This is a genomic window from Flavobacteriales bacterium, from assembly GCA_016779935.1.
Classification (GTDB): Bacteria; Bacteroidota; Bacteroidia; order Flavobacteriales; family UBA7312.
The window spans coordinates 1-57,671 of sequence record JADHMQ010000004.1 but is presented as its reverse complement, the minus strand read 5'-3'; the positions used below and the strand labels follow the sequence as shown (position 1 = coordinate 57,671).

General features: G+C 37.2%; 55 protein-coding genes, 2 tRNA genes and 1 pseudogene (1 of these 58 running past the window's edge). 31 read left to right on the top strand and 27 right to left on the bottom strand.

Annotated features, from left to right (window positions below):
- Positions 1-586: the 5' portion of a phenylalanine--tRNA ligase subunit alpha gene (gene pheS / locus ISP73_03615; GenBank protein ID MBL6657674.1), read on the bottom strand. The gene continues 434 nt to the left of window position 1, outside the view; 586 of the gene's 1,020 nt are visible here — the first part of the coding sequence; its start codon is at positions 584-586; the stop codon falls past the left edge of the window.
- Between the two features lies 1 nt (position 587).
- Positions 588-1,238, bottom strand: a complete 651-nt coding sequence (locus ISP73_03610) for a peptidylprolyl isomerase (GenBank protein ID MBL6657673.1) — start codon at positions 1,236-1,238, stop codon at positions 588-590.
- Positions 1,239-1,286: 48 nt separating this feature from the next.
- On the opposite strand from ISP73_03610, the gene ISP73_03605 reads away from it, so the two are divergent.
- The gene (locus ISP73_03605) at positions 1,287-1,649 is read left to right on the top strand and encodes a hypothetical protein (GenBank protein MBL6657672.1); all 363 of its coding nucleotides are present in this window, start codon (positions 1,287-1,289) and stop codon (positions 1,647-1,649) included.
- On the opposite strand, the gene ISP73_03600 is transcribed toward ISP73_03605, so the two are convergent.
- On the bottom strand, positions 1,646-1,972 hold the full coding sequence (locus tag ISP73_03600; protein MBL6657671.1) for a hypothetical protein: 327 nt from the start codon (positions 1,970-1,972) through the stop codon (positions 1,646-1,648). The genes ISP73_03605 and ISP73_03600 overlap by 4 nt on opposite strands.
- A gap of 28 nt (positions 1,973-2,000) precedes the next feature.
- Between ISP73_03600 and ISP73_03595 the strand changes: the two genes are divergently transcribed.
- Positions 2,001-2,546, top strand: a complete 546-nt coding sequence (locus tag ISP73_03595; GenBank protein MBL6657670.1) for a CvpA family protein — start codon at positions 2,001-2,003, stop codon at positions 2,544-2,546.
- Here the strand turns inward: ISP73_03595 and ISP73_03590 are convergent.
- Positions 2,533-3,720 (bottom strand): phosphoglycerate kinase, encoded by a 1,188-nt coding sequence (locus ISP73_03590; GenBank protein MBL6657669.1) that lies wholly within the window; start codon positions 3,718-3,720, stop codon positions 2,533-2,535. The two genes, ISP73_03595 and ISP73_03590, sit on opposite strands and share 14 nt — an antisense overlap.
- A gap of 91 nt (positions 3,721-3,811) precedes the next feature.
- Here ISP73_03590 and ISP73_03585 point away from each other — a divergent pair, with 91 nt between their 5' ends.
- The 6 genes from ISP73_03585 to ISP73_03560 are packed head-to-tail and all read left to right on the top strand — an operon-like array spanning position 3,812 to position 10,226.
- Positions 3,812-4,960 carry a DNA polymerase III subunit delta gene (locus tag ISP73_03585; protein MBL6657668.1) on the top strand — a complete coding sequence of 383 codons (1,149 nt, stop codon included), beginning with the start codon at positions 3,812-3,814 and terminating at the stop codon, positions 4,958-4,960.
- 3 nt (positions 4,961-4,963) lie between these two features.
- Positions 4,964-6,121 carry a hypothetical protein gene (locus ISP73_03580; protein ID MBL6657667.1) on the top strand — a complete coding sequence of 386 codons (1,158 nt, stop codon included), beginning with the start codon at positions 4,964-4,966 and terminating at the stop codon, positions 6,119-6,121.
- Complete coding sequence (locus ISP73_03575) at positions 6,118-6,594, top strand: gliding motility lipoprotein GldH (protein ID MBL6657666.1); 477 nt, start codon at positions 6,118-6,120, stop codon at positions 6,592-6,594. Before ISP73_03580 ends, ISP73_03575 begins: the two co-directional genes overlap by 4 nt.
- Positions 6,595-6,596: 2 nt before the next feature.
- Complete coding sequence (locus ISP73_03570) at positions 6,597-8,858, top strand: transglycosylase domain-containing protein (GenBank protein MBL6657665.1); 2,262 nt, start codon at positions 6,597-6,599, stop codon at positions 8,856-8,858.
- A gap of 10 nt (positions 8,859-8,868) precedes the next feature.
- Positions 8,869-9,570, top strand: coding sequence for a CoA transferase subunit A (locus ISP73_03565; protein ID MBL6657664.1), 702 nt, complete (start codon positions 8,869-8,871; stop codon positions 9,568-9,570).
- A complete protein-coding gene (locus tag ISP73_03560; GenBank protein MBL6657663.1) occupies positions 9,570-10,226 on the top strand; it encodes a CoA transferase subunit B in 657 nt (218 codons plus the stop codon). Before ISP73_03565 ends, ISP73_03560 begins: the two co-directional genes overlap by 1 nt.
- Before the next feature lie 421 nt (positions 10,227-10,647).
- Here the strand turns inward: ISP73_03560 and ISP73_03555 are convergent, their stop codons facing one another.
- From ISP73_03555 to ISP73_03540, 4 genes are read right to left on the bottom strand one after another with little or no spacing between them, the layout of a single operon-like run.
- A complete protein-coding gene (locus tag ISP73_03555; GenBank protein ID MBL6657662.1) occupies positions 10,648-12,429 on the bottom strand; it encodes an ABC transporter ATP-binding protein in 1,782 nt (593 codons plus the stop codon).
- Positions 12,430-12,475: 46 nt separating this feature from the next.
- A complete protein-coding gene (locus ISP73_03550) occupies positions 12,476-13,195 on the bottom strand; it encodes a 3'-5' exonuclease (protein ID MBL6657661.1) in 720 nt (239 codons plus the stop codon).
- A gap of 7 nt (positions 13,196-13,202) precedes the next feature.
- On the bottom strand, positions 13,203-13,895 hold the full coding sequence (gene lipB / locus ISP73_03545; protein MBL6657660.1) for a lipoyl(octanoyl) transferase LipB: 693 nt from the start codon (positions 13,893-13,895) through the stop codon (positions 13,203-13,205).
- 2 nt (positions 13,896-13,897) lie between these two features.
- Positions 13,898-14,887 (bottom strand): bifunctional phosphoglucose/phosphomannose isomerase, encoded by a 990-nt coding sequence (locus ISP73_03540; protein MBL6657659.1) that lies wholly within the window; start codon positions 14,885-14,887, stop codon positions 13,898-13,900.
- 95 nt (positions 14,888-14,982) lie between these two features.
- Between ISP73_03540 and lysS the strand changes: the two genes are divergently transcribed.
- Together lysS and ISP73_03530 are read left to right on the top strand one after the other, a co-directional pair.
- Entirely contained in the window at positions 14,983-16,509 is a 1,527-nt protein-coding gene (gene lysS / locus ISP73_03535) for a lysine--tRNA ligase (protein MBL6657658.1), read from the top strand.
- Positions 16,509-17,504, top strand: a complete 996-nt coding sequence (locus ISP73_03530) for an NAD(P)H-dependent glycerol-3-phosphate dehydrogenase (GenBank protein MBL6657657.1) — start codon at positions 16,509-16,511, stop codon at positions 17,502-17,504. The genes lysS and ISP73_03530 overlap by 1 nt, the downstream gene beginning before the upstream one ends.
- A 1-nt stretch (position 17,505) precedes the next feature.
- On the opposite strand, the gene uvrC is transcribed toward ISP73_03530, so the two are convergent.
- The 3 genes from uvrC to ISP73_03515 form a co-directional block, all read right to left on the bottom strand.
- Positions 17,506-19,275 (bottom strand): excinuclease ABC subunit UvrC, encoded by a 1,770-nt coding sequence (gene uvrC / locus ISP73_03525; GenBank protein MBL6657656.1) that lies wholly within the window; start codon positions 19,273-19,275, stop codon positions 17,506-17,508.
- A gap of 82 nt (positions 19,276-19,357) precedes the next feature.
- Positions 19,358-19,894 carry a hypothetical protein gene (locus ISP73_03520; GenBank protein ID MBL6657655.1) on the bottom strand — a complete coding sequence of 179 codons (537 nt, stop codon included), beginning with the start codon at positions 19,892-19,894 and terminating at the stop codon, positions 19,358-19,360.
- 42 nt (positions 19,895-19,936) lie between these two features.
- Entirely contained in the window at positions 19,937-21,385 is a 1,449-nt protein-coding gene (locus ISP73_03515; protein MBL6657654.1) for a hypothetical protein, read from the bottom strand.
- A 58-nt stretch (positions 21,386-21,443) separates the two neighbouring features.
- On the opposite strand from ISP73_03515, the gene asd reads away from it, so the two are divergent.
- Both asd and ISP73_03505 read left to right on the top strand, forming a co-directional pair.
- Positions 21,444-22,433 (top strand): aspartate-semialdehyde dehydrogenase, encoded by a 990-nt coding sequence (gene asd, locus ISP73_03510; GenBank protein MBL6657653.1) that lies wholly within the window; start codon positions 21,444-21,446, stop codon positions 22,431-22,433.
- Positions 22,430-23,197: a hypothetical protein gene (locus ISP73_03505; protein ID MBL6657652.1), complete on the top strand. Its 768-nt coding sequence runs from the start codon at positions 22,430-22,432 to the stop codon at positions 23,195-23,197. The genes asd and ISP73_03505 overlap by 4 nt, the downstream gene beginning before the upstream one ends.
- Before the next feature lie 4 nt (positions 23,198-23,201).
- Here ISP73_03505 and ISP73_03500 read toward each other — a convergent pair whose 3' ends face one another.
- The 4 genes from ISP73_03500 to ISP73_03485 are packed head-to-tail and all read right to left on the bottom strand — an operon-like array spanning position 23,202 to position 27,949.
- Complete coding sequence (locus ISP73_03500) at positions 23,202-23,786, bottom strand: lipoprotein signal peptidase (GenBank protein MBL6657651.1); 585 nt, start codon at positions 23,784-23,786, stop codon at positions 23,202-23,204.
- Between the two features lie 6 nt (positions 23,787-23,792).
- Positions 23,793-24,170 (bottom strand): TraR/DksA family transcriptional regulator, encoded by a 378-nt coding sequence (locus tag ISP73_03495; protein ID MBL6657650.1) that lies wholly within the window; start codon positions 24,168-24,170, stop codon positions 23,793-23,795.
- Positions 24,171-24,173: 3 nt separating this feature from the next.
- A complete protein-coding gene (locus ISP73_03490) occupies positions 24,174-27,530 on the bottom strand; it encodes an isoleucine--tRNA ligase (GenBank protein MBL6657649.1) in 3,357 nt (1,118 codons plus the stop codon).
- Between the two features lie 2 nt (positions 27,531-27,532).
- Complete coding sequence (locus ISP73_03485; GenBank protein MBL6657648.1) at positions 27,533-27,949, bottom strand: RidA family protein; 417 nt, start codon at positions 27,947-27,949, stop codon at positions 27,533-27,535.
- Between the two features lie 96 nt (positions 27,950-28,045).
- Here ISP73_03485 and ISP73_03480 point away from each other — a divergent pair.
- The 4 genes and pseudogenes from ISP73_03480 to ISP73_03465 all read left to right on the top strand — a co-directional run bounded on the left by ISP73_03480 (position 28,046) and on the right by ISP73_03465 (position 30,767).
- Positions 28,046-28,122 (top strand) — tRNA-Ala (locus ISP73_03480).
- Positions 28,123-28,326: 204 nt separating this feature from the next.
- Positions 28,327-29,028, top strand: a pseudogene (locus tag ISP73_03475) (endonuclease/exonuclease/phosphatase family protein).
- 216 nt (positions 29,029-29,244) lie between these two features.
- Complete coding sequence (locus ISP73_03470) at positions 29,245-30,237, top strand: alpha/beta hydrolase (GenBank protein MBL6657647.1); 993 nt, start codon at positions 29,245-29,247, stop codon at positions 30,235-30,237.
- A gap of 167 nt (positions 30,238-30,404) precedes the next feature.
- Positions 30,405-30,767: a hypothetical protein gene (locus tag ISP73_03465; GenBank protein MBL6657646.1), complete on the top strand. Its 363-nt coding sequence runs from the start codon at positions 30,405-30,407 to the stop codon at positions 30,765-30,767.
- Positions 30,768-30,885: 118 nt separating this feature from the next.
- Here the strand turns inward: ISP73_03465 and ISP73_03460 are convergent, their stop codons facing one another.
- The 3 genes from ISP73_03460 to ISP73_03450 form a co-directional block, all read right to left on the bottom strand.
- Entirely contained in the window at positions 30,886-31,440 is a 555-nt protein-coding gene (locus ISP73_03460; GenBank protein MBL6657645.1) for a DUF4476 domain-containing protein, read from the bottom strand.
- Between the two features lie 50 nt (positions 31,441-31,490).
- Positions 31,491-31,736: a hypothetical protein gene (locus tag ISP73_03455; GenBank protein ID MBL6657644.1), complete on the bottom strand. Its 246-nt coding sequence runs from the start codon at positions 31,734-31,736 to the stop codon at positions 31,491-31,493.
- 142 nt (positions 31,737-31,878) lie between these two features.
- On the bottom strand, positions 31,879-32,286 hold the full coding sequence (locus tag ISP73_03450; protein ID MBL6657643.1) for a hypothetical protein: 408 nt from the start codon (positions 32,284-32,286) through the stop codon (positions 31,879-31,881).
- 123 nt (positions 32,287-32,409) lie between these two features.
- Here ISP73_03450 and ISP73_03445 point away from each other — a divergent pair, with 123 nt between their 5' ends.
- The 4 genes from ISP73_03445 (at position 32,410) to ISP73_03430 (ending at position 38,672) form a co-directional block, all read left to right on the top strand.
- Positions 32,410-32,913, top strand: coding sequence for a YqhA family protein (locus ISP73_03445; protein ID MBL6657642.1), 504 nt, complete (start codon positions 32,410-32,412; stop codon positions 32,911-32,913).
- Between the two features lie 70 nt (positions 32,914-32,983).
- Entirely contained in the window at positions 32,984-34,444 is a 1,461-nt protein-coding gene (locus tag ISP73_03440) for a deoxyribodipyrimidine photo-lyase (protein ID MBL6657641.1), read from the top strand.
- A gap of 54 nt (positions 34,445-34,498) precedes the next feature.
- The gene (locus tag ISP73_03435; protein MBL6657640.1) at positions 34,499-37,192 is read left to right on the top strand and encodes a CotH kinase family protein; all 2,694 of its coding nucleotides are present in this window, start codon (positions 34,499-34,501) and stop codon (positions 37,190-37,192) included.
- 91 nt (positions 37,193-37,283) lie between these two features.
- The gene (locus ISP73_03430) at positions 37,284-38,672 is read left to right on the top strand and encodes an OmpA family protein (protein MBL6657639.1); all 1,389 of its coding nucleotides are present in this window, start codon (positions 37,284-37,286) and stop codon (positions 38,670-38,672) included.
- A 51-nt stretch (positions 38,673-38,723) separates the two neighbouring features.
- Here ISP73_03430 and ISP73_03425 read toward each other — a convergent pair whose 3' ends face one another.
- Genes ISP73_03425 through ISP73_03400 form a run of 6 tightly spaced genes read right to left on the bottom strand, consistent with a single transcriptional unit; the run spans position 38,724 to position 43,833 of the window.
- Positions 38,724-39,770: a M42 family metallopeptidase gene (locus tag ISP73_03425; protein MBL6657638.1), complete on the bottom strand. Its 1,047-nt coding sequence runs from the start codon at positions 39,768-39,770 to the stop codon at positions 38,724-38,726.
- Between the two features lie 13 nt (positions 39,771-39,783).
- The gene (gene pyk / locus ISP73_03420) at positions 39,784-41,205 is read right to left on the bottom strand and encodes a pyruvate kinase (GenBank protein ID MBL6657637.1); all 1,422 of its coding nucleotides are present in this window, start codon (positions 41,203-41,205) and stop codon (positions 39,784-39,786) included.
- 4 nt (positions 41,206-41,209) lie between these two features.
- Complete coding sequence (locus ISP73_03415; GenBank protein MBL6657636.1) at positions 41,210-41,605, bottom strand: IPExxxVDY family protein; 396 nt, start codon at positions 41,603-41,605, stop codon at positions 41,210-41,212.
- A 38-nt stretch (positions 41,606-41,643) separates the two neighbouring features.
- Positions 41,644-42,342: a ribonuclease III gene (gene rnc / locus ISP73_03410; protein MBL6657635.1), complete on the bottom strand. Its 699-nt coding sequence runs from the start codon at positions 42,340-42,342 to the stop codon at positions 41,644-41,646.
- Positions 42,342-43,586 carry a beta-ketoacyl-ACP synthase II gene (gene fabF / locus ISP73_03405; GenBank protein MBL6657634.1) on the bottom strand — a complete coding sequence of 415 codons (1,245 nt, stop codon included), beginning with the start codon at positions 43,584-43,586 and terminating at the stop codon, positions 42,342-42,344. The genes rnc and fabF overlap by 1 nt, the downstream gene beginning before the upstream one ends.
- A 16-nt stretch (positions 43,587-43,602) precedes the next feature.
- On the bottom strand, positions 43,603-43,833 hold the full coding sequence (locus ISP73_03400) for an acyl carrier protein (protein MBL6657633.1): 231 nt from the start codon (positions 43,831-43,833) through the stop codon (positions 43,603-43,605).
- A 132-nt stretch (positions 43,834-43,965) separates the two neighbouring features.
- Here ISP73_03400 and ISP73_03395 point away from each other — a divergent pair, with 132 nt between their 5' ends.
- Genes ISP73_03395 through rnhA form a run of 3 tightly spaced genes read left to right on the top strand, consistent with a single transcriptional unit; the run spans position 43,966 to position 45,597 of the window.
- The gene (locus ISP73_03395) at positions 43,966-44,550 is read left to right on the top strand and encodes a phosphoribosylglycinamide formyltransferase (GenBank protein MBL6657632.1); all 585 of its coding nucleotides are present in this window, start codon (positions 43,966-43,968) and stop codon (positions 44,548-44,550) included.
- A complete protein-coding gene (locus ISP73_03390) occupies positions 44,534-45,115 on the top strand; it encodes a MarC family protein (protein MBL6657631.1) in 582 nt (193 codons plus the stop codon). Before ISP73_03395 ends, ISP73_03390 begins: the two co-directional genes overlap by 17 nt.
- Positions 45,115-45,597 (top strand): ribonuclease HI, encoded by a 483-nt coding sequence (rnhA, locus tag ISP73_03385; GenBank protein ID MBL6657630.1) that lies wholly within the window; start codon positions 45,115-45,117, stop codon positions 45,595-45,597. Before ISP73_03390 ends, rnhA begins: the two co-directional genes overlap by 1 nt.
- On the opposite strand, the gene ISP73_03380 is transcribed toward rnhA, so the two are convergent.
- Entirely contained in the window at positions 45,592-47,775 is a 2,184-nt protein-coding gene (locus ISP73_03380) for a M1 family peptidase (protein MBL6657629.1), read from the bottom strand. The genes rnhA and ISP73_03380 overlap by 6 nt on opposite strands.
- A gap of 322 nt (positions 47,776-48,097) precedes the next feature.
- Here ISP73_03380 and ISP73_03375 point away from each other — a divergent pair, with 322 nt between their 5' ends.
- Positions 48,098-48,565 carry an acetyl-CoA carboxylase biotin carboxyl carrier protein subunit gene (locus ISP73_03375; protein ID MBL6657628.1) on the top strand — a complete coding sequence of 156 codons (468 nt, stop codon included), beginning with the start codon at positions 48,098-48,100 and terminating at the stop codon, positions 48,563-48,565.
- Positions 48,566-48,567: 2 nt separating this feature from the next.
- Here ISP73_03375 and ISP73_03370 read toward each other — a convergent pair whose 3' ends face one another.
- A complete protein-coding gene (locus tag ISP73_03370; GenBank protein ID MBL6657627.1) occupies positions 48,568-49,491 on the bottom strand; it encodes a sugar kinase in 924 nt (307 codons plus the stop codon).
- A 73-nt stretch (positions 49,492-49,564) separates the two neighbouring features.
- Between ISP73_03370 and ISP73_03365 the strand changes: the two genes are divergently transcribed.
- Positions 49,565-49,638 (top strand) — tRNA-Asn (locus ISP73_03365).
- A gap of 192 nt (positions 49,639-49,830) precedes the next feature.
- On the opposite strand, the gene ISP73_03360 is transcribed toward ISP73_03365, so the two are convergent.
- Complete coding sequence (locus tag ISP73_03360; GenBank protein MBL6657626.1) at positions 49,831-50,154, bottom strand: hypothetical protein; 324 nt, start codon at positions 50,152-50,154, stop codon at positions 49,831-49,833.
- 113 nt (positions 50,155-50,267) lie between these two features.
- On the opposite strand from ISP73_03360, the gene ISP73_03355 reads away from it, so the two are divergent.
- The 6 genes from ISP73_03355 to ISP73_03330 all read left to right on the top strand — a co-directional run bounded on the left by ISP73_03355 (position 50,268) and on the right by ISP73_03330 (position 57,550).
- Positions 50,268-50,465, top strand: a complete 198-nt coding sequence (locus ISP73_03355) for a helix-turn-helix transcriptional regulator (protein ID MBL6657625.1) — start codon at positions 50,268-50,270, stop codon at positions 50,463-50,465.
- Positions 50,462-52,414 (top strand): site-specific DNA-methyltransferase, encoded by a 1,953-nt coding sequence (locus tag ISP73_03350; protein ID MBL6657624.1) that lies wholly within the window; start codon positions 50,462-50,464, stop codon positions 52,412-52,414. The genes ISP73_03355 and ISP73_03350 overlap by 4 nt, the downstream gene beginning before the upstream one ends.
- Before the next feature lie 4 nt (positions 52,415-52,418).
- Entirely contained in the window at positions 52,419-54,971 is a 2,553-nt protein-coding gene (locus ISP73_03345) for a DEAD/DEAH box helicase family protein (GenBank protein ID MBL6657623.1), read from the top strand.
- A gap of 246 nt (positions 54,972-55,217) precedes the next feature.
- Positions 55,218-55,820 (top strand): recombinase family protein, encoded by a 603-nt coding sequence (locus ISP73_03340; protein ID MBL6657622.1) that lies wholly within the window; start codon positions 55,218-55,220, stop codon positions 55,818-55,820.
- Positions 55,821-57,038: 1,218 nt separating this feature from the next.
- A complete protein-coding gene (locus ISP73_03335) occupies positions 57,039-57,242 on the top strand; it encodes a helix-turn-helix domain-containing protein (GenBank protein MBL6657621.1) in 204 nt (67 codons plus the stop codon).
- Positions 57,242-57,550 (top strand): hypothetical protein, encoded by a 309-nt coding sequence (locus tag ISP73_03330; protein MBL6657620.1) that lies wholly within the window; start codon positions 57,242-57,244, stop codon positions 57,548-57,550. The genes ISP73_03335 and ISP73_03330 overlap by 1 nt, the downstream gene beginning before the upstream one ends.
- The last annotated feature ends 121 nt before the right edge of the window (positions 57,551-57,671 follow it).

The window sequence follows — 57,671 nt, the reverse complement described above, 5'->3', positions numbered from 1 at the left end:
TGGCTTCATTTCTATATACCCTTCCTGGTGAAAGGGTACGTATTGGTGGCTTATTGTTTTCCATATACCTGACTTGTACTGAGGAAGTGTGTGTGCGTAAAAGTATATCTGGGTTTGTCTGTATAAAGAAGGTGTCTTGCATATCCCTAGCAGGGTGTTCTTCGGGCAGGTTTAAAGCGGTAAAATTATGCCAATCATCCTCGATTTCAGGTCCTTCAGAGAGGGTAAAACCTATGCGATTAAAAATTTCTACAATTTCGTTCTTAACTAAAGACAGAGGGTGTCTGCTACCCATTGAGTCTTCGGTCACTGGCATCGTTAAGTCAACCCCTGAAGAGGTTTTTTTGGATTGAGTGAATGCTCCTTTACCTTCCTCTAATTTGTTTTGAATAGTTTGCTTAAGCTGATTTAAAGCTTGACCAAAATCCTTTTTCTGATCATTTGGAACATTTTTAAAATCTGCAAACAAGTCGTTCATCTGGCCTTTTTTACCCAAAAATTTAATCCTAAATTGTTCTAATTCTTCAGAATCCTTAGCTACAAAAGAATTTACCTCGACTAAAAGCTGTTGAACTTTCTCTAACATACTACTTAATTATACTAACCTTCATTGCTGCCTTTTCAAGAGGCAAGTTGTTTTTATTTCTCTTAAGTTTAGAAATCTTAGTAATAACTTCTAAACCTTTTATTACTTCTCCAAATACTGTGTAACCGCCATCCAAATGAGGGGTGCCGCCAACAGATGTGTACACTTTTTTCTGAGTGTCTGTTAGCTTCGTTCCCATTCTTTGCTCAATCATCGCTATTTTTTGAGCGTCATACACCTGCCCCTCTACGATATAGAACTGAGAGCCTGAGGATTCTTTTTTAGGATTTACTGCATCGCCCATTCTGGCAGCAGCTAAAGCTCCTTTTTTATGAATTAAATTGGGGTTAAACTCTGCTGGCAAAGTATATCCTGGTCCACCATTACCAATTTGCTGGCTTGGGTTTTCTTCTTTTGATACAGGGTCTCCTCCCTGAATCATGAAATTTGGAATTACTCTGTGAAATAGTGTGCCATCATAAAACCCTTTTTCGACCAACTTAATAAAGTTATCTCGATGGATTGGGGTTTCATTGTACAGTTCAGCAATCATTTCGCCATGAACAGTTTCAATTTTCACTTTTACCCTATCTTGAGAAAATACAGAGAGGGCTAAAACTAGGACGAATAGAGAGGTTAAAATTCGTTTCATATTATTGTTATCTTTGAAAAAGCAAATTAACAAATAATCATTTACATAATGAAGATAAGTAAAGTACTCATTCCGTTATTATTAGTGTTTACCTTTATTTCTTGTAGCGAAGACCCCATTACAAAAGGGGTTATCACTGTTTACGATATGGACGGTAACACTGTCTCTGGTGCTACAGTCGTTCTTTCACAAGAAGAAATAACCGGTGTATCTCAAACGAATGTTGTTAGTACTTTAGTATCTGATTTTAATGGACAAACTGAACATATCTTGGAGTTAGAGGCTTTAATGAATGTTACAGCCTTTACCCTATCTTCTTCAAATGATACCGTTTTACTAGGTCGGTCTGTTATTCGATTCGTTTACGGCAAGACGATTTACAAAGACATCGAAATCCTTCCGACTAACTAAGAGAAATATTCTATTACGGCCTCCTTTATAAGTTTGTCTTGTTCCTTGGGGCTTAAATTAGGGAGTTTTTCTGTTGACTTCCAGTGCGGCCAACCCTCTTCATCATGTCCTTCAAATTCATAATAACCCCACTGACTTAACAAGGCGCAAACAGCAATATGAATGACGTCTAATTTTTGATCTTTATTGAGTTTTAAGTGTCCTTTGCCCAATTCTTGAATTCCTATTAAAAACAAAATTCCTTGAAAATCTAAATCCTCATCAAAGCGTTTGTTTAGATTTTCAACTAAATTGTTCCACTTTAATTTTATTCCGTCATTCATCACGCAAAAATACTACTTTTGAAGTGTTATGAACTACTTAGATATAATTTTGGCAATCCCTCTTTTATGGGGCTTATATAAAGGCGTGTCAAAGGGCATTATAAAAGAACTGGCTTCTCTAGTAGCTTTAATTGTTGGTATTTATGGTGCAGTGCATTTTGCGGATGGTATTCAACCGTATTTGAAAAGTGAACTCTCTATTGAATCCTCCTTTTTACCCATTGTATCCTTTGCCATTACGTTCATAGGTATTGTTTTAGTGGTTCGTTTCGTCGGTTTTATAGTTGATAAAATCATCAAATTGGTTGCTTTAGGTTTAGTAAGCAGATTGCTTGGAGGTGTTTTTGGTGTGCTAAAAACAGCTTTCATAATAAGCGCATTACTGTTGGTGTTTAACACCTTTGACTATCACCTCAACTTAATTCCTTTGGAACAAAAAAGCTCTTCAGTATTATATAAACCTATATCAAATATGATTCCTTCTATCGCCCCAAACGTAAGCGATGGGAATTCATTAATTGATGAAGCTGAAAAAATTTGGGAAGAGGCTGAAGAAAAGATTAACCTTCAATAATCGCGGCAATTCCTGGTAGCACTTTACCTTCTAAGTATTCGAGCATTGCTCCTCCACCTGTTGATACATAACTTACCTTATCTGCTAAGTCGTATTTGTTAATGGCAGCTACTGAATCGCCGCCACCAACTAAAGTATAAGCTCCATTTTTGGTTGCTTCAGCTAACGCTTCGGCAACTGCTTTAGTGCCATGAGAAAAGTTTTCCATTTCGAATACTCCCATAGGACCATTCCATAATACGGTTGATGAGTTAAGAACAACCTCTGAAAATTGAGAGATTGTCTCCTCTCCAATGTCTAGCCCCATATATCCAGAAGGGATATTTTGGACAGTTGAAAGTGAGGTTTGAGCGTCATTATCAAATTGGTCAGCATTTACTGAATCAGAAGGAAGGTATAAGCTAACGTCTTTTTCTTTTGCCTTTTGAATGATGTCAAGAGCAAGGTCTATTTTATCCTCTTCTACTAGCGAATTTCCAACATTTCCGCCCATAGCTTTAATAAATGTGAAGGTCATTCCACCTCCGATAATTAAGTTATCGGCCTCATCCATCAATCGTAAAATAATTGAAATTTTAGACGACACTTTTGCACCGCCGACAATGGCTGTAAATGGTTTTTTTGCCCCTCCAGTAATTTTATTAATATTTTCAATTTCATTGGACATGACATAGCCAAAACACTTATTTTCTTCAAAAAACTGAGCAATGACTGCCGTTGAGGCGTGAGCTCTGTGGGCTGTTCCAAACGCATCATTAACATAAATATCACCTAACTTTGAAAGTTCCTTTGCAAAAGCAATATCACCTGCTGTTTCTTCAGAATTGAATCTGAGATTTTCTATAAGTAACACATCTCCGTTTTCCAATGCGTTTGTCATATCAATAACTTCATTGCCAATACATTGGTCAATAAACTTTACCTCTTGTGATAATAATTTACTCAAGTGTGGAGCAAGATGCTTCATCGATAAGCTATCATCTGCCCCTTTTGGCCTGCCTCTGTGAGACATAAGAACAACTTTCCCGCCACCCTCAAGAACCTTAGTAATTGTCGGTAAAGTTGCGCGCATTCTAGTATCGTCGGTAACATTAAAATTAGCGTCCATAGGAACGTTGAAGTCTACCCTAATTAATACGCGTTTGTTTTTAAAAGAAAATGTGTCTAAGGTCATCTTTGTAAAAAAATTTAGACAAATGTATATTTTCTAAAAGTATTCTAAAAAGGATTTATTCATTACCTTTGAAATCAAGCGATATAGGTCTATGCAATTCAAAGATATCCCTTCAAATGTTAGAGTAAAAAGTCAACTGCTACATGCCGTTGAAAATAATAGGCTTAGCCATGCGCACCTTTTTACTGGGGAAGACGGTTCTTCTAGCCTAGCAATGGCTCTGGCTTTTGCGCAATACTTGATGTGTGAAAATAAAACAGCCTCTGACTCTTGTGGAGTATGTCCTGCATGCCTAAAGTCAGAAAAGCTAATTCACCCCGACCTTCATTGTGTTTTTCCGGTCATTACAGGTAAAGGGACAAATCCCGTAAGCGATCATTTTATAGAAGAATGGAGAGGGGCAATTGCTTCCAATCCTTTTATGTCTGAAGAGGAATGGTACCTCAATTTGGGCGACACCAACAAACAAGGGTTTATAAGCGTATACGAGGCCAATGAACTCAGTAAAAAGACGGTTTTAAAACCCTATGAAAATTCGTATAGAGTAATTATCGTTTGGCATGCTGAAAAGATGCATAATCCAGCGGCCAACAAACTGCTTAAACTACTTGAAGAGCCTCCTGAAAAAACTATATTTATACTATTGACTTCTTCCTCCGAGAATTTACTAGAAACCATAGTTTCTAGATTACAAAACACAACCATTGAGCCTTGTGATGAAAATAATTTAACGAAATACCTCATGGAAATAGAAGGGGTTGAAGAAAAAACAGCCTCCGAAATCAGTCACTTGTCGTCAGGAAGTATAGGACAAGCTCTCAAATTGATTAAAGGAAGTGAATTGTTGGAACAAAACACGGAAGAGTTTCAAAATTGGATGCGAATGTGCTATAAAGCTCGTATTATAGAGCTGACATCTTGGGTAGATATGATTAACAGATGGGGGAGGGAGCAACAAAAAGGATTTTTGCACTATGCATTACACATGGTAAGAGAAAGTTTAGTGCGTAATTTTGCTGACTCTTCTATTCAAAAAGTAAGAGAGGAAGAAGAGCAATTTACCAAAAACTTTGCCCCTTTTATTCATCAAAACAATGCTATTGAAATTATCGAAGAAATAGAGCTAGCCCATAAACATATCTCTAGAAATGGTAGCTCAAAATTTATTTTTATGGATTTGACATTAAAAATGGTTGTTCTTCTTCATGTTAAAAATTTAACTTTGCAAGAAACTAACTAAGGTATGGGTTGTTCAGGATGTTCGACAAAAACGTGTGGCAACAGCCTTCCAAGAGGCTGTAAAAATAATGGGAACTATGGCTCAGGAGGCTGCAATCAACTTTCTGTGTTTAATTGGCTTTCTGATATTCAGACTTCTTCCGAAAAAGAACAATTTAAAGCCGTTGAAGTTCGATTCAAAGGCAGTAGAAAAGAGTTTTTCTTAAATAAAGACAACCTACATCTAATTGTTGGCGATGTTATCGCCGTAGAAGGAAGCCCTGGTCATGACATAGGTGTTGTGTCTATTGTTGGAGAGTTAACAAAACTTCAGATGAAAAAGAAGTTAAAAACCTCTTCTACTGACGGGCTAAAAGTAATCTACAGAAAAGCAAGCGAAAAAGATATCGCTAAATGGCGAGAAGCAACTGCTCTTGAAGAGTCCACTATGTATGGTGCTAGAAAAATTGCCGAATACCTTGGCCTTGAAATGAAAATAAGCGATGTGGAATATCAAGGTGATAAAACCAAAGCTACCTTTTATTATACCGCCAAAGGTCGTGTGGATTTTCGCGAATTAATCAAACGCCTTTCATCCGAGTTTAGAATCCGAATAGAAATGAGACAAATTGGAGCTAGGCAGGAATCGGCTAGATTAGGTGGTATTGGCGCCTGTGGTAGAGAATTGTGTTGCTCATCCTGGCTCACCGACTTTAGAACTGTAAGCACCTCTTCAGCAAGATATCAGCAGTTATCCATTAACCCTCAGAAATTAGCTGGGCAATGTGGTAAACTGAAATGTTGTTTAAACTTTGAGCTGGACAGCTATATGGAGGGTATAAAAGAATTTCCTAGTCCACACACAAAAATCAAAACCAAAGCGGGTAGCTGTTCGTTTATCAAAATGGATATTTTTCAACGTAAAGTATGGTATGCATACGATGATCCCTCAAACGGTCCAATTGTTGAGCTTCCACTAGATTATGTTAACGAAATAATTGAGCAGAATAAAGACGGTAAGATTATCGAAAAGCTTGAGCGTTTCGATGTTGGCGTAGAAGTTGATAAAAACGACTATGAAAATGTTGTTGGTCAGGATAGTATAAACCGTTTTGACAAGAAAAAGAAACGCCGAAAACCAAAAAACAAACGTTTCGTAAAACGAAAAACAAACGCTAAATGATAAAAGGGATATATATACTATTGGTCGCTGTACTATTGGTCGCTTGTGACTCTAATAGGCTTTATGAAAAAAATATATCAATAGATAATGATGTGTGGAGTTTGGGACAAATACCAAGCTTTGAATTTGAGAACACAGACACTGTCTCTGATGTAAACCTAATTATAAATGTTCGTCACTCTAGCATATACCCCTTTTCAAATCTTTGGCTTTTTATACACACCCTTTCACCATCTGGTTCGACTCACGTCGATACTCTTGAAGCTGCGTTATCACAAAAAGACGGGAAGTGGTTGGGTGATGGGCTAGGTGACATTTGGGATTTGCAGTTGCCCTTTAAAACCATTCAGCTGAATGAGTCTGGCACTTACAGATTTAAAATTGAGCAAGCTATGAGGCATGGTAATCTGTCTAAAATTGAACTCCTTACTGGTGTAATGGAAATTGGTTTAAGGATTGAAAACGTAGAATAATTATGAAAATAACCTCCATAAAACAAAAGGTCTTTTCTATCTGGCTAGTTATACTAAGCCCCATTATGTTGTTGTCAGTCGTATTGTACTTAACGTCGACAGGGTTTTTTGGTCCTTTGCCTTCATTTGAAGAATTAGAAAACCCTAAAAATAATCTAGCTACTGAAATCATTTCTTCAGATGGCGTTACACTTGGCAAATACTTTTTTGAGAATAGAAGCAAAATTACCTATGATGAGTTATCGCCGCAATTAGTGGATGCGCTTTTAGCAACAGAAGACATCCGTTTTAGAGAGCACTCTGGTATTGATGTTCGCGCGCTATTAAGAGCCGTTAAAGGACAATTAAGCGGAAGTAGTGCGGGTGGGGCAAGTACCATTACGCAACAACTGGCGAAGATGTTGTTTACCAAAACTCCTGCCTCAGGAATAGAAAGGGTAATGCAAAAATTTAAGGAGTGGATTATTGCTGTAAAACTGGAGCGTCAATATTCTAAGGATGAAATTCTGAGTATGTACCTCAACGGGTTCGACTTCATTAACAATGCAGTGGGCATTAAGTCTGCCGCACAAATTTATTTCAATACAAGCCCAAAAGAGCTTTCTTTGCAAGAGTCTGCAATGCTAGTTGGAATGCTTAAAAACCCCTCTTTATACAATCCAAACAGAAGGCTTGAACTCACTAAAGGCAGAAGGAATGTTGTTCTTTCTCAAATGAGAAAATACGGTTTTATCTCCGAAACAGAATACAATTCTGTATCAACTTTACCAATCGTTTTAGACTTTAAGAAAGCCAGTCACAATGAAGGACTTGCCCCTTATTTGAGAGAAAACTTGCGAGGAGTTTTGAAAAACTGGTGTGATAATAATGTGAAAGCAGACGGCACAAATTACAATCTATATACCGATGGTCTGAAAATTTACACCACCATTAACTCTAAGATGCAACAACACGCTGAAGAGGCTGTACACACACACATTTCTTCTTTACAAGATGATTTTTTCAAACACTGGAAAGGCTATACCAACGCTCCTTTCCCAAAAGATTTTGAACAAAAACAAATCGATAACATTTTGGAATTGGGAATGAAACGTTCTGAGCGTTACAGAAAGCTCAAATTAAATAACTTCTCTAGCAATGAAATAAAAAAGGTGTTCAGAAAAAAAGTCCCTATGACTGTCTTTTCTTGGAAAGGAGAAGTCGATACTATCATGAGCCCAATGGATTCTATAAGATACTATAAGTACTTTATTCACTCAGGAATGATGAGTATGAATCCAAATACAGGTCATGTGAAGGCCTATGTTGGCGGTATCAACTACAAACATTTTAAATACGATCATGTAAAAGTGGGTAAACGACAAGTAGGCTCAACCTTTAAGCCTTTTCTTTATGCCCTTGCCTTACAAGAAGGTTATTCTCCGTGCTATGAAGTGCCAAACGTTCCTGTTGTATTTGAAAAAGAACAATGGGGCTTGCCTGAAAAAGATTGGGTGCCTAGAAACTCAGACGATAAATACGAAGGTTTAATTATGAACCTAAAGTTTGGTTTAGCAAATTCTGTAAATACCATTACAGCTTACATTATGAAGCAGTTTGGACCACATTCAGTACTAGATCTTGCAAAGAAAATGGGAATCACAAGTAAGTTGTCTCCCGTTCCGTCAATTTGCTTAGGAACCTTTGATCTTTCTGTTTATGAAATGGTAGGGGCATACTCAACCTTTGTGAATAAAGGCATATGGACAGAGCCAATTATTGTGCAAAGAATTGAGGACAATAATGGCATATTATTACAAGAATTTAGTCCTAAAACCAATGAGGCTATGAGTGAAAAAACTGCTGACCTAATGGTAAGAATGTTACAAGGCGTAGTTGACGGCGTATACAATCCGCGTGCAGACGTTACTATGGGCACGGGTGTAAGGCTTAGAAGGAAATATAAATTCGAAAACGAAATTGGCGGAAAAACAGGAACCACTCAGAATAATTCAGACGGATGGTTTATGGGTATTACGCCAAATCTAGTAACAGGTGTTTGGTCAGGAAATGAAGACAGAAGCGTTCACTTTAGAACCACTTTCTATGGTCAAGGAGCAAATATGGCTTTACCTATATGGGCAGAATACATGGACAGGGTTTATAAAGACACTGCAACTTTAGGGATTTATCCAGATAAATTTGACATTCCTCAGTCTATAGATTTGATTTCAGATTGTGGCTCAAAAGATAACGGAAGCATAGATTACGAAGAAGAATTTTAATACTTAAAACATGATAAACAAAGAAGTTAAATCAATCGATGAGGCCATTAAAGGTGTAGAAAGTAATATGACTTTTATGCTTGGCGGTTTTGGATTATGTGGTATTCCTGAAAACTGCATTGAGGCTCTATCAATTTCAGGAATTAACGGCTTAACCTGCATATCAAACAACGCAGGCGTGGACGATTTTGGGTTAGGCCTACTGCTCCAAAAAAGACAGATAAAAAAGATGATTTCCTCATACGTTGGCGAAAATGCTGAGTTTGAACGACAAATGCTGAGCGGAGAGCTTGAAGTAGACTTAATTCCTCAGGGTTCGCTAGCTGAACGATGTAGAGCTGGTGGAGCTGGCATTCCAGCATTCTTCACACCAGCAGGATATGGTACTGAGGTCGCAGAGGGAAAAGAAGTCAGAGAATTTAACGGTCAGCCCCATATTCTTGAAAATGCACTTGTAGCTGACTTTGCATTTGTAAAAGCCTGGAAAGGCGATACAGCAGGAAACTTGATTTACAAAGGTACTGCCAGAAATTTTAACCCAATGATGGCCATGGCGGGTAAAATTACTGTGGCTGAAGTGGAACATCTTGTTCCAGCAGGGGAATTAGACCCTGCAAGTATTCATACGCCAGGTATTTTCGTGCAGAGAATCATTCAAGGAAGTAATTACGAGAAAAGAATCGAACAACGAACTGTAAGAACTAAAGACTAATGGGACTAGATAAAGTTGGTATTGCAAAACGTATTGCAAAAGAATTAAAAGACGGTTACTATGTAAACTTAGGAATAGGCATTCCTACTCTTGTAGCCAATTATATTCCAGAAGGAGTTAATGTAGAATTTCAGTCAGAAAATGGTGTTTTAGGAATGGGTCCATTCCCCTTTGAAGGTGAAGAAGATGCTGACTTAATAAATGCAGGTAAACAAACTATAACAACTTTAGATGGTGCTGTATTTTTTGATTCAGCTAATAGTTTTGCTATGATTAGAGGTAAACATGTGCAACTAACAGTATTAGGGGCAATGGAAGTATCCGATCAGGGCGATATCGCTAATTGGAAAATACCAGGAAAGATGGTAAAAGGTATGGGCGGGGCTATGGACCTAGTGGCTTCTGCTGACAATATCATTGTAGCTATGATGCACACCAATAAAGCAGGCGATAGCAAGCTGTTGAAATCGTGCAGTTTGCCATTAACAGGTGTAAAATGTGTAAAGAAAATTGTAACCAATCTAGCAGTACTTGAAGTAACTGATAATGGCTTTAAGTTGTTGGAACGAGCACCAGGCGTTAGTGTTGAAGAAATTCAAGATGCAACTCAAGGAAGGTTAAATGTGAATGGAGAAATCCCAGAAATGAGTATATAAAAAAGATGTCGAGGCGTTAACCTCGACATCCCACTTAACCTTAACAAGTTCATTTATGAAGCGTAAGCTATCATTACTTTAAGACTGTAAATATACAACGGTACTTACCCTTAAAAAAGTATTTTTCGACGACTCATTAAATTATTGGATAAAGGAGGATAAGTAACAGATAAAAAGAATCTCTCTTTGAAATATTATCAAAAAATCTAATCTTGACTTAATAATTAAGAAAAAAAAGATGCCGAGGCGTTAACCTCGGCATCCCACTTAACCTTAACAAGTTCATTTATGAAGCGTAAGCTATCATTACTTTAAGACTGTAAATATACAACGATGCTTACCCCTAAAAAAGTGATTTTCGACGACTCATTAAATTATTGGATATACAGGGGATATGGCCGGATGAATGAAGAAAAGCAGCTTATGCTTTAGCTGTTTTCTTTATATTTTCCTTTCTTCCTTCAGGAATTGCCGCAATCAAACGTTGCGTATATGCCGTTTTAGCTTCTGAATAAATCTGATCGGCATCACCCATTTCTTCAATTTTACCATTTTGCATCACAACCATTCTGTCACTCATGTATTTTACAACTGATAAATCATGTGATATAAAAATGTAGGTTAATCCGAATTCCTTTTTCAAATCATTCAAGAGGTTAAGTACTTGAGCTTGAACAGACACATCTAAAGCTGAAACAGACTCATCACAGATTATGAATTTAGGGTTTACCGCTAAGGCACGAGCAATACCAATTCGTTGACGCTGACCACCTGAAAATTCATGTGGGTATCTATTAAAATGCTCTGCTCCAAGGCTAACTTTTTCTAACAATTCTTCCACTCTTTGTTTTCTTTCCTCATCGTTATCTAAGATCCCGTGAACTTGCATAGGCTCCATTATAGCATTTCCAATGGTCATTCTGGGGTTTAAAGACGAATATGGGTCTTGGAAAATAATCTGAACTTCTTTTCTAAATTCACGTAATTCTTTTTCATCAAATGATGCAATGTCTCTACCGTTGTACAGCATATGCCCTTCAGTTGGTTCATTTAGCCTAAGAATTGTTCTACCAGTAGTTGTTTTTCCACAACCTGACTCGCCAACCAGACCTAAGGTTTCACCAGGGTAAACATCAAAACTAATATCGTCAACAGCTTTTACATAATCAGTAATCCCGCCAAAGAATCCATTTCGGATGGGGAAATATGTTTTAAGATTATTAATTGTAAGAATGGGTTCATTTGAAAACAGCTCTTTTTGTGCTTTTTCTCTTTCGCTTTTAGAAATAACTAAGTCTTTAGTGAACTCCTCTACAGAAATGTCATTAGCGATGTTTTCGCCTTTGTCGTTAGTTTTCATAAAGTCTCCTACCGTTGGTAAAAAGGTATATCTTTTATCCATTGGTGGGCGACAAGCTAAAAGACCTTTGGTGTAAGGGTGTTGTGGGTTGTTGAATATATCCCACACGCTTCCCTGCTCTACAATATCTCCTTTATACATAACTACAACCTTGTCGGCTAGCTCGGCAATAACACCTAGGTCATGAGTAATAAATAATATTCCCATATCATGCTCTTTTTGTAGCTTCTGCATTAACTCCAGAATGGTTTTTTGAACGGTAACATCTAGAGCTGTTGTGGGTTCATCAGCCACTAAAACAGATGGTTGACACGACATTGCCATTGCAATCATCACCCTTTGTTTTTGACCTCCAGAAATCTGATGAGGATAAGTGCTAAAAATTCGATCTGGGTCTGGAAGTTGAACTTCCTGGAATAACTTAATTGTAAGGTCTTTAGCGTCCGATCTACTGATGTTTTGGTGAAGCATAATCGCTTCCATTACTTGGTCTCCACATGTAAAAACCGGATTAAGAGAAGTCATAGGCTCTTGGAAAATCATGGCAATATCATTTCCTCTATGCGTTCTCATTTCTTTTTCAGAAAGCTGTAGTAAATCTACTTTCTCTCCGTCTTTTTTATGAAAAATTATTTCTCCATTTGCAATTTTACCTGGAGGGCTTGGGATAAGTCGCATCGCCGATAATGAAGTAACCGACTTTCCTGAACCAGATTCACCAACAATACCAATAGTTTCGCCTTTATTAAGTGTAAAGCTGATGTTATTAACTGCTGTAACTACTTTTCCTTCTGTGTGAAATTCAGTTACTAAGTTTTTAAATTCTAATAAGGTATTGCTCATGATTAATAGTATTTAATATGGCCTCAATTTAGGGGTTATCATTTAATTATGCAACTTCTATTTGCTCTTCTGTGAGAATAGGCCTACACATGTATTTAAGTAAAATTTGCGCTACGGTTAAGGTGTCTTTTTGGCAATAGTTTTTTATGCGTTCAAGGTCTTTATCTTGCCAATACACTTTAGAAACCTGACTTCCATCTATGTCATCTTTAGGGGTAGGAATACCAAATAATGCTGCTAGTAGTTTTATAGAAGTATAATGTTTATAGTCGCCAAACTTCCACATTTCCATAGTGTCAAGATGACGAACTTCCCACGGTTTTTTGCCAGAAATCTCTAATATTTTAGGCAATTGTATACCGTTGACTAGCATTCTTCGGCATAAGAAGGGATAATCAAACTCTTTGCCATTATGTGCACACAAATAGTGTTTTGGGGTGGAGAATTTTTCGTCTAACAACAATTTTAAATCTTCTAGTATTGCTTTCTCATTGTCTCCATAAAAGGATTTTATTCTGAAAAAATGCTGCCCTTCCTTTTCATACAAATAGCCGACTGAAATGCATATGACTTTGGCAAACTCTGCCATTACCCCCGCTTTAAGTCCGTAAAACTCCTCTGGACTTTGCTGGTCAGAACGTTGCCAACGTGTTTTTTCTGCCCACAAGCTTTGAAACTCTTTAGGCAGTTCCGAAAAATCGGCTGTAACAGGGACTGTTTCTACGTCGAGGAATAGTATTTTATGAATGGAAATATTTTCAAGCATGGCTGAATTAAACTAAAATCATTTCAAACTGTTGAGCAAGATAAACTTTTAACTTTTGTTTAACCTCTTCCACATCCACTTCTTTGCCCAACTCTTTTTGCATAGAGGTCACCGATTTGTCAACGATGCCACAAGGTATGATATTTCCAAAATAGGAAAGGTCGCAGTTAATATTAAACGCTAAGCCGTGCATCGTTACCCATCGGCTTGAGCGAACACCAAGGGCACATATTTTTCTGACCTTATCTGTCCCAACGTCAAACCAGACGCCTGTTTCACCGTCGGAACGTTCGCCTTTCAGACCGTAATCTGCTAAGGTATTGATAACCGCCTCTTCCAAAAACCTCAAGTATTTATGAATATCTGTAAAGAAATTGTCTAAATCTAAAATGGGATAACCCACAATCTGACCTGGCCCGTGATAAGTGATATCTCCGCCCCTGTTGATTTTGTAGAAAGTCGCTCCTCTAGACTTTAGGTAATCTTCATTCACTAAAAGGTTTTTTTCATCTCCACTTTTACCTAAAGTATAGACGTGAGGGTGTTCGCAAAACAATAAATAGGAAGTGGTAGAATCTTCGCTATTATTACGGCGATTTGCCTTCTTGATTTCTATAATCTCATCAAAGCGTTTTTCTTGATAATCCCAAGCTTCTTTATAATCAATAAGCCCTAAATCCTGAAAAACAACCTTTGGCATACTTATACTTTAGCTAATGACCCTTTAAGGAAATTGATAACATCTATTTCAATAGCGTCAACATTATTCATTTCAGATAAATACCACGACACCCAGTCGCCTAAGTGAATGTGGTATAAAGAGTTCTCAATTCTTGAGTCGCCTTTACTCCATACCTCAGAAATGTTGTCTGTATATTTAGCTAACACTTCTTTGTTGATGTCAATTCTTACTTGATTTCTATCGTAATCACAAGAATTTCTAAAATATACAACGCCTAGCTTATCGGTGTTGACTCTCCAGCCTAATAACTCATTGTGGTTCATCTCTGGAATGACATGGTGCCAGCACAACATTTTACTATTTTCATTGATTTGCTGACGAAAACGAATGCCTACACCTTCAAAGCCAGCAGCAGTGTATATTACTGGAGTAGTTCCAAATAATTTGTCGGCTAGGGCTTTTGCTTCTGTTCTTATAGACTCTTCGTGCTCATCTAAAAGAGCTATTCCTTTTTCAAACTCCAATTGGAATGAGTCATTGATTAATCCATAATGGTGAAGCAAAAAGAACAATTGAGTAAATGAATACCCAAACATAGCTCTAGGTGGTTGGCCTCCAGGGATTTGAATAAGGTTAAAGCCTTTACTTTTGGCCAATTCAGCTAGTTTTCCACCAGAAGTTACGCAAGCAATCTGTGCGTTTCTTTTCTGACAAGCCTCTAAAGCATATAGAGTTTCTTCTGTGTTGCCCGAATAAGATGATGCAATTACTAAAGTGTTTTCATCTACAAAGTTTGGAATGCTGTAGTCTTTACTTGCACAAATCGGCACATTGATGTGTTCAGCTACAAGGTCAGCAACAATTGTTCCGCCAATTCCTGAGCCACCTAAACCACAGATTAGTATATTGTGAATATCAGCAACTGAATCGTCTAGCATAGTAGACCTGCCTATTTCTAAGGCTTCTGTCAAGTGGTTAGTAAAGTCGCTGATATAGTCGTTCATTTTCATAATCAATGGGATATATTTATAAGGTTAAATTTTGAAGTTCCAAAAGTACGAAAATCAGCAGTTAATATTTAATATCTTTGCCGAAAATAAATTCTATGAATCGCACGCTGTCAGAACAAGAAGTTGTAAGACGAGAGTCTCTTCAGAAACTAATTGACTTGGGTATTAACCCATACCCTTCAGAACTCTTTGAAGTAAATGTATCTGCTGAAGAAATAAAGAAAAACTATACGTCTGACAAACTTGGGTATAAAAACATTCAAATTGCTGGTAGGCTAATGAGCCGAAGGGTAATGGGAAAAGCTGCTTTTGCAGAATTACAAGATAGTACGGGTAGAATTCAACTTTACTTCAATAGAGACGAAATTTGCAGCGGTGAGGACAAAACTATGTACAATACGGTCTTTAAGAAGCTCCTTGATATTGGCGATTTTATAGGTGTTAAAGGCTATGTTTTTACTACTAAAGTGGGTGAAATTTCCATTCATGTTGAGAGCTTTACGGTCTTAACAAAAACACTACGACCACTTCCACTTCCTAAAATGGATGCCGACGGAACTGTTCATGATGCATTCACTGATCCAGAAAAAAGATACCGTCAGCGTTACGTTGACTTGGTGGTAAACCCACAAGTCAAAGAGGCTTTTGTAAAGCGTACTCATCTGACAAACTCAATGCGTTCATACCTCAACGACAAAGGGTATTTAGAAGTTGAGACGCCTATTTTGCAGCCTATCTATGGTGGTGCGGCAGCGCGTCCATTCAAAACACACCACAACACTTTGGATATGCCACTTTACCTTAGAATTGCCAATGAGCTTTACTTGAAGCGTCTCATTGTTGGTGGTTTTGATGGGGTGTATGAATTTTCAAAAGACTTTAGAAACGAGGGGATGAGCCGTTTTCATAATCCAGAATTTACACAAGTCGAATTGTATGTTGCTTATAAAGACTACAATTGGATGATGGACTTAGTAGAGGAAATGGTAGAAAAAATTGCCCTTGACCTTCACGGAACTACTGAAGTTCAAGTTGGTAACAACACCATTAATTTCCAACGTCCTTGGAAACGCTACACCATGTACGAGGCCATAGAGCATTTTACAGGTATAGACATTTCCGAAATGGATGAGAGAACAATGGCTGAAACCGCCAAAAAACTAGGTGTAAGTATCGACTCTTCTATGGGCAGAGGGAAGCTAATTGATGAGATTTTTGGTGAAAAATGTGAGAGCCAACTTATTCAACCAGCATTCATCACAGATTATCCTGTTGAAATGTCGCCACTAGCCAAAAAACATAGAGATAAAGAAGGTTTGGTTGAGCGATTTGAAGCGATTTGTAACGGAAAAGAGATTTGTAACGCATTCTCTGAATTGAATGATCCTATTGACCAAAGGGAGCGTTTTGAAGAGCAACTACAACTCGCAAAAAGAGGTGATGAAGAAGCTATGGTTTTAGATGAAGATTTTCTACGTTCAATTGAATACGGAATGCCTCCAACTGCTGGGCTGGGAATTGGAATTGATAGGCTTTCGATGATAATGACGAATAGTAATTCTATTCAAGATGTGTTGTTCTTCCCACAGATGAAACCAGAACAAAAAGCATTCGAAGAATAATGGCTAACTTCCAAAAAATAGCGGTAATTGGAGGGGGTAGCTGGGCGACTGCCATCGTAAAAATGCTCTCTGAAAATAGAGACGACATATTGTGGTGGATTAGGAACTCAGAGAACATCAAGCATATTAAAAAGTACGGAAATAACCCTAACTATATAAGTGCCGCTGAACTTGACCCATATAAACTCACTATTAGTGACGACCTCAACGAAATCGTTGATCAAGCCGATTGCATAATACTCGCTGTACCATCTGCCTTTCTACGAAGTGTCTTAAAGCAAATGGACTGCTCTTTGAAAGATAAGTTTGTAATCTCTGCTGTTAAAGGGATTATCGCTGAAAAAAACAGAATCATAGGCGAATACCTTCACAATAAGTTTGAAGTCCCTTATGAAAACATTGGCGTGCTGACAGGTCCTTGTCATGCTGAAGAAGTCGCTTTAGAGCGTCTTTCCTACTTAACTATTGCCTGTGAAAATATTGAAAAAGCCGAATGGTTTGCCGAGCAAATAAGTTGCCGATACATTAGGACTAATATTTCAGAAGACATCTTCGGGACTGAAATTGCTGCTGTACTTAAAAACGTCTTTGCTATCGCTTCTGGCATCTGCCATAGCTTAGGGTATGGGGATAATTTTCAAGCGGTTTTGGCGTCTAATTCAATTAGAGAAATCAAACGCTTTGTAGATAATGTTCACCCCATAAAAAGAGACATAAAAGAATCGGCATATTTAGGAGATTTGCTAGTCACCATGTATTCTCAATTTAGTAGAAACCGAACTTTTGGCAATATGATTGGCAAAGGCTATTCTGTAAAGTCAGCACAACTGGAAATGAATATGGTTGCTGAAGGCTATTATGCTGTTAAATGCATAAAAGAGATTAACGACGAGCATAATATTGATATGCCCATAACTAATGCGGTTTACAATATTTTATACGAAAAAATATCGCCAGTTATTGAGATGCGTTTGCTCTCAGATAATCTGAGTTAATTTATTTTCTTAATATCAACTTAGCTTTTGATTTACCAACTAACTTGCTGAGTTCTTTCTCGCTGGCTTCCATTACACGCTTTACAGAGCCAAAATGACTGATGAGCTTATCAACAGTTTTTGGACCAATTCCTTGAATTCCATCAAGTGACGTGCCTAAACTGTTTTTACTCCTCCTATTTCTGTGGTGATTTATTCCAAAGCGGTGGGCTTCGTTTCTAAGTTGTTGTATAACCTTAAGGCTTTCGGAACGTTTATCTAGGTAAATGGGTATGCTATCACCAGGGAAATATATTTCCTCCAAACGCTTGGCTATTCCAATGATGGCAATAGTATGTTCTAAACCAAGTTTTTCCAAACTCTTTCTGGCAGAACTAAGTTGTCCTTTTCCTCCGTCAATCACAATTAATTGAGGGAGGTCTTGGCCTTCTTCTTTAAGGCGTTTATACCTTCTAAAAACCACCTCTTCCATAGAGGCAAAGTCATCAGGGCCTTCTACAGTTTTTATGTTAAAATGTCTGTATTCTTTTTTGCTTGGCTTAGCATTTCTAAAAACTACGCAGGCGGCAACAGGGTTCGTTCCTTGAATGTTTGAATTGTCAAAACATTCTATATGACGTGGCTTTTGTTTTAATCGCAAATCACTTTGTAATTGCTCGAGAACCCTACGGTTGTCAAGTCGATGACGCAACTCATCGTTTTTTCGAATCCTGTCTTTTTGTAAGTTTTTGGCGTTGCGGTAACACAACATCACTAATTTGTATTTATCGCCAATTTTAGGAACACTAACTTTTAGGTTTTCCCATGATGATTCTAAAGGAATATTTAAAAATGCTTCTTTAGAGGTGCTATGAAAGCGTTGACGAATTTCGGTAATTGCCATAGTAAGAAGCTCTTCATCACTCTCGTCTAATTTCTTTTTTATCTCCATAGCATGGGCTTGTATAATTGCTCCGCTAGACACCTTAAAGAAGTTGACATAAGCATAGTCTTTGTCAGAGGCTATACAAAACACATCCACATCATTAATGCTTGGACTAACTATTGAAGATTTGGACTGGTAATGCTCTAATTGTTCTATCTTCTCTTTGACTAGCTGGGCTTTTTCATACTCCATTTTTTCAGAAAAGTTGAACATCTCGTCTTTGAAGTGTTGTACTACAGTGCGAATATTTCCTTTTAGTATTTGTCGAATTTGAGTAATATCTTTTTCATAATCCGATGCCTTTTGTTTGCCAACACATGGCGCTAGGCAATTACCAATATGAAACTCCAAGCATTCCTTGAATTTATTAGCTTCGATATTATCTTTTGACAAATTGAATTTGCATGTTCGTAGAGGATATATCTGGCGTATAAAACTCAACATGGTATTCACCAATTTGGGGTTGGTGTATGGTCCAAAGTATTCAGAGCCGTCTTTTATTAGGGTTCGAGTGTAAAACACTCTGGGAAAAGGTTCTTTTTTGATGCAAATCCAAGGGTAGGTTTTGTCGTCTTTTAAAAGAATATTGTAACGCGGTTGGTATTTTTTTATGAGGTTGTTTTCGAGTAATAAAGCATCCATTTCCGTTTCTACCACTAGTATTTCAATGCGGTCAATTTTACGCACCATATAGGTGGTTTTGAAACTGTTGTGTTCTCTGTTAAAATAAGACGATACCCTTCGTTTTAGATTTTTGGCTTTGCCTATGTATAGCAATCCATCCTCCTTGTCGTAAAAACGGTAAACTCCAGCCTCAGTAGTAAGGTTGAGCAAAACGGATTGTATTTCTGGTGAGGCTTTCACGAGTCCAAAAATACGGATTTAAAAAGTGTGTAAAACCCCTTCGAAAAATCAGAGGGAGATTGGATTAAAGCTCGTAGGATAAACAAATTTCTACAGCACCATAAAAGCCGCTATTAAACACGCCGTATTCATCATCAGTATTGAATTCATCAATAATAGAAACGTTAAAATTATAGGTAGGCCCAGCGTTAATGGTCAGGTAAAAAGGGTTAAACCGCTTTTGAATACCATAGGTTGGTCCAATGGAGTAATTGGGAGAAGAAATACTTACTCCTTCAGATTGGTGTTTCCCGCTAACTAAAAGTTTTATCCCCCAATACGGTTCAAAGCCTTTCAGTAACTTGGATTCTTCGCCCTTCAATTTACGGTAATGAATATCCAAAAAAGGTAAGAAAAATCTAGACGCATTTGTGGGAACGCAGGCTGTATTGGGGGTGGTTGTAAGCCAACCATAACCGGCATTGACAATTAGTTTTTGTTGTGCTGAAATAGCGTGTTCGTACTCCACACCTGGGTTAATAATATTTAATCGAAATACAGATTGGTCTTGTGCCGCACAAGTCAGCGACAATAGAAATAAAAAAAGAATGCTTTTTTTCATGGTTTTAAGTTTTTTCTTGAAAACATAAATTTACAATAAATATTACCACCCCACAACGGCAGTTTTCTTCTCTAAAATTGTCGGCAAGCTAGATTGGGTGGCTTCTAACCACAAGATGTATCGTCCAATACTAGCAGCTTCTTTTCTATCGGTAAGTCCATCCCAAATATAAAAGTTGTCAGTACCAAAGAGTTCATTATTTATAAGCGTTCTTATGGGAAAACCTTGTGCGTCAAAAATGATAAGCCTACCCTTGTAACCACTTTGTTTAAAGGTTAAACGTATCGCCAATACATCTTGCCAACCGTCATTGTTTGGACTAATTACATCAGGGCTTAAGCTCATTACATCATTAGGAGGTTCTATGACTTGGGCTTGTGAATTGGGCAGGGTGGGTGTAGAAAAACCCGACTGCTCCGATGCCGAATGCCAATTACTAGCCTCTGCGCTAATCCGCTCCAAAGAGACTCCGTCAAGTTCTTGCAAAAGGTCAAAATGCATGCTTTCATTGTAATGAAATTCATCTATACTAACAGAGTCAAGTGCTAATACCACCACGCCATCGTCATTATTATAGTTCGGTAAACTTTCTATTTCTATTATCTGCTGTTCAAGGGCGTTAGGGTGGTATTTCATAAGGGTTTCTTTTGATTTGCAAACCACCAAAATTTCTTGAGGCTCTATAAAATCATAGCTTTCAGATATTACTTTAAAATTAGCCGCTTCATCGGCATAATAATTCGCTAGCTGAAGACCTCTTATACACAATGTTTTATCGCTTCTGTTGAGGATTTCCACAAAATCATTATCGCCATCAATAGGGTTAAACAACACCTCATTGACAACTATATCCTTAGGTTGAGGGTATAAAAAAGTGTCCTTGAAAGAATAGCCTTCTACCACAATGTTATCAAAGAAAAAACTTTCACAGCGTGTTTTGGCATACACACATTCAATACCGAAATAGTCGCTTTGCAAATGGCTATCGTCAAAGGCTTGTCCTTGAGTGAAATAGCTTGGGTCAGTAGAGCGTTTTGCACTTAACGTCCAATTTCCAATACTGTCTCTATCCGCCCTAATAGATAGATTATTGGTAGAAAAGTCTAGAAAATCATCGGTGCCGTCAATAATTTTTGTGCTTTGTCCTGAAGTAATTTTATACAAACTAACCTCATCGTCTACCCCACCAACTTTTACGAAATAACCGTTGGCTACAGAGTCTGAACTTAAATGGATTTTAGAATAATTACTACCTGAGGTATTGAAGTCCATTCTAACAGATAATTCCCAATGCCCTTTTATAAGAGCTTTTGAGGGGTGCCAAATAATAGACTCGCCTGTTTCTGGCGGAGCAGTCAACTGCAAAAGTCCTGTGCTGTCTATTGAAAATTCGGCAGTATCACCAAGCCAGCCTTCAAAAGTGGTAAAGTCATCAGTAAATTGAGCGTAAAGAAATATTGGAGCTAACCAAATAAGGAGTAGTTTTTTCATCTGTGAGAATGCTTCAAGTCTATCAAATATAGTTATTTTTGGTTCAAATTTATACTTTATGAAGGTAGCTTTAGTAGGTGCAACGGGTATGGTTGGACAAGTGATGCTTCAATTATTGGAGGAGCGTTCATTTCCTTTGACAACTCTTTTACTGGTTGCTTCAGAAAAATCTGTTGGTCAAAGACGTACTTTCAAGGGTAAAGAATTGACCATTATTTCCCTTGAAGAGGCAGTGTCTCAATCGCCTGATTTAGCATTATTTTCAGCAGGTGGATCTGTTTCTGAAGAATGGGCACCACAGTTTGCTAATGTTGGCACGACGGTTATCGACAACTCATCATTTTGGAGAATGTCAGACCACCACCCTTTAGTAATTCCTGAAATAAATGGGAACACCATTTCTAAGGAGGATAAAATAATTGCTAATCCCAATTGCTCAACTATTCAGATGTTAATGGCTCTTAAACCCTTACATGATGAATATCAAGTTAAGCGCGTGGTCGTTTCTACTTATCAGTCCATTACTGGAACTGGCGTAAAAGCTGTTAGGCAATTAGAAAACGAAAGGAAGGGAGAAAAAGGAGAAATGGCATATCCATACCCTATTCACGAAAATGCTCTACCCCATTGCGATGTTTTTGAAGTTAATGGCTATACTAAAGAGGAGATGAAACTGTCTCGAGAGACTAAAAAAATCATGCAAGACGACAGTATTGAGGTAAGCGCTACCGCTGTTCGTGTGCCAGTAAAGGGCGGTCACTCTGAAAGTATAAACGTAGAGTTCCACAAAGATTTTGAACTATCCAAAGTGAGGCAATTGTTACACGAGATGCCTGGTGTAAGCCTACAAGACAACCCAGACGTCAACACCTACCCTATGCCGATATACACAGAGGGTAAGGACGAGGTATTTGTTGGAAGAATTCGCCGAGACTTTTCACAAAAAAATACGCTTAACATGTGGGTGGTTGCCGACAACTTAAGAAAGGGTGCCGCAACTAATACCGTTCAAATTGGAGAATACCTCATACAAAACGGGCTTATATGATAATTAGCCACAAGCATAAGTATGTTTTTGTGGGTCTGCCTTTGGCGGCTTCTACAGCTATTTCTAAAGAACTTTGTAAAATGTATGATGGTATACCTATACTGGCTAAGCACTCTTTATATCAAGACTTTCTAAAGATCGCTACAGAAGAAGAGAAAAAATATAAAGTCATCGCTTGTTCTAGAAATCCCTTAGATATATCCGTCAGTTATTATACTAAAATGATTACCGATAGTAGCGGGAACTTCTCAAACAAATCTCTACTAAGAAAAAACGGAGGGCACTTAAAAATGAGGGATTTTAAATTGTCGAAATTATTTAGAGAAGGGCAATTCGACTACAATTTCTTCTTAGAAAAATACTATCAATTTCCGTTTGATAACTGGCTGTCTATTACTTCGCTTCACTGTGATTTTATTATCCGATTTGAAAATTTAATTGAAGATTTTGAAAAGGCATTATTACATTGTGGTATTGAGCCTAAACGTTCGCTTCCAATGGTGAATAAAACCAAGCACAAAAAAGCATTTGAATCATTTTACAATGAGAGTAATAAAAAGATTTGTTTGTCTGTTTTTGGTCCCTTTATGCTGCAACATAATATGGCATTTCCTGCTATTTGGGGAGAGTGTAAAGTGGGTTGGCTCCCTAAGCTACAATTTAGAGTCTTGAGTTCCATCAGAAAGTTTTACTGGTTAAACAAAAGCTATCGCAACACAAATGCTCAGAAAGTATACAAAGAGCTTTTAGAAAATCACCAATAAATTTTTACTTAAAAAAGGAGCGGTGGAATATTAGCATATTGATGACGCCAACGCTAATAGATGCGTCTGCAATATTAAATACAGGTCTGAAAAAGATAAAATGATTGCCACCAACTAACGGCATCCAATCAGGGAAATGCCCATTTATTAAAGGGAAATAAAACATATCTACAACCTTGCCTTGAAGAAAACCGGCATAGCCGCCTTCAAAGACTGTTGCCAACTGTCCATAGCTCTCCGAAAAAATTAGACCATAAAAGGCACTATCAATCATGTTTCCTATTGCCCCTGCTAACACTAAAGATATGCTAAAAACAACTCCTTTCTTAACATCGGTAGCCGCTATGTTTTTTAAATAGATTGCTATTGCAACAATAGCGACTAACCTAAAAATACTGAGCAAATACTTGCCAAAAGAACCACCAAACTCCATGCCAAATGCCATGCCCTTATTCTCTGTAAAGTGAATGATGAACCAGTCAAAAAAATGAATTTCTTGACCGATCATCATATTGGTCTTAATCCAAACTTTAAGAAGTTGGTCAAGAATTAAAATAGCAGCAATTAAGAGGATTGATTTTTTTAGCATTGTGTATTATTGAGCACGCTTAGCTTCTATACTCAATGTAGCATGGGGAACAAGCTTTAAGCGTTCCTTTTGAATGAGCTTGCCTGTTACCCTACAAATACCATAGGTTTTATTGTCAATTCGCTTGAGGGCATTGTATAAATTGTGAATGAATTTCTCTTGACGCAAGGCCAATTGTGCATTTTCTTCTTTTGAAAGTGTTTCAGAGCCTTCTTCAAACCCTTTGAATGTAGGCGAAGTATCTTCCGTTCCGTTATTTGAATCATTAGTGTAGGCGCTTTTAATAAGCTCTAAATCTTTCTCTGCCTTGTCAATTTTATCTTGTATAATCTGTCGAAACTCTTTGAGTTCTGTATCTGAATATCTTGTTTTCTCAGTAGACATATTCTATATTTTTTGTATTTCTATATTGGTATTTATCCCTTCTACCAGTTCAATCGTCGAGCCTGTTTGAGCCTCTTCGCTGTCAGTGATACGAAGCTCATCGGCTAATGTTTCAGAGCAAATATAATTTAAATTCTCATTTATTGCATTAGCCAATTTTTCAGATGCACTTAAAGAGATGTTAATACGGTCTGTAACCTCAAACCCTTCGTCTTTTCTAATGTTTTGAATACGGTTTATAAGCTCCCTTGCTAAGCCTTCTTGAACGAGGTTATCGTTTAGGCTGATATCTAGAGCAAGTGTATTTCCATTTAAAGAAGTTACTGCCCAGCCTGGAATATCTTCAGTAGTAATTTCAACATCTGCACGTTCAATTTGAATACTATCGTTTTCTAGTTGAAGTGTATAGTTTCCGTTTTCCTCTATGGATACAATATCCTCTGAAGTAAATTGTGAGATTGCTTGAGAGATGGCTCTCATTTGTTGCCCAAATTTTGGTCCTAATGTTTTGAAATTAGGCTTTATTTTCTTGACTAAAACACCAGAGTCTGTGGTCATGAACTCGAGTTCTTTGACGTTAACTTCTGCTAGCACTAAGTCTTTTACTGCTTCTACTTGGGCTTTTACTTTGTCGTTTAAGACCGGCACCATTATCTTTTGTAAGGGTTGTCTTACCCGTAGGTTTTCCTTCTTTCGTAATGAAAAAGCCATTGAAGTAAGGTCTTGTGCTAATCGCATTTGCTCTTCTAAATCGGTATTAATTAAGGCCTTATCAGCTGTTGGCCATTGGGCAAGGTGTACCGATTCTAATGTGGATTTTTGACTAACGCCGTTTAAGTCCACAAATAGTTTGTCCATAAAAAATGGAGCAATCGGAGAAGCTAAGATAGCTATGGTCTCCAAACAGCTGTATAGTGTTTGGTAAGCCGATATTTTATCCTGCTCGTATTCGCCTTTCCAGAATCGTCTTCTGCACAAACGCACATACCAATTACTAAGGTTATCGTTGACAAATAGTTGAATGGCACGAGCCGCTTTTGTAGGTTCATAATCTTCTAAAGACTCCCCTACTTCCTTTATTAAAGTGTTTAGCTCTGATAGTATCCACTGGTCAATTTCTGGTCTTTCTTTGACGTCAATATCGGCTTCATCATAAGAGAATCCGTCAATGTTGGCGTACAGAGCAAAGAAGGCGTAAGTGTTGTAAAGTGTTCCGAAGAATTTACGTTTTACCTCTGCTAATCCGTCTAAATCAAATTTTAGGTTGTCCCATGGTTGAGCATTGCTTATCATGTACCAGCGGGTGGCGTCTGCTCCGTACTCCTCTAGGGTTTCAAAGGGGTCGGCGGCATTGCCCAAACGCTTGGACATTTTATTGCCGTTTTTATCTAATACTAATCCGTTAGATACTACGCTTTTAAAGGCTACACTGTCAAACAAAATAGTGGCTATAGCGTGAAGGGTAAAGAACCACCCTCTTGTTTGGTCAACGCCCTCTGCAATGAAATCTGCAGGGTATGATTTTTCAAATAACTCTTTATTCTCAAATGGGTAATGCAATTGCGCGTAAGGCATAGAGCCTGAGTCAAACCATACATCTATAAGATCCGCTTCTCTTCGCATGGCTTTGCCGCTTGCAGAACGTAAAATAATGTCATCTACAAATGGACGGTGTAAATCGAAGGTGGCGTAATTTTCTGCCGACATATCGCCCACTACAAAATTGGCTAGTGGGTTGGCTGACATTAAGCCTGCTTTCACTGATTTTTCAATTTCTGCTTTCAGCTGCTCCATTGAGCCAATACATATTTGCTCTTCGCCATCTTCAGACGTCCATATCGGTAATGGTATTCCCCAAAATCTTGAACGCGATAAATTCCAATCCACAAGGTTCTCTAGCCAATTGCCGAATCGTCCTTCACCTGTTGATTTTGGCTTCCAATTTATGCTATTATTGAGCTCCACCATGCGTTCCTTTGCGGCCGTAGTTTTTACAAACCAACTCTCTAGTGGATAATATAAGATTGGCTTGTCGGTTCGCCAGCAGTGCGGGTAAGAGTGCTCGTACTTTTCTGCTTTAAAGCATTTGTTTTCTTCTTTTAACTTGATGACCAACTGTATATCGGCAGACTTTTCTGGAGCTTTTCCATCATCGTAAAATTCATTTTTGACATACATTCCTGCAAAGTCCGTTACTGCATCTACAAATCGTCCTTGAGTATCTACTAATGTCAAAGAGCCAATGCCGTTTTGTTTGGCTACAAGGTTATCGTCCGCACCAAAACTAGGGGCTAAATGAACTATCCCCGTTCCGTCTTCGGTGGTTACAAAGTCGCCAATTAACACCTTAAAGGCATCGCCATCTTCTGGTTGTGCATAGGGCAATAATTGCTCGTAACGCAAGCCTTCTAAGTCTGTCCCCTTTACTTCATTGATGATTTCAAAAGGAATATTCTTGTCTCCTTTGGAATATTCAATTAGTGCTAGCTCACTGTTTTTCTCTGCGAAATATTTGCCAAACAGGTTTTTAGCAACAATCACCGTAACGGCATCAAAAGTGTATGGGTTATAGGTGTTCACCACCACATACTCAATGTTTTTACCAACTGCCAAAGCGGTATTCGAGGGCAATGTCCAAGGGGTGGTTGTCCATGCTAAAAAGTGAAGCTCGCCATGTGCTTTTTCATATAGAAACTCAGATGCTTCGTTTCTTACTGTTTTAAACTGGACTATGGCGGATAAGTCTTTTACGTCTTTGTAGCAGCCTGGTTGATTAAGTTCGTGAGAACTTAGCCCTGTTCCTGCTTTTGGGGAAAATGGCTGTATGGTATGCCCCTTATAGAGCATGTCTTTTTTATCCATTTGGCTCAATAGCCACCATACACTTTCTATGTATTTATTGTCGTAGGTAACGTATGGGTCATTCATGTCTACCCAATAGCCCATTTTGTCCGTTAGGTCTTCCCAAACGTTCTTGAACTTCATGACGTTCTCTCGACACTTTTTGTTGTAGTCTTCAATAGAAATGGTTGTTCCTATATCTTCTTTTGTAATGCCCAGCTCTTTTTCTACTCCCAACTCTACTGGCAAGCCGTGAGTATCCCATCCAGCCTTACGGTTTACTTTAAAGCCTTGAAGGGTTTTAAATCGGCAAAATATATCTTTAATAGCCCTGCCCATAACGTGGTGAATGCCAGGCATACCATTAGCGGATGGTGGCCCTTCATAAAAGGTAAAAGAGGGATTGTTGTTTCTAGTAGAAACGCTTTTTTCAAATATTGAGTTTGCCTTCCATCTGGACAACACTTCTTTGTTGATGCCCGATAAATCTAGCTGTTTATATTCTGGGTATTTTTTCATTCTTAAATCGTAGCAATGACTTTTAATTCTATAGCAATGGGTGTGGGCAAACAATTGATTTCAACCGTTGTTCTGCAGGGCTGATTGTCAGCAAAAAACTCTGCATATACCTTGTTGTAGATTTTAAAATCGTCTTTCATATTGGTCAAAAATACCGTCACATCAATGACTTTATCCCATGAAGAGCCTGACTCTTCAACGATAGTTCGGACATTATTGAAAACTGAACGGCATTGGGCTTCTATGTCATAAGAGACAATGTTTCCAGATTCGTCTAACTCTACACCAGGTATTTTTTTAGTGCCGCGTTCTCTGGGGCCGACCCCTGACAAAAACAATAAATTTCCGTGCTGGCGAGCGTGAGGGTATAAGCCTACGGGCTCAGGTGCCTTGGTCGATTCTATTTTCTTACTACTCATATACCTAAAATTAATTGTGCGAAAATACTCAATGCTATGGAGAATAGCAATCTAATAAAATTAACTCAAAAATAAATACATTTGCACTTCAATATTGGGGATGTAGCTCAGTTGGCTAGAGCGCTTGACTGGCAGTCAAGAGGTCGTGGGTTCGAGCCCCATCTTCTCCACCAAAGCGGAACACTATCATAATTGTGTTTCGCTTTTTTTAATAGACCTTAAAGTATTTTAATGAAATCACTAACTGACATTTTTAGTATTGTTTAGATTTAGGGTAGCCAAAAACATAACTGTATTGTACAATATGTAATGTATACTTTTTTATTAGTATTGCATATATTTATAAGTTGGCGTGCATTAGAAAAACAGAACTCAAATTGAAAATTATTACTTGGAATTGTAATGGAGCATTAAGAAAAAAGTTTGAGAATTTAACGGACTTTAATGCTGACATACATATAATCCAAGAGTGTGAAAATCCAGCAGAAACCAAACACAAAGAATACAATGAATGGGTAGAAAATTATTTATGGATTGGAGACACCAAGAATAAAGGAATTGGAATTTTTGCAAAGAAAGATATAGAACTAAAAAGACTGGATTGGTCAGACAATTTTAAAGACCATAAAGTAAAACACTTTTTACCTTGTTCTGTAAATCAAGATTTTGACTTATTAGCAGTTTGGAATCACAGCAATAAATCACCAACTTTTGGATATATTGGACAATTATGGAAATATCTTCAAGTCAACAAACCGAATTTAAATAAGAGCTTAATTATTGGAGATTTTAACAGCAACAAGATTTGGGACAAATGGGACAGATGGTGGAATCACTCTGATGTTGTGGCTGAACTGAACGAAATCGGAATTGAAAGTTTATATCATAAATATTGGAAAGAAGAGCAAGGAACCGAAACTCGACCGACTTTTTTCCTGCATAGAAAATTAGAAAAGCCATATCATATCGATTATGTTTTTGGCAGTAAAGAATTTATAAATGGATTAAAAAAAATGGAATTTGGAAAAATAAGTGATTGGTTAAAAGTAAGTGACCATTTACCAATTATATGTGAATTTGATACTGAAAAAATAACGACACGCCAACAATGTATAACCGCAATTACGGCGGATTCGACTACGTCCGAATCCACTCGGAATTGCGAGCGTTAGTGCTTAATCGAAAATTAGTAACTTAAAACCCGTAATTGACGGTTATATGCAACCGTTGGCGGTAATTACATTAAACCTTAGATGACTGTAAGAGTCTAAGAAGAAAATTTAAAAGGTTAATTTATGATGAAACAGATTTTTGCAAGTTTACTAATCATGGTGTCTTTGATATCATGTAATAAAGATGGTGACAACATAAGTCCACCTGTAATATCTGCACCAATAGTCAAGTTGAATACTACCTATGAAGTATCTATTGCGGAAGATATCACTTACGCTGAAGGACTTAGTCATGATAGTTGGAATAGTGCCAATACCTCTGTAGTTCCGTTATTAATGGACTCTTATGTTCCAGACAATGATGTGCAAAATCGTCCTTTACTGATGTTAATTCACGGTGGTGGATTTTCTGGGGGTTCAAAACAACAGGAAGCATTAGTTTATATGGCAAATTATTACGCTTCTAGAGGCTTTGTTGTATTTTCAATTGACTACAGACTTAGAGGCGATAAAGGAACAATTCCACAAGAATGGATAGATGCGACAACTAATGTAGACCCTGCAGAACTTGACCAACTATACGCAATGTACCCTGCTCACCGAGATGCTAAAGCTGCTTTAAGGTGGATTATAGCTAATGCTGACAATTATCACATCAATACGGATTATATTACTGTAGGCGGTGGTTCAGCAGGAGCAATTACGTCTATTGGGCTTGGTGTATCAGAATTAGGTGATTATAAAGATGAAATAAGCTTAAGTGAAGATAACACCTTATCTACTACCAATCTTTCTCAAACCTATGAAGTAAAAACAATTTTAGACTTTTGGGGCTCCGGTGTATCTATAGAAATACTGGAGTCAATTTATGGTTACCAAAAGTTTGACTCAAATGACCCAGCATTGTTTATAGCTCATGGCACAGAAGACCCTACCGTACCTTTTAGTAGTGCAGAAGATTTAAAAACTATATGGGAAACAAATAAAATTGATTTTGTGTACTATCCATTAGAAGGCAAAGGTCATGGTGCTTGGGGAGCTACTGTGAATGGAAAAAGCTTATCAGATTTATCTTTTGATTTTATAGTGGAGAACCAAAGTTTGAATGTCGAATAAAAACTGCACTCAACAAGGTGTATAGTGCATACCCTTCGGGATACGCACCATATACGGAACGTTCCGCTTTTTTCAAATTGATTTGAATATGTAAGGGTTTTGCATATCATTTTGTAATTAAAGTTTTTGTTATGTAATATTGTTTAAGTTTTGATTCTCAAACCCCAATGAACAGTATAAATTTTCCTTTATTAATAATCTCGCTTACTACTCTCCTTGCTTCTTGCACTAAAGACGAGCCTTTGTCAATGCGTTGGGACTTAACTGCTTGTTTTAATCCGTGGGATAGCTACTTTAGTTTAGACACATTTTCGACTGATGGTTACATCGCAGGGGTAAATGATTACCTTTCTGAAGAAGGAATAGAAGTGAATTACATCACATCCGATTTTGACTCTTCAAAAGTAGAGCTATGCTTTGCTTGCCATTGTAAAACAGGAACGGTAATTGTTATTAACATTCCGACAAAAGATAGAAGAAAATTAAAAAATTTAGCCCCTAATAATCAATTCGATTTGAGTTTTTACTAAAGCAAATCTAATTCTTTAACTGTCATTTTATTCAATGTTCGAAATAAGAACGCTTAATTACATAAAAAAGAAACCCACTCAAATGAGTGGGTTTTAAATCTTATAATATTCAGGAGGTTTAGTATTTACTATCTAAAAACTCCTCTAATTCTTCACCGCTACTACTAAAGGTAAAAAGATCGTAAACTTTGTAATAATTCTCAAGATCATACACATAATCGTATGCAAACTTTGCTATTTCTAGCTTACCATCATCCCAATCAAAATTGTTTAATAAAATAAGCAGTTGGTCAAGAGTCATACAATTCGTTCGGATAATTTGTTTTGTTACACGAACCTTGTCGTCATTAAAGGTTTGTTTTTTAACCGTTTTCGCCATATCCTCAACCCTTTCTGCACTTGTTGGTGGTGTGCACCCCACTTTTCCAGTATAGCCAGAAACATGTACAGGTTCTGGTTTTGTGGTTTGTACAGGCTCTGGTGCAGGTTGGGTTGTATTCGATTCTTGAACATTAAAGTTGATGTTCATATTTGAATTGTGCGTAGGTTCTGGCTGACTCTGAGTATTATCTTCAATATTCATGTTAATGTTCATATTGATAGATGTAGAGCCGTTTTGGGCGCTCAGACCTAATGAAAGAAATAGGGTGAAAATAAATGTTAGGTGTTTCATTTTTTGAATTTTAAAGTGATAAATAATTAAGGTTTAATAAAGTCGAGCAATTAGTTACAATCACACGTTTGCTCTATGTTTTGTGTAAATCCATCAACTACTTGAGTGATGGTCGTTGCGCCTTCAATCTCCTCCAGATCTTCGTCAAACACATCGTTGATTTCAATTGTTTGGTTTACATCTGGCATTCCCGTTTGAGAAACAACTTGCGAACAGCTACAGTCTTTACACTTCTTACACGAAGAAAAAACGAAAAAGCATATAAACAGGGGTAATAAAAAGGTTATCTTTTTCATAATGAATTTGTTTTTCTAAATCTAAAAAAAATTTAACATTGATTATACTGGGTGCATTTTCTTTTTTTAAAAGCTATGGCTTTTTAACCTTAAAGTAAGACTAAAAACCCCGCTCTGCTGAGCGGGGTTAGTGGTTCAAAACTTATGCGATTCCTTTTTTACTTCCATAATAGAGCAGACCCAAAGCTGCTAAATTCAGTATTATTACTGGTAATGGGGCTGTTGGATTTCCTGAAAAAGCATTAACTAAATCAGGAAGAGCAAAGAAACCCATCACTACAAAAAATAAAAAGGATAGTCTTTTCAAAGGTGCTACTTCTAAAATAGAGGTTGCGCCTACCATTAGAAAGAAAAATCCAAGACCTACACAGCCTATTACTAACGCAAATGTGTCAAAAATAGTCATAGCGTCTTCGGATATTGTGTCATAGCCAAAAGCGTCAACAATAAGCATTGTTTTAACGTCTTCAGATATCATTGCTCCAAATAATGGCAAAAGCTGTAACAGCATGAGTACTGCTGCAATCCAAAAAATTGTTTTTAATTTCATCGTTTTATTTGTTAAAGTTATTTTCAAATAACGCAAAAAAACAATCATTTTTATGCCAAAGCCTATAAAAACTATCATTTTTTATATTTTTGGACTTACATTAACCGCTAAACCTTTCGCCCAATGTCAATGTTTGAGAATAAATTTGAAAAAGCACTTTGGAACTTGCGATATGTAGTAATTCTTTCCGTAATACTATCCATAGTAGCTTCAATTACTTTATTTGTTATAGGAAGCTGGGATATTATGTATTCGATCATTTATCAAAACCCCTTGTTTAATGTAGAGGTAAACAATAACAATGACCTGCTATTCAAAATTATTTCGTCAATAGATTTATTCTTAATCGGTATTGTATTGCTCATTTTTGGCTTTGGTGTATACGAACTTTTCATTAGTGAAATTGATTTTGCGAAAGGTAAATTTTCTGAGTCCACATTAAAAATTAGTAGTCTGGATCAACTTAAAAACAAGATAATTAAGGTCATTATCATTGTCTTAATTGTAAAATTTTTTGAGAAAATTCTGAAGCTAACGCCGAACTTTACAACCCCTATGGATGTGTTGTTTTTTGGTGTTTCTATTTTGTCGATTTGCTTAGGTTACTACTTGATAAACAAAAAATAAAAGACGCTTTTTAGTTTGTTGAAGTTTACGGTTTATTCTTACTTCCGTATCTTTGCACCTCTACCCCACCTTGACAAAAAAATTAAATATCGTTTGGCTCAAAAGAGACCTAAGAACCTCCGACCATGAGCCTTTTTTTCATGCTGAAAATCATGAAAACGATTACATCTCTATCTACATTTTTGAGCCTAATCTGTTGTCTCATCCTGACAGTAGTTTGAGGCATCAGCAGTTTGTTTACCACTCTATTTTAGACCTTAATAAGTCCCTTAAGCCCTATAAAAGGAATGTACATGTTTTCTATGCAAATGCTGATGAGGTGTTTTCATATTTAACAGAGGAGTATTCTATATCAAAGGTGTTTTCATATCAAGAAAGTGGCATTAAAACAACTTGGGACAGGGATAAGTCCGTAGGTAAAATTTTAAAAAACAGAGGAGTTGAATGGCATGAATTTGAAAATCAATCTGTAAAAAGAGGACTTAACCACAGGTTGGGATGGGATAAAGACTGGTACCTATACGCTCATTCTGAATGCATTCAAAACACCTTTAGCAAAAGCTCACCAACCCTTGATAAAAGCCCCTATGATTTTGATGTAAAAAAGCATCCTAAATTAGGGGCTTATCCAAACAACTATCAGCCAGCAGGCGAGTCTTTTGCTGTGAAATACCTCAACTCTTTTCTTGACGAAAGGGGAAAGAATTATTCTAGACACATTTCAAGCCCACAAAAAAGCAGAGTGTCATGCAGCCGTTTGTCAACTTATTTAGCCTGGGGCAATATTAGCGTTCGTGAAGTGTTTCAAAAAGTTAAAACAGACCCTAACTACAAATCACACAAACGTTCTTTTGATGCTTGTTTAACTAGATTAAAATGGCGTTCACACTTCATTCAGAAATTCGAAACTGATTGTAGATACGAATTGTTCTGTATCAACAAAGGCTATGAAAAAATGGAGTACGATAACAACGATTCTTTATTGCAAAAATGGAAAGAAGGAAAAACAGGCTTTCCGCTTGTTGACGCCAGTATGCGGTGCCTCATTAATAATGGATGGATAAACTTCAGGATGAGAGCAATGCTTGTGTCTTTCCTATGCCACCACCTCAATCAAGATTGGCGTAGAGGAGTGTATCATATTGCTCAGTTGTTTTTGGATTATGAGCCTGGCATTCACTTCACTCAATTTCAAATGCAGGCAGGAGTTACCGGAATAAATTCAATCCGTATATACAACCCCGTAAAACAATCAATAGAAAAAGACCCCGATGGTGAGTTTATTAAAAAATGGGTGCCTGAACTCCGCGAAATAGAGACTCCTTTTATTCATCGTCCATGGGAGATGACGCCGATTGATTTGCTTTCCAAAGGAATAACATTGGATTATCCAGCCCCAATAGTAGAGCCCGTAAAAGCAGTTAAAACAAGCAGAAATCAGCTTTGGAGCCTACGCAAAGACCCATTAGTGAAAGAGGAGTCTGAAAAACTTCTTAAAATTCATGTAAGGCCGTCTGTAAAACCGAAATGAAATACATAATGTTTATTATACTTATCTTTACGACAACTAACAAGTTCTTTTAAAATGAGAATTGTATTATTTCTATTGCTTATTTGTAATGCGCTTAATGCTCAGGTTGTAATAAATGAAATTTCAGCAAATAAAGGCTTTTGGGCTTTTGACGGTGAGTGGAATGAAAACGACTGGATTGAACTCTATAATTCTTCAGCAAATACAATAGACCTATCCACCTACTTTCTCAGCGACAACCAAGATAATTTAGCAAAGTGGGACTTGCCAGAGCTGTTTATTGGACCGTACGGATTTGTGATCTTTCATTGTTCTGGAAAAGATATTAGCATTTCTAGTGGTGGGACAGATTATCACCACACCAACTTCAGGTTGTCTGCTGGAGAAACCGTTTTACTCACAGACGGTGCAACTATACTAGACAGCAATCAAATTGATCCAAGTATTTATTTTGGTATAAGTGAAGGAAGATCATCAGATGGCGAAAACGTCTGGTGCTTGTTTAACGAACCTACTCCAAACGGAAGTAACAACCTTAGCTATTGCTATGAGGGTATTACCCCTTCCCCATCACTCTCTCTAGAGTCAGGCTGGTATTCTGGAAGCGAATCGGTAAGCTGCTTAAACGATATTGAAGGCGCTATTACCTTTTACACTACCGACGGGAATGTGCCAACCACAAATGGCTCAGTATTTGTTGAGGCAATTAATATGAGCTCTAATACTGTTGTATCGGCACGGTCTTTTGCATTTAACCAATTGCCCTCTAAGATAATAGACAGAACATATATTTTTGAAGAAGACAACCATGGACTCGCTGTTTTTTCAATTCACACAAACCCCGAGCACTTATGGGATGAATACACGGGTATTTACGTGTCAGGACCAAATTCTGAAGAAGATTATCCGTTTTTTGGAAGTAATTTTTGGCAGCCATGGTCTAAATTTTCGCGACTTGAATATTTTGACAGCAATAAGGTTAAACGGGCCGAAGAATCTCTTGATTTAGAAATTCATGGGGGGTGGTCTAGGGCTGAACCTCAAAAATCTTTTCGTTTAGACTTTAAATCAAAGTATACTGGTAGACTTGAACATCCTGTTATAAACACTAAAAGCCATATAGAAAGTTACAATAACGTTAACCTTAGAAACGGCGGACAACACACCTGGAGCGATAAAATTCAGGACGCTATTTTTTCAAATGTTGTTAGCGAAACCAATGTCCACAATATGGGGTACGAGGGTTGTATTGTTTATTTGAACGGAGAGTATTGGGGGGTGTATGGTGTTCGAGAAAAAATAGACGAGCATTATATCTCTGATAACTTTGGTTATCCTGCTGACAGCTTAGATCTTCTAAACTCTTGGGGGGCTTTGGCAGGAAATATGGTAGAGGCCAATAATGTGTATAATGAGGTTATGGATACCGATGTAAACAGCCCTGACTTTTTTACACTTATGGACAACCGGTTTAATCTAGATAATTATATGGATTATTTTATAATTCAGACATATATACAAAATGTTGACTGGATGGGTATTTCTTGGGGAGCCAACAACATAAAGCTATGGAGACCACAAAGTGATGATGGAAAGTGGAGTTATGTGCTTTATGACACCGATGCTTCGTTTGGTTATTTCTGGGGCAACCCTTGGGACAACTTTTTATACCTCGCCGCAAACCCTGGTTACCCAAACAATCATTCAGAGATTTTTAATAAAGCCTTACAAAACGAAACGTTCAAATGTGAGTTTGCTAACCGTTATGCAGATTTGATGAATACAATCTTCATTCCTGAGAACTTCTCAGAAAAAGCCAATGCTATAAAAAATAATTTAGTGGCTGCCATGCCAGACCACATTGAAAGGTGGCAGGGTTTTGGAAACGAATGGAATGGAACTATTAACTCAGTAGAGCAATGGCAAAACGATATCGATGATATTGTCAACTATAACGAAGAGCGTTTAGATGGCGCTCGATACTATGTAGATAATACCTTGGGGTTGGGCGGTTGCTTTGAGCTTTCACTTAATGCATTTCCCATAGATGCTGGTGAGGTGAAAATCAACACTATTACCCCGGAAGAACTACCCTGGAGCGGCGTTTATTTTAACGGCTGTTCTGTTACTTTGACCGCCATTCCTGATAGCGGGTTTTCTTTTTCCCATTGGACTAGTGGTTTGGATTTTGTATTTTCTGAAGAAGAGTCAATAGTAGTTAACTTAAGCGAGGAAGAGTCGTTTGTGGCTGTATTTGATAAATGTGATGATATCCTTGATGTTTACATTAGCGAAAACGATAGCTCTATATCTGCTGATGTATCTTCATCTTCAGAAGATTATGAATTACAATGGTATCTGAACGGAAACGCACTATCAAACGATAGTGTTATATGTTTTCCGCTAAGCGGACTATATCAATTGGTTGTAAGCTCTGGAAACTGCTCGATGACTTCTGATGAATTGTTTATAGAACCAACCGTAGGTTTTACGAAGAATGAAGGCTTGGGCTCTATTAAAACTTACCCAAATCCGACAAACGGCATGGTCAATATAATATCTAATCCAAAAAGTGGAAGGCTTAAAACAGTCTCGCTTCTCAATACTATTGGAGAGCTTGTGTTAGTGGTAGAGGCTGATAAGAATCTGGGATTCTCCGTTGATTTTTCTTCTATACCCAAAGGAGTTTACTTATTGCGTTTAGATGCTGAAAACGAAAGTAGTATTGAAAAATTAATTCTTCAGTAAATTGTTCTTATTTTATATCTTTGCCGGCGTATCCTTAAAGAGTCATTTGTGAATTTTATTTATTAAAATTTAATGACTTAAGTCGAAAAACATGAAAAAACAATTACCCTTAATTCTCGCACTATTACTGTCGGTCAGTTTATTTTCACAATCTCCAGATAAAAAATGGAGCATCGGTTATAAGCTAGGCTCCGAACAATTTGCCGGATATGTAGGTGAAGACTTTGGTGGCCTTGAAGACTCCCATTTTATTAACGGTCTGACCCTTTCTAGAAGGATTAGCAGTCACTTTGACCTTGGACTGAGCGCGTTATGGGGCGAATATGAAGATCATTACTACGATGAGTATTATTGTGAAGATATGGCTTTGGTACGAGATTTAACCCTTTTTAACTTAAATGCTAAATTCCATTTATTCAAATACGATGATGTATTGGTACGGCCCTTTGTATTTGCCGGTTTTGGCTTATTGGTTTATGACGACCAAGACTTTGAAACTGAAAATGTATTGGATCAATTCCAATACCCGGATTTAGGCTTAGGTCTTAACATAAAAATCTCTCCAACTGTAAGTGTTACATTTGATGAAACCCTGCTATTTATAGATAGAGATAGAAATGCCAACAACAAAACGGAAAGGTATCTGCAGCACGCTGTAGGAATAGCATTTAACCTTGGCAAATCTAAAGATGCTGATAAAGACGGTATTAGCGATAGAAATGATACATGCCCAGAGGTGTTTGGTTTAAAACAATTTGACGGTTGTCCCGACACTGATAATGATGGTGTAAAAGACTCAGAAGATAGATGTCCAAATGAAGCAGGACTGATTAGCCTTGGCGGGTGCCCTGATAATGATGGAGACGGTATACCAAACCAAACAGATCAATGTCCAAATAAAAAGAGAACACAGGCTATGGCAGGCTGTCCAGATAGCGATAATGATGGAGTAGCTGACAACAAAGACGACTGCCCTAAAGTAAAAGGGTCAAAGAAATTAAAAGGTTGTCCCGACTCTGATAATGACGGCATTGCCGATAAAGACGACAAATGTCCGAAAGTAAAAGGAACAAAGAAAAATAAAGGCTGCCCTGAAGAAGTTAAAAAACAAAACCCAACTGAAGAAAAGGTGAAAACTTCAGCGCCAAAAGTATCATTATACGTTGTAAACTTTGAAAGCGGAAATAGCAACATCAATAAAAAGTCTAAGTCTATATTAAACTCCATTGTGGATGTTTTAAAGAAAAATCCAAACTACAAATTGGACATAAAAGGCTATACAGATACTGATGGCGATGAAAACATGAACTTGCGATTATCCGACTCTAGAGCAAAAATTGTTAAAGGTTACCTAATAAAACGTGGGATTTCTGACAAGCGTCTTTTCACAAAAGGCTATGGCGAACAAAACCCAATTGCAGATAATAATTCTGAAGATGGAAAAGCCAAAAATAGACGGGTGGAATTGTTTTTAAAATAATTAACCCCAATAAGACGTAAAAAAAGCCCTCATCTCTGAGGGTTTTTTTGTTTACTTGAAACTCCAGTCGTATTGGTCAAGCTCTTTGACCGAATAGTGCAATAAATCAATGGTGTTTCTAATGTCTGTTTTATCAGCCATTTCTATAACTTGATGAATGTGTCGTGTTGGAATGGATACCGCTCCTGCTATAGATCCTCCAGGTGTAAATCGCTGTATTCCTGCAGTGTCTGTACCACCACCAGTAAGTATTTCCAATTGATGTGGAATTTTATGTCTACTAGCAACTTCTTTCATATAACTGACCATTCTATAATCGCATATGGTTGAAGAGTCCATAACTTTAATTGCCGCACCTTTTCCAAGCTCAGTTATTTTTTCGTGTGGCGCTGCACCAGGAACATCATAAGCAATAGTGGTGTCTAAGCCAAAGCCAAAGTCTGGCTGTACCTCTTGAGTAGCTACATTTGCCCCTCTTATCCCTACTTCTTCTTGAACGGTAAACACTCCATAAATATCGTATGGATTGTCTTTAATCTCCCTTAACATTTCAATTAAAATAAAGACTGAAACTCTATTGTCAATCGACTTACAGTTAACGCAATTGCCCATTTCTATAAGTTGTCTTTCTCTAGTAATAGGGTTTCCTACACCAATGTATTTTTCAACCTCATCTTTGGGCATTCCCATATCAATAAAGTAATCGGTAGTCTTTGGCGATTTATTTCTCTCTTCAGGTGTCATTACGTGTATGGGCTTACTTCCCATTACCCCTATTAAGTCCTTTTTTCCATGAACAATTACCCTTTGAGCCGTTAGTGTTTTAGGGTCAAATCCTCCCAAAGTGTGAAAGCGTAAAAATCCATTGTCATCAATGTGAGTAACTATGAACCCAATCTCATCCATATGAGCGCCTATCATAACTTTTTTGTTATTGCTACCTTTTTTAATGGCAGTAACATTACCCATATTATCCATCTTTACCTCGTCTACCAAGGGGGTAACCTCTCTAAGTACTATTTCGCGGATTCGTTGTTCGTGGCCAGGGGCTCCAGCCGCTTCGCATATTTCAGCAAGTAGTTTTACGTTTATCGACATCTTTATTTGTTTTTTATTTGAGGTAACTTAACCTCATCATATTAGTCATTCCTTTTTCTTTAATGGGCATACTAGCTACATTTAAAACTAAATCGTCTTTGCTAAGTAAGCCAATTCCCTTAAGTATTCGTTTTGTATCTGCAACCGTTTCGTCGGTCCCGGTTTCATTATCATAATAAAAGCCTGTTACACCCCAAACTAAGCTAAGCGTATTTAGTATAGCGTGGTTATTTGTAAACGCATAAATTTTACATGGTGGTCTATGACTTGAAATCTCAATTGCATTATAGCCTGAGTGCGTCATTGTAATTATAGCCTTAGCACTGACCTGCTCTGCAAGTTTGCACGAGTGGTAACAAATGGCATCTGAAATAAAACGCTCTCCATGTGTTTCTTTGAGTTCATATGATCGTGTAGAAGAAAATTCTTGCTCCACATTAGTGATTATCTTACTCATTGTTTCAACCGCTTGTAATGGGAAGGCTCCTACTGAGGTTTCGCCACTAAGCATAACCGCATCAGCACCATCCATTACAGAGTTTGCAACATCGTTAACCTCAGCTCGTGTAGGCGTCACACTGTCTGTCATACTCTCAAGCATTTGTGTAGCCACAATTACTGGCTTTGCTTTTTCGAGGCTTTGTTTGGCGATTTTTTTCTGAATAACAGGCACTTTTTGCATTGGAATTTCTACCCCCAAGTCTCCTCTAGCAATCATTACTGCATCAGTGACATCAATAATGCTATTGAGGTTCTTTATGGCCTGTGGCTTTTCAATTTTTGCAATTACCCTTGCGTTATGGTTTTCCTTTTCAATATGTCTTTTCAGTTCAAGAATATCTTGTGCTGATCTTACAAAAGAAAGTCCAATCCATTCGATTGGTTGAGTTAAAATGAACTCAAGGTCTACAAGGTCTTTTGGTGTAAGACAGGGTTGTGAAATAGCTGTATTTGGTAGGTTAACGCCTTTATTTGAGCTTAGTTCTCCACCATGAATAACCTTTGTAACAACAGTGTCTTTGTTGTTAGTCTTTACAACCTCTATTTGAAGCTTACCATCGTTTATAAGAATTTTCTCTCCTGCTTTTACGTCCTTAGGGAACTGTTGATAGTTGATATACGCTTTAGTGCCGTCCCCTTCACATTCTTTTGTAGTAATAACAAATTCTGTGTTGTCTTCAAGTCTTGAACCATCGGCTATTTTTCCAATTCTAATTTTAGGTCCTTGGAGGTCTGCTAAGATAGCGGTATGAACATTTAATTCTTGGTTGATTTCTTTTATTAAACGAATGGTTTCAAGATGCGTTTTGTGATCGGCATGTGAAAAATTTAGCCTACATACGTTCACGCCAGCTTTAATCATTTCTGTTAAGGTGTCTTTGCTTAAGCAAGCAGGACCCATTGTTGCTACGATTTTGGTGTTGTTGTTTGTCATAAATTTAAAATACAAATTGTTCTTTTGTTTTTCTATCATTCTCCTCAAATACAGCTAATATAAAATCTGATTGTCGAATTAAACGTACATATTTTTGAACGTCTTGTTCATCTATCTCTTTTTGTAATAATAGCCAATAATCCACCTGCTTTTTCTTGGGCACCAAAAAGCCGTCTTGCGATTTATTTGAAAATATCATTATTTCTTCTGAGTCTGACTGATGCTGATATCTGGCAAACTCTGCGTTTGAATTGTGGGTAATGTAGGGTGCAGTTTTAAAAAAATGTGTTCTTAGCGTATGGTTAAGTGTCCAAGCAAAGCGGTAATCTTTGAGATGGCAACTAATACCTAATAAAGAAAAACTTACATCCAAGTCTATTTTTAACAATTGTTTTCCCATAATAGCTGCTAAAATAACCCTTTATCTTGGATTTAATTTTATGAATGTATTAAATCTTTGTATGCTTCTTTTGAAGCCAACTCTTCGGCTCTTTTAATGGACGTTCCTATAGCCTGACCCTTGTTTTCGTTTTCAATTAATATCATAACTTCATACGTCTTTTCGTGGTCTTTACCATAAGAGTTTATCAGCTGAAAGGAAACTTGTTTTTTGTTTGCCTGCCCCCACTCTAGTATTTTACCTTTATAACTGACTACTTCATTAAGTAATTCATTTAAGTTAATAAATGGCTGAATCAGTTTTTCTTCGATAAATTTAGCGGTAAAATCGTAGCCCTTATCTAAAAATATTGCGCCAATTAAAGCCTCAAGTGCATTTCCGTAAATGGAACGGTTAGAGCTTACTTGGTGTTTCAATAATTTGTTAAGCTCTATGTTTATGGCTAGTTTGTTCAGCGTTTTTCTACCAACAATCTTGGCGCGTGTCTGTGTTAAAAAACCTTCGTTTTGCTTTGGAAAGCTTGTATAAAGCATTTCTGCTATTACTGAACCAAATATAGCGTCGCCAAGGTACTCTAAACGCTCATTGTGTTTTAAACGCTTCTTTATAGATCTATGGGTGAGGGCTTCATTAAAGAGGTTAATGTCATTTGGATAATATCCGATTACATTAAATAGTTTCTTTTCGTACGGGGTTCTGGTTTTTAACTGGTTTTTGATGTAGTCTAGAAACTTCATCAAACTTTTTTAACCATTACACAGGCATTATGACCACCAAATCCAAATGTGTTTGAAATTGCTACGTTTACCTCTCTTTCCTCTGCTTTATTGAAAGTAAGGTTTAGAGAAGGGTCAACATCAGGATCGTCTGTTGAGTGGTTAATTGTTGGGGGTACAGCATTGTTTTTTACGGCCAAAATAGATGCTATTGTTTCAACAGCTCCCGCTGCACCTAGAAGGTGTCCGGTCATTGATTTTGTTGAACTAATATTAAGCTTTTTAGCATGCTCGCCAAAGACGCCTTTAATGGCTTTTACTTCAGCCACGTCTCCTAGCGGTGTAGATGTTCCATGAACATTTATATAGTCAACATCTTCTGGTTTCATGCCGGCATCTTCTATGGCTAAACGCATAACATTCATAGCGCCAATCCCTTCAGGGTGTGGAGCGGTTATGTGGTGTGCGTCAGCAGTCATAGCGCCGCCTACAACCTCAGCATAAATTTTAGCTCCCCTCGCCTTAGCGTGTTCGTATTCCTCAAGTATTATTGCGCCTGCTCCTTCTCCTAAAACAAAACCATCTCTCTCTTTATCAAAAGGACGAGAAGCCGTTTGTGGAGATTCATTTCGTGTTGAAAGGGCGTGCATAGCGTTAAATCCACCCACTCCAGCTTCATTAATTGATGCTTCAGAGCCTCCAGAGATAAATACGTCTGCTTTTCCCCACTTTATGTAGTTAAAAGCATCTATTAAAGCGTGTGTCGAAGAGGCACAAGCAGACACCGTAGCATAGTTTGGTCCTCTAAAACCGTACTTAATAGAAATGTGACCGGCAGCGATGTCGGCTATCATTTTTGGAATGAAAAACGGATTGAATCGTGGTGCTCCAGAGCCAGTAGCAAAATCGCCACACTCCTTTAAGAAGGTGTCTAAACCTCCAATACCTGAGCCCCATATTACGCCTGCCCTATCAAGATCCATGTTTTCTAGGTCGAAAGAGGCGTCTTCCATAGCTTCAGAAACGGCCACCATCGCATAGATGGCATACATATCTAGCTTACGCGCTTCCTTCCTGTCTAAAAAATCTGTTGGCACGAAGTCTTTAACTTCGCAAGCGAAACGAGTCTTAAACTGCGTTGCATCAAATCGTGTGATAGGTCCAGCTCCGCTTACGCCTTTTAGTAGATTGCTCCAGTATTCTGAAACATTGTTACCAATAGGAGTGAGAGCGCCTAAACCTGTAACTACGACTCGCCTTGACATGAGAAAAGAGTTTTATTTAAGCCTTTTCGATGAACGAAATAGCGTCTCCAACAGTGACAATAGCCTCTGCTTGATCGTCTGGAATTTGAATGTCGAATTCTTTTTCGAATTCCATTATTAATTCAACAGTGTCTAAAGAATCAGCACCTAAATCATTAGTGAAGCTTGCTTCTGGTGAAACCTCTGCTTCGTCAACACCTAATTTATCTACTATAATTGCTTTTACTTTTGTTGCAGTATCAGACATGAAATGAAAGTTTTTTATTAAACAAGTTGCAAATAAATGTACTTTTTAAATATAAAACAAGCGAAGGCGTTTGTATTTATTGATTATTTAAAATAATTGCTTTTAAAATAGTTCTATTTTTGACTTCTAAAGATGGGTAAGTTTAGGTTAGCAATATTTATTTCAGGCAAAGGCTCAAACGCTTTGAATATTATCAAGTATTTTAAGGGAAATGATGCTATTGAGGTGGCTTTGGTCTTGAGTAATAAAACAGGGGCTGAGGGGCTTAAAAACGCTCAAAAAATGGGGGTTGACACCATTGTTTTTAACAATGAAACGTTTAAAAAGAGTGGAGAAATTGACACCTATTTAAGGTCTTTGGGTATCGATTTTATTGTTTTAGCTGGTTTTTTGCGACAAATTCCTATTGATTTGGTTGATTCTTACAAAAACAAAATTATAAATATTCATCCTTCACTGTTGCCAAAATTTGGTGGCAAGGGTATGTTTGGGACACATGTTCACAAGGCTGTATTAGATAATAATGAGGTGGAAAGCGGTATTAGCATTCATTATGTTTCTAACGAATATGATGAAGGTAAAATCATTTTTCAAAAATCTATAGCTATTGATGAGGGTGAAACAATAAATAGCTTATCGAAAAAAATACAACAGCTTGAACACACTTATTTTCCGCTAATTATTGAAAAAACCATTCGTTATGAATTTAATACTTAATGAGGTTGCTACGGCTTTTATGGTGCTGTTCGCTGTAATAGATATCCTCGGCTCTATACCTATCATTTTGGACATCAAACGGAAAGCTGGTGAAATATCATCCTTAAGAGCAAGTATTGTTTCTCTACTAATTATGCTAGGTTTTTTAATCTTAGGTGAGCAATTGATAGGCTTTATTGGCATTGATGTTAACTCCTTCGCGGTTGCTGGTTCCATAATTATATTTATTATAGCCTTGGAAATGGTGCTAAATGTTAACCTGTTTAAGGATGATGGCTCTACTGCAAAAACAGCCTCCATTGTGCCTTTAGCTTTTCCTATCATAGCTGGAGCGGGCTCAATGACTACTATACTTTCTCTTAGGGCAGAATTTGAAGCAATAAATATAGCCGCTGCTATTTTCTTAAATATCCTTTTGGTGTTTGTTGTTTTGAAGCTTACTGGAAAAATTGAACGCTTATTAGGTGCTGGCGGAATTGCTATACTGAGAAAGGTGTTTGGTATTGTGCTTTTAGCTATCGCTATCAAATTATTTAGTAGTAACATTAAAGTCTTGTTTAACTAATGGGTATTAAAATATATACTGACGGCTCATCTAAAGGAAACCCTGGTCCTGGCGGCTACGGTATTGTTCTTCTTTCAGATGAGGGGCATAGAAAAGAGGTGGCTAAAGGTTTTAGAAAAACCACCAATAACCGAATGGAGTTATTGAGTGTTATCGTCGCTTTAGAAATGCTAAAAGCTCGACCTATGGATGTGCTTGTTTTTTCAGACTCAAAATATGTGGTTGACGCGGTCGAAAAAAGATGGGTATTCGCTTGGGAAAAGAAGTTTTTTGACAAAAAAAAGAATGCCGACCTCTGGAAACGTTTCTTAAAAATATACAATAAACACAACGTTAAATTTATATGGGTAAAAGGCCACAATAATAATGTGGAAAACGAGCGTTGTGATAAGCTAGCGGTTGCTGCTGCTGAAGCTGAAAAACATCATGAGGTTGACAGGGGTTATGAAAACTCCCAAAATCAAAACCCCTCCTTATTATAGGCCCATTGTTTTTGCAATTTTAAACCTCTTTATTGTTGCTTTGCCTTTTTCTTTAAGCTCTGCGTCTTTTTCTGTTTTTAGCTTTGTACTGATGTCTGCTTTTAAATCATTGAACAAATATGTTTTTACTCGCTTCATCCAAGATTGAGCGTTTTCTAAAGTGCTTTCTAAAGCGGGAACACCATCTAGCATTACATTTAGGTCTTGTCTTTTCAAAAAGGATGAGTAATACATAGAGGCGTAATATTGCTTATAACCGTTAGAACTTAACAATTGATTTTTGAGAAATTCCATTTTATCAATCCCGCCATAATCGGCATAAAGATCGGAAACAACTCTTGGTAAATCGTCTTCCAAATCCTTTGCTAGTTCAAGGGCCTTTTCTGAATTTAATTTAGACAAGCCTTTTAAACCAGCGCCCGAAACATAAAGAGATTTTTCAGCTATAGCTTCTTCAAAAAGCTCTTCGTATTCTGAACTGTTTTCTAGTTCTGATAAAAACAGTATCGCTTGAGACCTAACCTCGGTATTTGTATTGTACTTAGCTTGTTGCTCAATAATACCAGAAAGGTCTTCTTTATTTTTAAATGATTCCGCCCCTTCAATTCCCGCAAGCTGAATGGGCCGGTTATTGTTGTTTAGGGCGTGAAGAATGGCGTTTTCTTTACCTTTTTCACCTACATTTCGGAGCGCAAACACCATGTCCATATATAAGGGTGAATGCATTTGTTCTATCCACCAATCATCAGGTTTTTCTTCGAAAACCTCAGCCAATAAGACGTGCTCCGCGTCAACAATGATATTTATTGGTTTACTGTTCACATCAAACACGAATTCGTGTTTTGACTCCGTCATGGTTACACCGTGTCTTTTTGTTTGTCCGTCCTCATAAATATCAATGTTAAAAGGCAGTCTATAAACAGGGGTGGTGCCTTGATCTTGAATTTGCTCAACAATTACCGTTTGTTGTTTTTTAGCTTCATTGTACTTATAGTCGACTGCCAAAATAGGGTGTCCAGAAGCTAAAAACCATTGGTTAAAAAACCAATTCAAATCCTCGCCCGATACCTCTTCCATGGCCAGCCTCAATTGGTGAATTTCTACCGTTTTAAAAGCGTTGTCTTCAAGATATTTTTGCAGCCCGCTGTAAAAGGCGTCATCACCAAGATAGTACCGCAACATGTGTAATATTCGCCCGCCTTTTGCATACGAATGGTTATCAAACATATCTTCTTTGTCTTCGTAATTAAAGCGAATCATGTCTTTTTGTTCAACTCTTGATTCATTCAAATAGTTTTGGAGATCATTTTCTAGATGCATATCTGCCTCAAGTCTCCCAAGCCACTTTTCCCTCCAAATGTATTCGCCATATGTTGCAAAGGATTCGTTCAAAAGAAGGTTTGCCCAAGATTCACAAGTTACCAAATCACCAAACCAATGGTGAAAAAGTTCATGAGCAATAATGTCATCTTCATGTCTGTCAACAAGCTCCCTTTCGGTCATCTGAACAAATTCGCCGTGAATAACTGCTGTTGTGTTTTCCATTGCTCCAGATACAAAGTCTCTAACAACTACTTGAGCGTATTTTTCGCAAGGATAATCAACGCCTAAAAGGTTTGAAAAATAATCTATCATCTCTGGTGTTCTTCCAAAAATAGCTCTTGCGTTTTTATGGTAATCGTCTTCTAAATAGTAGGTTACATCTTTATCTTTCCAATTATCGTATGTGATGTTGAATTCTCCAATAGCCATCATCGCTAAATAAGGGGTGTGTCCTAACTTTTGCTCCCAAAAGTCTGTTCTTGTGCCGTCTTCATTATCAACACTTTTTAGCAATAAACCATTTGATAGGGTTGTGAACTTATTCTTTACAGTAATGTCTATGTCTTGGGTTGTTCTTTCATTAGGAGAATCTATTGTTGGAAACCAACACGAGCTAGCTTCAGTTTCGCCTTGGGTCCAAATTTGCATGGGTTTATTTTTATCTTCTCCAAGTGGGTTTATAAAACATAAGCCTTTAGCATCTGTGATGGCGTTGCTTCCTTCAACAGCAAGTTCATTTGGTTTTGCGGTGTACTTTATTGTAATGGTATACTCTTCAGTTCTGTCGTAAACTCTATCGAGTTGTATGTCTAATAGAAGGTTGTCGTAATCGTATTGCAGCTCCTCCCCATTCATACTTATAGAGTGTATGTCAAAGCCTTTTGCGTCTAGTATTAATTGATTGGTTGAGTGAAAATACGGTTTTAATGTAAGCTCTGCTGTTGCTAATAGATGTTGTTTTTCCCAATTAAAGCGAACAGATAAGTCTGTATGAATAAGGTCATTTAGGCGGGTTCGCGAAGGGTTATATATTTCCTTTTCCTCTAGTTTCTCTGCGTATTCTACTTTTGGTGTGTTAGTACTTACTAGAAGCGCTAAGGCAATTGCTATCAGTGTTTCTATAATATAATTTTGTGAGGGTGTAAAAGTAACAACATTTCTTTGTTAAATTTGTAGTGTGAAAGCTGTAATAAATAAAGGTCTTGAATTTTCCCTTGAAGATGATATTAGTTGGGACTGTATCGAAGTAAAAGACGGTCAGTTTCAAATTATCTACAAGAATAAATCTTATTTAGCTGATGTGGTGCGTTTAGACACTTCTAAAAAAGAAGTCTGTCTACAAATCAATAATCGGCTTTATGATGTCGTGCTAAAAGACAAATATGACGATTTATTAAATCAAATGGGGCTAGATACCGCTTCTAATAAGAAGGATAATGAGGTTAAAGCTCCAATGCCAGGTCAGGTCTTGGACATCTTAGTAAAAGCTGGAGATACTATCAATGAAGGAGACGGGCTCATTGTGTTGGAGGCTATGAAAATGGAAAACATTATTAAATCTACCAGAAACGGTATAGTACAAAAGGTGCACGCCAAAAAAAGCAATAGCGTTGAAAAAAACGCTGTCCTTATTGTTTTTGAATAGGATTAGACAAGCTGTATGTCGAACTGAACCAAGTCTATAAATTCTGAAATACGGCGATTAACCTCATCCTTAGAAAGGCCATCCATTCGTTCTGTTCCAAATTTTTCTACACAAAAAGACGCCATCGCAGAACCTATTATTACAGCTCTTTTCATGTTCTCAAAGGAATAGTCTTTAGTGGCACAAAGATGGCCCACAAAGCCGCCTGCAAAGGTGTCACCAGCCCCTGTTGGGTCAAACACATCTTCTAGTGGTAGGGCGGGAGCAAAAAAGACTTCTTCTGAATTAAATAAGAGAGCACCGTGCTCCCCTTTTTTAATAATTAGAAACTTTGGTCCAAATGACAATATCTTTTTTGCTGCTTTTACTAGCGAATATTCCCCCGACAATTGACGTGCTTCTTCATCATTAATAGTGAGTACGTCAACGTTTTTTAAAGCAATCATGAGGTCGTCCAGAAAGTTGTCCATCCAAAAGTTCATGGTGTCCAATACTATCAGTTTTGGTCTTTCTTCCAATTGATCTAGTACTTTTTGCTGAATGCTAGGCATAAGGTTTCCTAACATTAAAAGCTCACAGTTTTGGTATTCGGTTGGAACAACAGGGTTAAATGTTTCTAGTACATTAAGTTGGGTGTCCATTGTGTCTCTAGTATTCATATCATTATGATACCTTCCAGACCAGAAAAATGTTTTTTCGCCTTCTTTAATTTGGAGACCTTTTGTATCAACCCTATGGTTATGTAACATATCTATTGCAGACTGAGGGAAGTCGCCTCCCACCACTGAAACTAAATTAATGTCCTTATGAAACTTTGAGGCTGACAATCCTATATAGGTAGCTGCGCCACCTATAATTTTATCTGTTTTACCAAATGGTGTTTCAATAGCATCGAAAGCAACTGTTCCTACAACTAATAAACTCATAACTTTTAAAATTTTATTTTTGCAAATGTATTGCATAATTATTTGCAATGTAGTAATATTGCACTCCAATTTTTCCTCCTTAGCTCAGTTGGTTAGAGCATCTGACTGTTAATCAGAGGGTCCTTGGTTCGAGCCCAAGAGGGGGAGCAAAGAAATTTAGAAGGGTTACAGACAATTGAAGTTTGTAACCCTTTTTCTTTTTTCAAGGTTTACGCAAGGTTTTAGGTTAAAACATGAAAATAGTCATGATCCCGAGACTACTCAATTCAAATATCGAACCACAGTATTAAACCAGCTGAATTCCTCTCAACCATGGAGGAAATTAATATGATCCTGTCGTCAATCAACCCCAAATGAATCCCATAGGTCATCTATTTCCGGATCAGGATTTTTCGAACGCCATATATACCCCATTGTGTTCGCCATTACCTCTTCATCAATTGAAGTTTCTGTGATGCGAGCAATATGTTCAATGTGCCGCTGTAGTCTTCGGATAAAGTCGAAATCAATATCTGCCTTTAGGGCGATATCTACAAAAGCTCCATAATAGTAGTCTCCGTAACAGTTATACGTCTGAAGTAGTTGTTCCGGCGTGAGATGTTTCGTGCATATCAATGCTCCTTCAATGATAGTGCATTTGTTTTCTGTTGTATGGATAGTCATACATAAAATATACAGAACTGAAATGACAAAGTCAAATTATGATATAACGAAAAATATTACATTATTAACATGATATATGTTATATTTGAGAAACTTGATTAATCACTTCGTGTATGAATCGCATAAAGGTTGTCTTAAAAGAAAAGGGTATAAAACAGACCTGGTTAGCAGATAAATTAGGCAAGAGTTTTAATACTGTCAATGGCTACGTTCAAAATAGACAGCAGCCACGGTTAGAGACTTTAAATGAGATTTCGGAAATATTGGACGTGGATATCAAAGATTTAATAATGTCAACCAAAAACAAATGAAAGTATACTCTAAGCTTGAATCATTACTTAAGCAAGAACCCAATTTTTTATCGGATGAAGGGAAATTGAAGAAGTGGGTGGTTATTGATAAGGCACGCAATTACGACGCAGGATTAATTGAATTACTATTGAAGGACCAGCAGATCAATGAACTTTTTTTTGTGAATGTCAACGACGTTTTGATTTTCAATCAAAATCACTTTATACAATTCCTCGAACAAAAAAATTATCTAAACGATAGTTATACTCAGTTCAAAAATAAGGTAGGTCTCACTATAGGTGGAAGTTACTTGAAGCAAAGAAATGAGATTGCTCTTGTTTGGCCATTCAAGGATTGTATTTTAGAGGGGGGGCAGAATTTTGAAGAACAAAAAAGAGAGGAAGTGTTTTTCAATGAGATAATAGCCCAAGATGAAATTACTCAACTTCTCGAACCCAAGGTTCTCACAAACGCAAAGTATTTTGACGTCAACGGACCACATCAGTTTGATAAGTTTAATCGAGATGACAAACTAAATAAGAAAAGAGGTGTGTCCTCAAACACCATAACTGATAACCTTGTCATTAAGGGTAATAATCTCTTAGCGTTACATTCTCTTAAAAAAGAGTTCTCTTCAAAAATAGATCTGATTTACATAGATCCTCCTTACAACACTGGGGGCAATGGAGACACCTTCCAATACAATAATAACTTTAAGCGATCTACATGGTTAACTTTCATGCAAAATCGCTTGGTTGCCGCTAAAAGTCTTTTGAAGAAGGACGGTGTTCTAATTGTGGCAATTGATGAGAATGAGCAAGTTCATTTAGGTGTTTTACTTAAAGACTTGTTTCCTGATTCGGAAGTCCATTGTATAACGATTATGCATAACCCAAGAGGTATTCAAGGAACTAACTTCTCATATACTCACGAATACGCATTTTTTGTGATTCCAAAAGGGTTGAAGTCTATTGCGAATCAAAAAATCGATGAGCCCGAAATTAAATTTAGAGGACTTCGAGATAACGGTGGCGAAAGTTTGAGAACAGATGCAAAAAACTGTTTTTACCCATTTATTGTCGACCCGGTAACTGACAAAATTTTAGGTTTTGGAGATGTTGAGTCTGACGACTTCCATCCGGGCAAACGTACAATTGAAAAAGAAGGAAAGGTCTACGTATATCCAGTGGATAACGACGGAGTTGAACGGAAATGGCGCTATGCTCAACAATCTGCCAACAAGGTCTTACACCTAATGAAAGCAAAGAAAGTAAATGGCGTATATGATATTCAATTGGGGAAAGATTTCAGACAATACAAAACTGTATGGTCGGGCGCTAAGTATGATGCCAATGAGTATGGGACCAAGCTCATAAAGTCATTAGTCCCAAACTCGAAGTTTTCTTTCCCAAAATCATTGTGGAATGTTTATGATTGCCTTTATGCTGCTGTGGGTGACAATCCAAATGCAATCGTATTAGATTACCATGCTGGATCAGGGACAACTGGTCATGCAGTTTTAGAAATGAATAAATCTGATAACGGCAACAGAAGATTCATCTTATGTGAACAAATGGATTATATCGAGACAGAAACTAACATTCGATTGATGAATGTTATAGGGAATGAAAAATTAAACGAATCATTTACCTTTTTCGAGCTCAAAAAATTCAACGAGTATTTTATTGATATTATTAAAGAGGCAAAGGATTCCCAATCGCTACTGGAAATTTGGGAACAGATGAAAGAGAAAAGTTTTTTGAATTACAATGTGGATATCAAAAGGCAAGAGGAAAATATTGAGGACTTCAAGTCAATGAATCTGAAAGAACAGAAACAACACCTTTGCGAAATACTTGATAAAAACCAATTGTACGTTAATCTTTCATCACTCCATGATAAAGATTTTGAATGCACAGATAGAGAAATACAGTTAACTCAAAACTTTTATCAAATAGAAACCAAGTAACACTATGGCATATCTCTATAAAATCTTTGAAGGGCCTTTTGCCAGAAGAGCGCTATCTCAAGTAAATGTGCCAAATAGTATTGCAGGCAATTTAAGACTAGGGTATGGTCAACGTCCTTATCAAATTGAAGCGTTCAAAAGGTACATATACTTAGACCAGGAAGATTTCGAAGAAAAACCTCATAAACCCTACCACTTGCTTTATAATATGGCAACTGGAAGTGGTAAGACTTTGATAATGGCTGGTCTGATGCTTTATCTTTATGAAAAAGGATATCGCAACTTTCTATTTTTTGTAAATAGCAAAAACATCATTAAGAAGACCAAGGATAATTTCCTGAATCCACAGGCGAATAAATACCTGTTTAATAATAAAATTGTTATTGATGGAAGGGAAGTAATTATTAAAGAGGTTGAAAACTTTGAAGAGGCTGATACAGAAAACATCAACATCAAGTTTACTACCATTCAGCAATTGCATATTGACCTGAACAACACAAAAGAAAACAGCTTAACATTCGAAGATTTTGAAAATAGAGAAATAGTCTTAATTGCCGATGAAGCCCATCATTTTAGTTCAGGAACAAAAAGGGGTACTTTACTCGGAAGCTGGGAAGACACAGTACAGAAAGTCCACCAATCCAATTTCAACAATATCCTTTTAGAGTTTACTGCAACCTTAGATTATGAAAGTAGGGAGATTGCGGAAAAATATCAGGAAAAAGTCATTCACAAATATGATCTGGCTCAATTCCGTTTAGACAAATATTCTAAGGAAATCAATTTAGTTCGGTCGCTCTATGATGAACAGGAACGAGTCATTCAGGCCTTAATTCTCAATTTGTATCGTCAGGAATTGGCAACATCCAATAATATCAATTTAAAGCCTGTTATTCTATTCAAAGCCAAGAGTAAAATTGCGGAATCTGAGCAGAACAAAATTAACTTTCACCAACTGATTGAAGGTTTTTCGATCGAAATGGTGAATAACATTCAGCAAACTTCAACCATTCCAATTGTTCAAAAGGCATTTGAATTTTTTGAAGGCAAGGGCATTTCGGATAACGAGATAGTTAAACGTATTAAATCCAATTTCAAAGAAGAAAACTGCATTAGCGCAAATAATGATGCAGAAGCGGAAACTAATCAAATTTTACTCAACACATTGGAAGATGAGAACAATCCAATTCGAGCTGTTTTCGCCGTCCATAAATTAAATGAAGGTTGGGACGTTTTGAATTTGTTTGATATTGTTCGTTTATATGAAGGGCAGAATACAGGAGGTAAAAACAAAGGGGTTGGAAAAACAACTATTTCGGAAGCCCAATTGGTTGGTAGAGGAGCGAGATATTTTCCTTTCAAACTGGAAGATAATCAAGACCCATTTACCCGAAAGTTTGACAATGATATATCCAATGACTTAAAAATCCTTGAAGAACTTTATTACCACACTAAAGAAGACAGCCGTTACATTTCCGAATTGAAACAGGCGTTGATTGACACAGGAATCTATGAAGATGATGAAAATACCATCCAATTGACACTTGAAATCAAACCTGAATTCAAAAAGGCAGACTTTTACAAGACTGGGCGGGTTGTATTCAATAAAAAGATTGAAAAGAGTTACAACAACGTTAAGTCCTTCGAAGACTTGGGAGTTAAGATGAGTAATCTGAATTACACACTGTCTTCAGGTGTAGGTCGCATGACTTCAGTTTTCAAGGATGATAATAAAGGAACCGTAGACAAAATAGAACACAAGGATTTAAAAGTAGGAAGCATACCTAAACATGTTATTAGTTATGCCTTATCTCAAAACCCATTTTATCATTTTGATAACTTGGTAAAGTACTTCCCAAACTTAGATTCTCTATCAAACTTTATTCAAAGTGAGGATTATCTGGGGGGATTGGAAATAACGTTTAATGGATCAGAAGACCGCTTTAATAAAATTGCTAATAAAGATTATTTGCTTGCGGTTAATAAACTTCTAACCTCCATCGAAGATGATATAAAATCTAACTTAACCGAATTCGAGGGCTCAAAATATATTTCTGAATATGTGCATAAGGTGTTCGGGGACAAAGAGATTAAAGTCAATAAGAACAGTGAACGATCAGATGGTCAATTTGACGTAGTTAGTGAGCCTGATTGGTATGTTTATAACGCCAATTATGGAACAAGCGAAGAAAAGAAATTCGTTGAAATGTTCTCAAGACGATTTGAGCACTTAGAGAAGAAATTCGAAAATATATATCTCATAAGAAATGAGAGAGAGTTAAAGATTTATGACGGCCTCGGTCGTGCCTTTGAACCCGACTTTTTGCTGTTCTGTAAAGAGAAGGACGGCGATGAACATACGTTTCAAGTTTTCATTGAACCCAAAGGCGCACATCTTATTGCTAATGATATGTGGAAGGAAGAATTCTTGCAAAGGATGAGGGATGAAAGGAAGACTCTTCAAATCAACATGGATAAGTATTTAATAACTGGAGTTCCGTTTTACAATTACTCAAATGAAAATGAGTTTATTGAAAATTTAGAATCGTTATCTTAAAATCTTGATTTTTTTGAAATTTTTTCCGGAAAATTCGCAGACGGATTCGAGCAAACCTTGTTGATCAAGGGGTGGCAGCCCCGAGGGAGGATACCTCATAACAATCACTTCGGTCAGGGGGGGGGTGGATAATAGCGTTTACCTTAAAATCATACCTATCTAATAGCGATAAAGTATAGGTTTTATGCGGCATAAGCGGTAATTCAGCGTTAATTTTAGGCTAGTCACACACTAAGTCTAAAAATCATGGGAATTTCAGTTTTATATGTCCGTATTTCGTCACTTGATGGTAAAACCGATCGGCAAAGAGTCAATGAAGAAGAGTTTGATAGAGTCATTGAGGATAAGTGTTCTGGTTCGATTCCAATTTTTGAAAGAGAAGGCGGGCGCCAACTAAAAAAATGGATCGATGAAGGTGTGATCTCTTCTATTTCTATTTGGCAAATTGACCGCAGCGGCAGAGACCTTCGTGATATTCTAAATTTCATACACTACACCACCCAGAGAAAGATCCCAATTAATTTTATCTCACAGGGTCTAAGAACCATTGATGAAAATGGAGAGGAAAACCCCATCTCCAAAATGGTAATTTCAATTCTTGGAGTTGTTGCGGAAATGGAACGGAAATTAATCCGAGAACGGCAACGTGAGGGAATTGAAATCGCAAAGTTGAAGGGGAAGTTCTTAGGACGTAAAAAAGGTACTTCTGAAGATCCCCTAAAGTTCTTATCAAAGAAGAGGAATAAACATGCCATGGAACTCCTAATTAAGGGTTATAAGAATATTGAGGTTTCACGAATAACTGGTCTGCACCCGCAGACAGTTTCAAAAGTAAAGGGTATGATCTGATGGATATAATTTTAATCGGCAGCGTAATATTTCTACTGTATAGATTTGATAGATTTCTTCAGCGACCTGAGGTAAAATTAAACATCCCAATAGGGGATTTTTTAGAAGACATTACAATCTGGATGAAGGATATGTATCCAACAAGGAGAAAGTTCCCCAGAATCGTTATTTCGAACCAAAAATCGAAGTTGGCGGGGGAATACAAATACTATTCTAACGAGATCATAATTTACTTAAGAAATCATCCGAATATTAAGTCACTAGTAGATACCCAAATACACGAAACGATACATCATATTTTTATAGATACGAAATCAAAACAAGACTTGTATCAGAGACAATTGGAAGAATATGGATACTGGGATCATCCTGGGGAAATACTATCATTTACGTTATCTAAAAAACTTACAGAAAGGTATATGAAGACTAGATTTAATAAAAAGTGGGTATGGTTCTAAAAGAGATCTATTCCCCTACTTTAATAACTAGTGTATAAATGTATTACATGTATATCAAGTTAAATGTGGTATTAACTTTTAGAGGTGGTATTTTATAACTAAAATGTCATTTTGACTACTGGAGAATGTTGTTGAATTTTTTACGACAAATTCCTTCTATTATTTCTCTTTTTTCTTCCTATCTGGTACTTTATAGATTCTCTTATGAACTCTGATTTATTTATTTCTTCTTCAACTATTGTATCTATTAAGTTTCTATACTGTTGTTCTGTTATTCTTATTGTTACTGATTTTTTTTTATTCTTTTTCATATCCAGTATTATATCTAGTCTAGTTATTCTTGGGGATTATAGTTTTATATTTCTTATCTATTATTCTATTCTAGTTCCCGTAGGGTTTCCCTGTTGAAGATCGGTGGTGCGATAGAGTCCCCTTACCCATGTAAGGGGTCTATCACTCCAGGTTTCTTCTGTTTCGACCTGGTCCCACGACATCACCGAAAGACGTGGTTTGTTGGCTACTTTAGAGGAATCGGTTCCCCTGAGATCACACCTTCCAACCTCGTGCTGGTGTTTGTCCTTTTGATCTCGTCCCACAGTTGGACTTAAAACAGTAGTCGCTGCCGTCATTTCCTCCGACCAACTACCGTCGATTACTAATAAATATGTCTTACAATGTAAAAGTTCACTTTACTATCAAATTTTTTTTCTGTACCAATTAAATGCGGCGCAGGTCGAATAATTTTTATAGCATAGCAAACATGAAAAAGAAGTATGTATCGGTAATCGATTTAACACACTATTTGAGTATGTCTAAATCAAAAATTTATGAAATGGTAAATGATGGACTCATCCCATATTATAGAATTTGTGGGGCCATTAGATTCAATATTGAAGAAATAGAACAATGGATTAGTAGCGGTTGCTACTTTGATAATGAAGATTTAAATCTACCTAGATTGTAATGGCAACCTTCAATATTAGATTAGACACAAGAAATAAACTAAAAGATGACAAATTCAACCTCGTAATAAGAGTTTTTGAACAGAATACTTTTGTGGATTTGAAGGTTGAACGGTTAACGCGGCGGCAGCACCACCGCATTTTCATTAAAAATGCCACTGATGAGAAAAGTATTGAATTTAGAAGAAGAACGAATGAATTGAAATCCTTTGTTGAGGAACTGTATCATCAAATTGGATATCTCAATAAAGATAGATTAAGAGACCAGTTTTACAGTAGGAGTCATCGGCCAAAGAAATCCCTTTTTTGAATAGTCCTTGCTTGGGTTTTTTGTGTTTTTTCTTTAGTTGAGTTTTAGTAAAAAAACTTTCTTTCTTCTTTATTTTACTATCGGGTGTACATCCAACAGAGGTACAATTATACTGGCTTTT

Coding starts and splice junctions, on each gene's coding strand:
- ISP73_03610 (MBL6657673.1), bottom strand. CDS start 1,238: ATGAAACGAATTTTAACCTCTCTATTCGTCCTAGTTTTAGCCCTCTCT.
- ISP73_03505 (MBL6657652.1), top strand. CDS start 22,430: ATGATAATTAGCCACAAGCATAAGTATGTTTTTGTGGGTCTGCCTTTG.
- ISP73_03500 (MBL6657651.1), bottom strand. CDS start 23,786: ATGCTAAAAAAATCAATCCTCTTAATTGCTGCTATTTTAATTCTTGAC.
- ISP73_03465 (MBL6657646.1), top strand. CDS start 30,405: ATGAACAGTATAAATTTTCCTTTATTAATAATCTCGCTTACTACTCTC.
- ISP73_03435 (MBL6657640.1), top strand. CDS start 34,499: ATGAGAATTGTATTATTTCTATTGCTTATTTGTAATGCGCTTAATGCT.
- ISP73_03575 (MBL6657666.1), top strand. CDS start 6,118: ATGATAAAAGGGATATATATACTATTGGTCGCTGTACTATTGGTCGCT.
- ISP73_03445 (MBL6657642.1), top strand. CDS start 32,410: ATGTCAATGTTTGAGAATAAATTTGAAAAAGCACTTTGGAACTTGCGA.
- ISP73_03530 (MBL6657657.1), top strand. CDS start 16,509: ATGGCTAACTTCCAAAAAATAGCGGTAATTGGAGGGGGTAGCTGGGCG.
- ISP73_03415 (MBL6657636.1), bottom strand. CDS start 41,605: ATGGGAAAACAATTGTTAAAAATAGACTTGGATGTAAGTTTTTCTTTA.
- ISP73_03485 (MBL6657648.1), bottom strand. CDS start 27,949: ATGAGTAGTAAGAAAATAGAATCGACCAAGGCACCTGAGCCCGTAGGC.
- ISP73_03455 (MBL6657644.1), bottom strand. CDS start 31,736: ATGAAAAAGATAACCTTTTTATTACCCCTGTTTATATGCTTTTTCGTT.
- ISP73_03400 (MBL6657633.1), bottom strand. CDS start 43,833: ATGTCTGATACTGCAACAAAAGTAAAAGCAATTATAGTAGATAAATTA.
- ISP73_03355 (MBL6657625.1), top strand. CDS start 50,268: ATGAATCGCATAAAGGTTGTCTTAAAAGAAAAGGGTATAAAACAGACC.
- pyk (MBL6657637.1), bottom strand. CDS start 41,205: ATGACAAACAACAACACCAAAATCGTAGCAACAATGGGTCCTGCTTGC.
- ISP73_03425 (MBL6657638.1), bottom strand. CDS start 39,770: ATGTCGATAAACGTAAAACTACTTGCTGAAATATGCGAAGCGGCTGGA.
- ISP73_03470 (MBL6657647.1), top strand. CDS start 29,245: ATGATGAAACAGATTTTTGCAAGTTTACTAATCATGGTGTCTTTGATA.
- ISP73_03515 (MBL6657654.1), bottom strand. CDS start 21,385: ATGAAAAAACTACTCCTTATTTGGTTAGCTCCAATATTTCTTTACGCT.
- ISP73_03550 (MBL6657661.1), bottom strand. CDS start 13,195: ATGCTTGAAAATATTTCCATTCATAAAATACTATTCCTCGACGTAGAA.
- ISP73_03555 (MBL6657662.1), bottom strand. CDS start 12,429: ATGAGCAATACCTTATTAGAATTTAAAAACTTAGTAACTGAATTTCAC.
- ISP73_03335 (MBL6657621.1), top strand. CDS start 57,039: ATGAAAAAGAAGTATGTATCGGTAATCGATTTAACACACTATTTGAGT.
- ISP73_03605 (MBL6657672.1), top strand. CDS start 1,287: ATGAAGATAAGTAAAGTACTCATTCCGTTATTATTAGTGTTTACCTTT.
- ISP73_03460 (MBL6657645.1), bottom strand. CDS start 31,440: ATGAAACACCTAACATTTATTTTCACCCTATTTCTTTCATTAGGTCTG.
- ISP73_03430 (MBL6657639.1), top strand. CDS start 37,284: ATGAAAAAACAATTACCCTTAATTCTCGCACTATTACTGTCGGTCAGT.
- ISP73_03600 (MBL6657671.1), bottom strand. CDS start 1,972: ATGAATGACGGAATAAAATTAAAGTGGAACAATTTAGTTGAAAATCTA.
- lipB (MBL6657660.1), bottom strand. CDS start 13,895: ATGCCAAAGGTTGTTTTTCAGGATTTAGGGCTTATTGATTATAAAGAA.
- ISP73_03490 (MBL6657649.1), bottom strand. CDS start 27,530: ATGAAAAAATACCCAGAATATAAACAGCTAGATTTATCGGGCATCAAC.
- ISP73_03520 (MBL6657655.1), bottom strand. CDS start 19,894: ATGAAAAAAAGCATTCTTTTTTTATTTCTATTGTCGCTGACTTGTGCG.
- rnc (MBL6657635.1), bottom strand. CDS start 42,342: ATGAAGTTTCTAGACTACATCAAAAACCAGTTAAAAACCAGAACCCCG.
- ISP73_03585 (MBL6657668.1), top strand. CDS start 3,812: ATGCAATTCAAAGATATCCCTTCAAATGTTAGAGTAAAAAGTCAACTG.
- ISP73_03590 (MBL6657669.1), bottom strand. CDS start 3,720: ATGACCTTAGACACATTTTCTTTTAAAAACAAACGCGTATTAATTAGG.
- ISP73_03340 (MBL6657622.1), top strand. CDS start 55,218: ATGGGAATTTCAGTTTTATATGTCCGTATTTCGTCACTTGATGGTAAA.
- ISP73_03560 (MBL6657663.1), top strand. CDS start 9,570: ATGGGACTAGATAAAGTTGGTATTGCAAAACGTATTGCAAAAGAATTA.
- fabF (MBL6657634.1), bottom strand. CDS start 43,586: ATGTCAAGGCGAGTCGTAGTTACAGGTTTAGGCGCTCTCACTCCTATT.
- asd (MBL6657653.1), top strand. CDS start 21,444: ATGAAGGTAGCTTTAGTAGGTGCAACGGGTATGGTTGGACAAGTGATG.
- ISP73_03345 (MBL6657623.1), top strand. CDS start 52,419: ATGGCATATCTCTATAAAATCTTTGAAGGGCCTTTTGCCAGAAGAGCG.
- ISP73_03570 (MBL6657665.1), top strand. CDS start 6,597: ATGAAAATAACCTCCATAAAACAAAAGGTCTTTTCTATCTGGCTAGTT.
- lysS (MBL6657658.1), top strand. CDS start 14,983: ATGAATCGCACGCTGTCAGAACAAGAAGTTGTAAGACGAGAGTCTCTT.
- rnhA (MBL6657630.1), top strand. CDS start 45,115: ATGGGTATTAAAATATATACTGACGGCTCATCTAAAGGAAACCCTGGT.
- ISP73_03390 (MBL6657631.1), top strand. CDS start 44,534: ATGAATTTAATACTTAATGAGGTTGCTACGGCTTTTATGGTGCTGTTC.
- ISP73_03595 (MBL6657670.1), top strand. CDS start 2,001: ATGAACTACTTAGATATAATTTTGGCAATCCCTCTTTTATGGGGCTTA.
- ISP73_03330 (MBL6657620.1), top strand. CDS start 57,242: ATGGCAACCTTCAATATTAGATTAGACACAAGAAATAAACTAAAAGAT.
- ISP73_03450 (MBL6657643.1), bottom strand. CDS start 32,286: ATGAAATTAAAAACAATTTTTTGGATTGCAGCAGTACTCATGCTGTTA.
- ISP73_03350 (MBL6657624.1), top strand. CDS start 50,462: ATGAAAGTATACTCTAAGCTTGAATCATTACTTAAGCAAGAACCCAAT.
- ISP73_03380 (MBL6657629.1), bottom strand. CDS start 47,775: ATGAATGGGGAGGAGCTGCAATACGATTACGACAACCTTCTATTAGAC.
- ISP73_03495 (MBL6657650.1), bottom strand. CDS start 24,170: ATGTCTACTGAGAAAACAAGATATTCAGATACAGAACTCAAAGAGTTT.
- ISP73_03580 (MBL6657667.1), top strand. CDS start 4,964: ATGGGTTGTTCAGGATGTTCGACAAAAACGTGTGGCAACAGCCTTCCA.
- ISP73_03565 (MBL6657664.1), top strand. CDS start 8,869: ATGATAAACAAAGAAGTTAAATCAATCGATGAGGCCATTAAAGGTGTA.
- ISP73_03360 (MBL6657626.1), bottom strand. CDS start 50,154: ATGACTATCCATACAACAGAAAACAAATGCACTATCATTGAAGGAGCA.
- ISP73_03370 (MBL6657627.1), bottom strand. CDS start 49,491: ATGAGTTTATTAGTTGTAGGAACAGTTGCTTTCGATGCTATTGAAACA.
- ISP73_03395 (MBL6657632.1), top strand. CDS start 43,966: ATGGGTAAGTTTAGGTTAGCAATATTTATTTCAGGCAAAGGCTCAAAC.
- ISP73_03540 (MBL6657659.1), bottom strand. CDS start 14,887: ATGAAAATGAACGACTATATCAGCGACTTTACTAACCACTTGACAGAA.